The 57,671-nt window shown below is 43.1% G+C and carries 53 protein-coding genes and 1 pseudogene (1 of these 54 running past the window's edge); 33 read left to right on the top strand and 21 right to left on the bottom strand.

The features are described from left to right. The 4 genes and pseudogenes from BLQ81_RS17025 to BLQ81_RS17005 all read left to right on the top strand — a co-directional run. Positions 1–680 carry the 3' portion of a hydroxymethylglutaryl-CoA lyase gene (locus BLQ81_RS17025; protein ID WP_092732568.1) on the top strand. It extends 172 nt beyond the left edge of the window, so the window shows 680 of its 852 coding nt (coding positions 173–852); the start codon falls outside the window, past its left edge; its stop codon occupies positions 678–680. A 3-nt stretch (positions 681–683) separates the two neighbouring features. Continuing rightward, positions 684–1,253, top strand: coding sequence for a PepSY-associated TM helix domain-containing protein (locus BLQ81_RS17020; RefSeq protein ID WP_092732565.1), 570 nt, complete (start codon positions 684–686; stop codon positions 1,251–1,253). A gap of 335 nt (positions 1,254–1,588) precedes the next feature. Further along, positions 1,589–2,641, top strand: a complete 1,053-nt coding sequence (locus BLQ81_RS17010) for a BF3164 family lipoprotein (protein ID WP_175454261.1) — start codon at positions 1,589–1,591, stop codon at positions 2,639–2,641. A 35-nt stretch (positions 2,642–2,676) separates the two neighbouring features. After that, a pseudogene (locus BLQ81_RS17005) lies at positions 2,677–3,278 on the top strand (Uma2 family endonuclease). 10 nt (positions 3,279–3,288) lie between these two features. Here the strand turns inward: BLQ81_RS17005 and dprA are convergent. The 11 genes from dprA to BLQ81_RS16950 form a co-directional block, all read right to left on the bottom strand. Next, positions 3,289–4,416, bottom strand: a complete 1,128-nt coding sequence (gene dprA / locus BLQ81_RS17000) for a DNA-processing protein DprA (protein WP_092732556.1) — start codon at positions 4,414–4,416, stop codon at positions 3,289–3,291. Continuing rightward, complete coding sequence (locus BLQ81_RS16995; RefSeq protein ID WP_092732553.1) at positions 4,388–4,741, bottom strand: MerR family transcriptional regulator; 354 nt, start codon at positions 4,739–4,741, stop codon at positions 4,388–4,390. The genes dprA and BLQ81_RS16995 overlap by 29 nt, the downstream gene beginning before the upstream one ends. A gap of 128 nt (positions 4,742–4,869) precedes the next feature. Beyond that, entirely contained in the window at positions 4,870–5,574 is a 705-nt protein-coding gene (locus BLQ81_RS16990; protein WP_092732550.1) for a 16S rRNA (uracil(1498)-N(3))-methyltransferase, read from the bottom strand. 81 nt (positions 5,575–5,655) lie between these two features. Beyond that, entirely contained in the window at positions 5,656–7,491 is a 1,836-nt protein-coding gene (locus tag BLQ81_RS16985; protein WP_092732547.1) for a DEAD/DEAH box helicase, read from the bottom strand. Between the two features lie 377 nt (positions 7,492–7,868). Further along, a complete protein-coding gene (locus BLQ81_RS16980; RefSeq protein WP_092732544.1) occupies positions 7,869–8,171 on the bottom strand; it encodes a type II toxin-antitoxin system PemK/MazF family toxin in 303 nt (100 codons plus the stop codon). Next, the gene (locus BLQ81_RS16975) at positions 8,156–8,371 is read right to left on the bottom strand and encodes a hypothetical protein (protein ID WP_092732541.1); all 216 of its coding nucleotides are present in this window, start codon (positions 8,369–8,371) and stop codon (positions 8,156–8,158) included. The genes BLQ81_RS16980 and BLQ81_RS16975 overlap by 16 nt, the downstream gene beginning before the upstream one ends. Before the next feature lie 95 nt (positions 8,372–8,466). Further along, on the bottom strand, positions 8,467–9,258 hold the full coding sequence (locus BLQ81_RS16970) for a queuosine precursor transporter (RefSeq protein WP_092732538.1): 792 nt from the start codon (positions 9,256–9,258) through the stop codon (positions 8,467–8,469). A gap of 3 nt (positions 9,259–9,261) precedes the next feature. Continuing rightward, entirely contained in the window at positions 9,262–10,185 is a 924-nt protein-coding gene (locus BLQ81_RS16965) for a ribonuclease Z (protein ID WP_092732536.1), read from the bottom strand. Beyond that, a complete protein-coding gene (locus BLQ81_RS16960) occupies positions 10,182–10,559 on the bottom strand; it encodes an STAS domain-containing protein (RefSeq protein WP_092732533.1) in 378 nt (125 codons plus the stop codon). The genes BLQ81_RS16965 and BLQ81_RS16960 overlap by 4 nt, the downstream gene beginning before the upstream one ends. 125 nt (positions 10,560–10,684) lie before the next feature. After that, positions 10,685–11,626, bottom strand: a complete 942-nt coding sequence (locus BLQ81_RS16955; RefSeq protein ID WP_092732530.1) for a phosphoribosylaminoimidazolesuccinocarboxamide synthase — start codon at positions 11,624–11,626, stop codon at positions 10,685–10,687. A 58-nt stretch (positions 11,627–11,684) separates the two neighbouring features. Further along, a complete protein-coding gene (locus tag BLQ81_RS16950) occupies positions 11,685–12,794 on the bottom strand; it encodes a toxin-antitoxin system YwqK family antitoxin (RefSeq protein ID WP_092732527.1) in 1,110 nt (369 codons plus the stop codon). A gap of 156 nt (positions 12,795–12,950) precedes the next feature. On the opposite strand from BLQ81_RS16950, the gene BLQ81_RS16945 reads away from it, so the two are divergent. Next, complete coding sequence (locus BLQ81_RS16945; RefSeq protein WP_175454260.1) at positions 12,951–13,949, top strand: FAD:protein FMN transferase; 999 nt, start codon at positions 12,951–12,953, stop codon at positions 13,947–13,949. Between the two features lie 130 nt (positions 13,950–14,079). Here BLQ81_RS16945 and BLQ81_RS16940 read toward each other — a convergent pair whose 3' ends face one another. From BLQ81_RS16940 to BLQ81_RS16925, 4 genes are all read right to left on the bottom strand, one after another. Next, entirely contained in the window at positions 14,080–15,261 is a 1,182-nt protein-coding gene (locus tag BLQ81_RS16940) for an acetyl-CoA C-acyltransferase (protein WP_092732523.1), read from the bottom strand. Between the two features lie 283 nt (positions 15,262–15,544). Then, complete coding sequence (locus BLQ81_RS16935) at positions 15,545–16,153, bottom strand: hypothetical protein (protein WP_092732520.1); 609 nt, start codon at positions 16,151–16,153, stop codon at positions 15,545–15,547. Then, entirely contained in the window at positions 16,143–16,787 is a 645-nt protein-coding gene (locus BLQ81_RS16930) for a tetratricopeptide repeat protein (protein ID WP_092732517.1), read from the bottom strand. Before BLQ81_RS16930 ends, BLQ81_RS16935 begins: the two co-directional genes overlap by 11 nt. Further along, a complete protein-coding gene (locus tag BLQ81_RS16925) occupies positions 16,787–17,752 on the bottom strand; it encodes a vWA domain-containing protein (RefSeq protein WP_092732514.1) in 966 nt (321 codons plus the stop codon). The genes BLQ81_RS16930 and BLQ81_RS16925 overlap by 1 nt, the downstream gene beginning before the upstream one ends. 142 nt (positions 17,753–17,894) lie before the next feature. On the opposite strand from BLQ81_RS16925, the gene BLQ81_RS16920 reads away from it, so the two are divergent. From BLQ81_RS16920 to BLQ81_RS16870, 11 genes are all read left to right on the top strand, one after another. Further along, positions 17,895–20,285 carry a TonB-dependent receptor gene (locus tag BLQ81_RS16920; protein ID WP_245693293.1) on the top strand — a complete coding sequence of 797 codons (2,391 nt, stop codon included), beginning with the start codon at positions 17,895–17,897 and terminating at the stop codon, positions 20,283–20,285. Between the two features lie 103 nt (positions 20,286–20,388). Continuing rightward, a complete protein-coding gene (locus BLQ81_RS16915; RefSeq protein WP_092732508.1) occupies positions 20,389–21,225 on the top strand; it encodes a DUF4249 family protein in 837 nt (278 codons plus the stop codon). A 303-nt stretch (positions 21,226–21,528) separates the two neighbouring features. After that, positions 21,529–21,867, top strand: a complete 339-nt coding sequence (locus BLQ81_RS16910; RefSeq protein WP_092732505.1) for an ArsR/SmtB family transcription factor — start codon at positions 21,529–21,531, stop codon at positions 21,865–21,867. Between the two features lie 46 nt (positions 21,868–21,913). Next, positions 21,914–22,384 (top strand): DUF6428 family protein, encoded by a 471-nt coding sequence (locus BLQ81_RS16905; protein WP_092732502.1) that lies wholly within the window; start codon positions 21,914–21,916, stop codon positions 22,382–22,384. 18 nt (positions 22,385–22,402) lie between these two features. Beyond that, positions 22,403–23,026 (top strand): low molecular weight phosphatase family protein, encoded by a 624-nt coding sequence (locus BLQ81_RS16900; protein ID WP_092732499.1) that lies wholly within the window; start codon positions 22,403–22,405, stop codon positions 23,024–23,026. Then, positions 23,023–24,072 (top strand): ACR3 family arsenite efflux transporter, encoded by a 1,050-nt coding sequence (gene arsB / locus BLQ81_RS16895; RefSeq protein WP_092732497.1) that lies wholly within the window; start codon positions 23,023–23,025, stop codon positions 24,070–24,072. Before BLQ81_RS16900 ends, arsB begins: the two co-directional genes overlap by 4 nt. A 238-nt stretch (positions 24,073–24,310) precedes the next feature. Beyond that, on the top strand, positions 24,311–24,682 hold the full coding sequence (locus tag BLQ81_RS16890) for a BlaI/MecI/CopY family transcriptional regulator (RefSeq protein WP_092732494.1): 372 nt from the start codon (positions 24,311–24,313) through the stop codon (positions 24,680–24,682). Beyond that, positions 24,682–26,136 carry a M56 family metallopeptidase gene (locus BLQ81_RS16885; protein ID WP_092732491.1) on the top strand — a complete coding sequence of 485 codons (1,455 nt, stop codon included), beginning with the start codon at positions 24,682–24,684 and terminating at the stop codon, positions 26,134–26,136. The genes BLQ81_RS16890 and BLQ81_RS16885 overlap by 1 nt, the downstream gene beginning before the upstream one ends. Positions 26,137–26,276: 140 nt before the next feature. Continuing rightward, complete coding sequence (locus tag BLQ81_RS16880; protein WP_092732488.1) at positions 26,277–27,044, top strand: energy transducer TonB; 768 nt, start codon at positions 26,277–26,279, stop codon at positions 27,042–27,044. A 110-nt stretch (positions 27,045–27,154) separates the two neighbouring features. Continuing rightward, the gene (locus BLQ81_RS16875) at positions 27,155–27,658 is read left to right on the top strand and encodes an energy transducer TonB (protein WP_092732485.1); all 504 of its coding nucleotides are present in this window, start codon (positions 27,155–27,157) and stop codon (positions 27,656–27,658) included. 58 nt (positions 27,659–27,716) lie between these two features. Beyond that, entirely contained in the window at positions 27,717–28,124 is a 408-nt protein-coding gene (locus BLQ81_RS16870) for an energy transducer TonB (RefSeq protein ID WP_092732482.1), read from the top strand. A gap of 232 nt (positions 28,125–28,356) precedes the next feature. On the opposite strand, the gene BLQ81_RS16865 is transcribed toward BLQ81_RS16870, so the two are convergent. Continuing rightward, a complete protein-coding gene (locus BLQ81_RS16865; protein ID WP_092732586.1) occupies positions 28,357–30,900 on the bottom strand; it encodes a M14 family zinc carboxypeptidase in 2,544 nt (847 codons plus the stop codon). A gap of 132 nt (positions 30,901–31,032) precedes the next feature. Here BLQ81_RS16865 and BLQ81_RS16860 point away from each other — a divergent pair, with 132 nt between their 5' ends. Then, complete coding sequence (locus BLQ81_RS16860) at positions 31,033–31,800, top strand: 3-keto-disaccharide hydrolase (protein ID WP_175454259.1); 768 nt, start codon at positions 31,033–31,035, stop codon at positions 31,798–31,800. 92 nt (positions 31,801–31,892) lie between these two features. Then, on the top strand, positions 31,893–33,236 hold the full coding sequence (locus BLQ81_RS16855; protein ID WP_092732476.1) for a Gfo/Idh/MocA family protein: 1,344 nt from the start codon (positions 31,893–31,895) through the stop codon (positions 33,234–33,236). Between the two features lie 270 nt (positions 33,237–33,506). Here the strand turns inward: BLQ81_RS16855 and BLQ81_RS16850 are convergent, their stop codons facing one another. Together BLQ81_RS16850 and BLQ81_RS16845 are read right to left on the bottom strand one after the other, a co-directional pair. Then, the gene (locus tag BLQ81_RS16850) at positions 33,507–33,911 is read right to left on the bottom strand and encodes a hypothetical protein (RefSeq protein WP_092732473.1); all 405 of its coding nucleotides are present in this window, start codon (positions 33,909–33,911) and stop codon (positions 33,507–33,509) included. Between the two features lie 431 nt (positions 33,912–34,342). Then, positions 34,343–35,680 (bottom strand): metal-dependent hydrolase family protein, encoded by a 1,338-nt coding sequence (locus BLQ81_RS16845; protein ID WP_092732470.1) that lies wholly within the window; start codon positions 35,678–35,680, stop codon positions 34,343–34,345. 203 nt (positions 35,681–35,883) lie between these two features. Between BLQ81_RS16845 and BLQ81_RS16840 the strand changes: the two genes are divergently transcribed. The 11 genes from BLQ81_RS16840 (at position 35,884) to BLQ81_RS16785 (ending at position 48,665) form a co-directional block, all read left to right on the top strand. Next, positions 35,884–36,069, top strand: a complete 186-nt coding sequence (locus BLQ81_RS16840) for a hypothetical protein (RefSeq protein WP_092732467.1) — start codon at positions 35,884–35,886, stop codon at positions 36,067–36,069. Positions 36,070–36,173: 104 nt separating this feature from the next. Further along, positions 36,174–36,575 carry a hypothetical protein gene (locus BLQ81_RS16835; protein WP_092732465.1) on the top strand — a complete coding sequence of 134 codons (402 nt, stop codon included), beginning with the start codon at positions 36,174–36,176 and terminating at the stop codon, positions 36,573–36,575. Beyond that, positions 36,572–37,210 carry a hypothetical protein gene (locus BLQ81_RS16830; protein ID WP_092732462.1) on the top strand — a complete coding sequence of 213 codons (639 nt, stop codon included), beginning with the start codon at positions 36,572–36,574 and terminating at the stop codon, positions 37,208–37,210. The genes BLQ81_RS16835 and BLQ81_RS16830 overlap by 4 nt, the downstream gene beginning before the upstream one ends. A gap of 909 nt (positions 37,211–38,119) precedes the next feature. Continuing rightward, a complete protein-coding gene (locus BLQ81_RS16820; protein ID WP_092732456.1) occupies positions 38,120–39,763 on the top strand; it encodes a TldD/PmbA family protein in 1,644 nt (547 codons plus the stop codon). A gap of 17 nt (positions 39,764–39,780) precedes the next feature. Further along, positions 39,781–41,097, top strand: a complete 1,317-nt coding sequence (locus BLQ81_RS16815) for a TldD/PmbA family protein (RefSeq protein ID WP_092732453.1) — start codon at positions 39,781–39,783, stop codon at positions 41,095–41,097. 136 nt (positions 41,098–41,233) lie between these two features. Then, positions 41,234–41,854, top strand: a complete 621-nt coding sequence (locus BLQ81_RS16810) for a DUF4159 domain-containing protein (protein WP_092732450.1) — start codon at positions 41,234–41,236, stop codon at positions 41,852–41,854. A gap of 6 nt (positions 41,855–41,860) precedes the next feature. Next, positions 41,861–42,853, top strand: a complete 993-nt coding sequence (locus BLQ81_RS16805) for an AAA family ATPase (protein WP_092732447.1) — start codon at positions 41,861–41,863, stop codon at positions 42,851–42,853. Further along, on the top strand, positions 42,843–43,709 hold the full coding sequence (locus BLQ81_RS16800; RefSeq protein ID WP_092732444.1) for a DUF58 domain-containing protein: 867 nt from the start codon (positions 42,843–42,845) through the stop codon (positions 43,707–43,709). The genes BLQ81_RS16805 and BLQ81_RS16800 overlap by 11 nt, the downstream gene beginning before the upstream one ends. After that, positions 43,709–44,875 carry a BatA domain-containing protein gene (locus BLQ81_RS16795; protein ID WP_092732441.1) on the top strand — a complete coding sequence of 389 codons (1,167 nt, stop codon included), beginning with the start codon at positions 43,709–43,711 and terminating at the stop codon, positions 44,873–44,875. The genes BLQ81_RS16800 and BLQ81_RS16795 overlap by 1 nt, the downstream gene beginning before the upstream one ends. Beyond that, positions 44,872–47,046, top strand: a complete 2,175-nt coding sequence (locus BLQ81_RS16790) for a hypothetical protein (RefSeq protein WP_092732438.1) — start codon at positions 44,872–44,874, stop codon at positions 47,044–47,046. Before BLQ81_RS16795 ends, BLQ81_RS16790 begins: the two co-directional genes overlap by 4 nt. Continuing rightward, positions 47,043–48,665, top strand: a complete 1,623-nt coding sequence (locus BLQ81_RS16785; protein WP_092732435.1) for a hypothetical protein — start codon at positions 47,043–47,045, stop codon at positions 48,663–48,665. Before BLQ81_RS16790 ends, BLQ81_RS16785 begins: the two co-directional genes overlap by 4 nt. Before the next feature lie 370 nt (positions 48,666–49,035). Here BLQ81_RS16785 and BLQ81_RS16780 read toward each other — a convergent pair whose 3' ends face one another. Next, the gene (locus BLQ81_RS16780) at positions 49,036–50,424 is read right to left on the bottom strand and encodes a glycoside hydrolase family 30 protein (protein ID WP_092732583.1); all 1,389 of its coding nucleotides are present in this window, start codon (positions 50,422–50,424) and stop codon (positions 49,036–49,038) included. Positions 50,425–50,702: 278 nt separating this feature from the next. Here BLQ81_RS16780 and BLQ81_RS16775 point away from each other — a divergent pair, with 278 nt between their 5' ends. From BLQ81_RS16775 to BLQ81_RS16765, 3 genes are all read left to right on the top strand, one after another. After that, positions 50,703–51,161 (top strand): hypothetical protein, encoded by a 459-nt coding sequence (locus BLQ81_RS16775; RefSeq protein ID WP_092732432.1) that lies wholly within the window; start codon positions 50,703–50,705, stop codon positions 51,159–51,161. 67 nt (positions 51,162–51,228) lie between these two features. Then, positions 51,229–51,567, top strand: a complete 339-nt coding sequence (locus tag BLQ81_RS16770; RefSeq protein ID WP_092732429.1) for a hypothetical protein — start codon at positions 51,229–51,231, stop codon at positions 51,565–51,567. 91 nt (positions 51,568–51,658) lie between these two features. Continuing rightward, positions 51,659–52,660, top strand: a complete 1,002-nt coding sequence (locus BLQ81_RS16765) for a TerC/Alx family metal homeostasis membrane protein (RefSeq protein WP_092732426.1) — start codon at positions 51,659–51,661, stop codon at positions 52,658–52,660. Positions 52,661–53,133: 473 nt separating this feature from the next. Here BLQ81_RS16765 and BLQ81_RS16760 read toward each other — a convergent pair whose 3' ends face one another. Both BLQ81_RS16760 and BLQ81_RS16755 read right to left on the bottom strand, forming a co-directional pair. Further along, entirely contained in the window at positions 53,134–53,514 is a 381-nt protein-coding gene (locus BLQ81_RS16760; RefSeq protein ID WP_092732423.1) for a hypothetical protein, read from the bottom strand. Positions 53,515–53,964: 450 nt separating this feature from the next. Then, entirely contained in the window at positions 53,965–54,465 is a 501-nt protein-coding gene (locus BLQ81_RS16755) for a hypothetical protein (protein ID WP_092732420.1), read from the bottom strand. A 1,599-nt stretch (positions 54,466–56,064) separates the two neighbouring features. On the opposite strand from BLQ81_RS16755, the gene BLQ81_RS16750 reads away from it, so the two are divergent. Beyond that, positions 56,065–57,671: beta strand repeat-containing protein (locus BLQ81_RS16750; RefSeq protein ID WP_217636680.1), on the top strand; the 1,607-nt coding region annotated here is incomplete at its 3' end.

Below are 57,671 nucleotides of genomic sequence, written 5' to 3'. Positions count from 1 at the left end.
AGGTATTGGAATTGCTGGATTTACACGATGCGAAATCTAAACTTTTGGCTATTGTAGCAAACGTAAGAGGGGCAGAAGATGCTCTTCAATTCCAGGAAATTGACTTTTTGGGATTCCCACTTTCGGTATCTGAGACCTTTCAGCAGCGAAATACCAACGCCTCGATTGAGGAGGCTTTGAAGACGGTGGAGGCGATCCAGAATCTTTGCGAAGCAAAAGGGAAAAAGCAGGTGGTCTACCTAAGCATGGGTTTTGGTAATCCATATGGAGATCCTTACTCACCTGAACTGGTTGCCGAGTTTGTGGAAAAGCTTTCACAGCTTCAGGTTGAGCTCATTTCCTTATCGGATACCATTGGGGTTGCTACTCCTGATTTGATTACCAAACTTTTTGAGGTTCAAATTCAGGCTTTTCCACAAATTGAATTTGGCGCACATCTTCACAGCAGGATTGAGTCTATCCCGGAGAAAGTGTTGGCAGGGCTGAAAGGAGGATGTAAAAGATTTGATGGAGCCTTGAAGGGTTTTGGAGGATGTCCGATGGCCAAAGACGAATTGGTTGGAAATATGGCAACAGAAGTGATGATTGAAACCCTTGAAAAAGAGGGGTATTCCTTAGGATTGAATAAATCAGAACTTGCTGAATCAATGAAGCTTACGAAGTTTGTGTTTAATTCCTGATTAATGTCTGATCCAATCATTCAATCTAAAGTAAAAGCACTTCGCTGGCTCCGCAGAGTCCATCGCTGGATGGGTATTCCGTTGATTGTTTTCTTTTTGGTCATAGGAATTACTTCGATTCTTTTGGCATGGAAAAAAAAAGGAGAGCTCCTGCCGCCTACTTTAAAAACTAAAGTCGATCAGGGGCAATGGATCTCTCCGGATGAAATGGTGAGGATTTCGGAGCTGGAAATGGAAAAAATCGGGGAGTCCATCGAAGTGGATCGAATCGATATCCGACCTGATAAAGGAGTCGCAAAGGTGACTTTTAAAACCCATTTTACCGAAGTCCAGCTGGACGGTTTGTCTGGAGAAGTGCTTTCAATAGAGACCCGTCACTCAGATTGGATAGAAAAAGTCCACGATGGCAGCATCATTGATTTTTACTTTTGGGAGAATGAAAATGCGAAGTTGACTTACTCCACGCTGACTGCCTTGGGTTTGATTTTGATGAGTCTAAGTGGGTTTTATTTGTGGTATTATCCTAAGGTGGTCAGAAATTTGAAAATCAAAATCAAAAATAACCGTTTGTAAATAAAAATAACCGTTCATTTTTTTTTTTCATTTTAATTAAGATTGGTTAAATATGAAGATGTTTAATCTTATTTTACCTTTTATGAAAAAACCAGTTTTAAAGGGATTATTTTCTTCTCCCTTGTTGTAGGATTATCAGTTGGACTTCCGTTGATTTCATCGGCGGCCGATTGTTTGCAAGCAAATTCGATTGGATGTTTTGATCGATTTGGTACATTTTATCCCAAAGACATAAAAGGGTTGCCTCCTTGCTGTGGGAATCAATAGTCTTTAGTTGGACTTGGCCCGGAGTAAAATATCCAAGCCATTTTATCACATATTAAATCTCAAAAATGATGAATAGATCACTACTTATTTTTGTTTTTACCGCTTTTTTTGGCGCCTGTACTGAAAAAAAAGAAAAGCTAGTTGAGCTTGATCTCAAAGGTAAAAAGATGGTGTATAAAGAGCTACTTAACCCCGACAAAGTTCGGGTAAACGGTAATAATCTTTATGTGCTAGAAAGCCCTTCTATGGATGCCATGGCTTCTCCAATTCATGTAATTGAAACACGCAACAATACTTATTTAAAATCTTTTGGCACCATTGGTTTTGGGCCGGGTGAAATTTCAGATGCCAGTTCAATTGAGTTTGGAAGTAATGACTCTTCTTTTTATATCTATAGTTCAATTGACAAGAAGATCAGCGAATTTTCATTCTCAAATACTGACTTAGCAAAACATCAAGTTAAGCAAAAGGGTGATTTTTTTAAAGCTTATTCAGTACTTAGATCTGGGGACTCAACATTTTTAGGGTTGACAGTTGATTCCCCATCAAGACTGGTAGAGTTCTCGGCATCAGGGGATTCATTAGCTGGCTATGGAGATTTGGAAAATTTTTCTGAACGCACCGATTTAGACTACTTCAATCTTTCGCAAATGAATATGGGTTGGTTTGCCAGCAATACATCAAGGACACATTTTGTAATTGCCAATCTATTTTCCAATAAAATCGAAATTTTTGATCGGGATAAATTGACTTTTGATCGATTCTACCTCTCTCCAAAAGAGTATATGAAATTTGACCTTATCGCAGAATCTTCAGGTTACTCTGTGCATTGGGATTTAAGCTCTCCCTATCACTTCAGAGATGTCGTTGTGACAGAGGATAGAATATTTGCCCTTTATGGTGGAATAAGTGAAGCCAAAATTCAAACTGAATCAGACATTGCTAAAACTGTGTATGTTTTTTCTTTTGCTGGTGAAATCATTGCCAAATACAGCTTGGATAGATCTGTTAAAAGTATTGCAGTAAATAAAGATTTAAGCAAGATTTATGGGATTTCGACTGATTCTGATCCAGGTATAGTTGAATTTGAGCTTCCAAAATCAAGTAAATTAAACAGTTAATTTAAAATCCTATTTATTTGTGATATTTTAAACATATGGAAGATGAAAAGTTACCTACTGTAAAAGAGCCAGATATCGAATACGGCAGCTATACTTACGCCGATTACCTAACTTGGAAAATGGACGTGATGGTTGAATTGATCAAGGGAAAGGTGTTCAAACGAGACACTGCTGCACCAAGGATGTCTCACCAGAAGATTTCTGTTAGTTTGACAACAATTTTCATGGATTTTTAAAAGGAAAACCTTGTCAGGTTTTTCATGCCCCTTTTGATGTCAGGCTGCCCGTAAAATCAAAACGAAATCAGGATATTGATACTGTTGTTCAGCCCGATTTGTGTGTTGTTTGTGATCCTGAAAAGTTGGATGATGCAGGTTGTCTCGGTGCACCTGATCTTGTCGTTGAAATTCTTTCCCCCGGTGATAACAAACGAGAGCTTAAAAATAAATACGAGGTCTATGAAGAATCAGGGATAAAGGAATATTGGGTCATTCACCCCAGTGAGCAAACCTTATTGATCTATACGCTAGTTGGGGGGCGGTACCAATCTTCAAGGCTATTCGTTTCCGGGGATGTGGTGGAATCCTCTTGTATTGCCGGATTTAAATTGAATTTGGAAGATATCTTTGAGGGATAAGTTCTGAAAATCATACTATCAACTTAAATTTTTTTCCTGGAAGTGATTTTACAATGCCTTCAAATTCAAGACTTAGCAATCTGGAAGAAAGCATTCCCAAAGGAATCTCTGTCAGGTAGCTGATTTGGTCGATTTCCGATTCCCCTTTTTCCAAAAGTAGCTTCAAAATAGCAGAATCCTCCTCATCTCTACCTTCCAAATCTAATACAGGTTTTTTGACTTGTTCTTCACCTGGTTTTCCCCAGAATAAAGCTTCAGCAATATCATTTGATCCTGTGTAAATGGAAGCTTTCATTTTCCGGATCAACTGATTGCATCCCTCGGAGAATGGAGATTGTAGGTTTCCAGGTACGGCAAAGACTTCTTTGTTATAACTATACGCGATTTCAGCCGTGATTAATGCCCCACCTCTTTCAGCAGCTTCTACTACAATCAATGCATCTGAAAGACCTGCGATGATTCGGTTTCTTGCCGGGAAATTTCCCGGAACCATTGTGCTTCCCGGGGCATATTCGCTCATCAATATTCCTGTGTCCTGAAGTTGTTCTGCCGTTTTTTTATGCGCAGCGGGGTAGATTTGAGAAATCGGAGAGCCCATTACAGCAACAGTGGGTAATCCAACTTGTAAGGCTGCCCGGTGAGCTTCAATATCGATCCCATACGCTAAACCTGAAATGATAACGGGTTGGTAAGGTAGAAGATCCTCTACGATTTTGCGGGTGATAGACTTTCCGTAAACGGTAGCACTGCGAGTGCCTACGATTCCCACACTCCGCTCAAAATTCAAGTTAGCTTTCCCCTGAGTAAAAAGAATCACAGGCCCGTCCTCTTGTGCTTTGAGTCGAATGGGAAAATTCGGCTCGGTGGAGATGCGGATTTGAATCCCTTTTTTCTCGCAGTGTGAAATTAGATCATCTGCATTTCGAATTAAAGTATTAGCCTGCTTTTGAATTTCAAGAAGCTTCTCTCCAACTCGTGGGATTTTGGAAGCCTTACCTTTTGAAAGGTTGAAAAACGCCTTAGCTGATCCGCTATAGGCTAAAATAGCTTTAAATACTCCTGGGCCGACTTTTGGAGCTTGTGCTAATGCTAGATGATATCGGAGATTTTCAAGATCCGTTTCGGGTTTTGAGTTCATTCTTCAGATTGATTAAAAAATCTTTGATTTCCTGAAGCTTTTGAACTGCTTCAACTTTGTCAAAACCTTGATCTTTGCCTGATGCAATCACTTCTTGGGCACCTTGAAGGGTATATCCTTTTTCTTTCACCAAGTGGTAAACGTATTTGATTTTTTGGATATCTTCCTTCGTATAGCGGCGATTTCCTTTTTTGTCTTTTTTCGGACGAATAATATCAAACTCACCTTCCCAATAGCGCATCAATGATGGGGCTACTTTGAACATTTCAGCAACTTCCCCAATGGAATGGTATTTTTTCTCAATTTCTCGCTCTTTGTACGGCACAGCAGTTTGTAATTAATGGTAACCTCTTAAGGTTTTGAACCCTGTTTGAGTGGAATTCAAATTCAATTTAAAAATTTGCTCGGGTACTTCAAGGAATACTTCAAGCGAATACTTCGAAAACGCAAAAATTAGCGATTTAGTACCTGAAACATTTGGACAGATGCCAAACCGGCAGTTTCAGTTCGAAGTCGGCTTTTCCCCAATGAAACAGGCAGAAAGCCTGATTCAATCGCTTCTTTGATTTCTTTTGGGTCAAAATCTCCCTCAGGGCCAATCAAAATCAGGTATTTTCCTTCAGGTACAGCCACATCAAAGAGATGACTTTCATGGTCCTGATCCACATAAGCTATGAATTTCTGAAATCCCTCAAACTCCTTGTTCTTGAATAGCGCTGTCAATTTTTTGGTTTGATTCAATACAGGGATCCGGTATTTTAGACTTTGTTTGCAAGCTGAAATTATTTTTTTGTTCAGCCGATCTGTTTTTAAAAAGCCGCGCTCAGAATTCATGGTTTCTAAAAGTGTCAGTTCATGAAATCCGATTTCGGTAATTTTTTCCACCATCCATTCCATTCTGTCAGGACTTTTAGTTGGGGCAATAGCCAAGTGAATGTGAAATTTATCTTCAGGAATTTCAGAAGAATTCAAGACTTTGAGATTGGTTTTTTTCGGATTTGCTTCCAAAATCACGCAATCAAAAACCATCCCTTTCCCATTGGTCAGTCGGATTTGGTCGCCTTGTTTTTTTCGAAGCACTTTGACTAAATGCCTTGATTCCTCCTCGTCGAGATGGGTGAGGGGTGATTCTATTTTTTCCTGGAAAAAAAGCTGCATGCTGTAACTGAGGGGAGAGACACAAAAAAAGCACATTTCCCGAAAGAAATGTGCCTTTAAACCAAATTAACCAATAATAATTTATCCTTTTGAGATTTCCATGCTTACGGTCTTGCCTTTGATCGTGTTGTTCTTCATCACTTTAATCACGTGCTCCGCATCTTTCTGAGGAACATCCACAAAGGAGAAGTTGTCAAAGATGTCGATGCCACCGATGCTTTTGCCCGGTACGCCGGTTTCACCTGCGATAGCACCTACGATATCATTTGGACGTATTCTGTCCTTGTTACCTAAGTTCAGAAACAGACGAGTCATATTCGCATCACGTGTTCTTTCTTCTCTTGGAGCAAATCTTCTTTCTCCGTCTCTCGGTGCGCTTTCTCTTGCTCCACCTTCTCTACGGTCACCGAATCTTTCTCTGCGCTCTCCACCTCTTTCGAAGCGACCACCGCTTTCTCTTTCGCCTCTTCCAAAACGATCAGAACCGCTTCTTTCTCCACGTCCGAAACGATCACCACCACGTCCGCCATCACGACCTCCGTCTCTTGATCCTTCTCTTCTGCGATCTCCACCACCGTAGGTATCGATTCCGAAATCCTGCTCTTTCAATTCTTTCACGGTTTCACCCATGTTCATCTTGATCAAGCCCAATGCAATCTGCTCGATAGTCAAGCCTTCAGTCAGCATCTGTCCGATAGTCGCTTCGAAAAGCTGATTATCTTCTTCCACTGCCAAGACTCTATATACATCCTTCACCAATTGTGCTTTTTTCAGCTCAACTAGCTCCGTTACAGAAGGAGGAGTCATTTTATTGATGGTAGCCTTTGTGAAACGCTCCAGATCTCTGAGTTTCATTGTTTCTCTTCGACCTGTGATAAACGTAATCGCAGTACCCGACTTACCGGCACGTCCTGTACGGCCGATTCTGTGTACGTAATATTCTTCGTCCAATGGAAGGTCGTAATTGAATACTGCTTCTACATTGTCCACGTCAATACCACGGGCAGCCACGTCAGTTGCTACCAATACCGAGCAAAGTCCCTTACGGAATTTACCCATTACTTTATCGCGTTGTGCCTGTGAAAGGTCACCGTGAAGTGCTTCCGCCAAGATACCTCTAGCACCCAAGCTTTCAGTCACTTCATCCGTCATTCGCTTGGTATTACAGAACACTACGCTTAGTGCATAATTGTTGATGTTCATCAAGCGAGTCATCAATTCCATTTTCAAAGAAGGCTTTACTTCATAGTAAACCTGCTCGATTTTAGAAACAGTCAGCTCGTTTTTAGCGACTTTGATGATTTCAGGATTAGTTTGGTATTTTCTTGTCAAATCCAAGATTGGCTTAGCCATCGTTGCCGAGAAGAAGACGGTTTGTCTTTCCGCAGGCATTTCCGATAGGATCGCCTCGATGTCATCTCTGAAGCCCATGTCCAGCATTTCGTCAGCCTCATCCAATACGATGATTCCGATGCTGTCAAGCTTTAGAGTTCCTCTGTTGATGTGGTCTTGCACACGTCCAGGAGTACCTACTACGATCTGAACTCCTTTTCTGAGGACCCTGATTTGTCTGTCAATAGATTCTCCACCGTATATCGCAACAGAATTGATGCCTCTATGATACTTGGATAATTTTTGGATTTCTCCTTCTACCTGAACCGCGAGTTCGCGGGTAGGGCAAAGGATGATTGCCTGTGGCTTGTTCAATTCGGAATCGACAAGGTCGATGATTGGAATTGCAAAAGCAGCAGTTTTACCGGTTCCGGTTTGAGCCTGACCGATAAGATCACGTCCTTCCAATACGAAAGGAATAGCCTGTAATTGAATTGGGGAAGGGGTTGTATAACCCATTTCTTCCACTGCCCGCAAGATTTCTACCGAAATCCCCAGGTCTGAGAATTGTGTTGTGATTTCCATGAATGTTTTCCTTACTTTTTCTTGCCATGTTATCCTAAATCCCAGACAAGCGACAGTAAGGAATCACGGCACGAAAAATAGACTTTGTCAAAATTGACGATGCAAAAGTAGGATCATTAATCCGGAATTCCAACCCTGTTCCAAAAGTTTTTAGAATATTCTTAATAATTGAAGTCCGAAAAACGAAATAAATTTGGTTTCAATCGATTTCGGAAGTCAGTATGGTGGTTTTGTTCTGCCTAAAATAAAATTATCTCTAAGAAATTAAAGCAATAACTGCATCAACAACCTTTTTTCACGTGTTTATAATTTTATTCTTAAAGGCCACATGGAATCTTCGCATGTTTGATAATTATCCCTCTGTATGTCGCTTCGGGTCATGCTCGATTTCTCATCGATAAAGTAATCTGTCCAACTTTATAAAGAATAATTGATTGGTCTGCTGTAAAAAGTCTATTTGGCCGAATATTACTTGATTTGAATAATTCACCTTCAATTATTTCTGATTCCGGCAATTCTAAAGCCCAACTGTCCTTCGTGGTTTTTGATGTAATTTGACTTAGTAAATAATCTCCATTTTCTACGTAAGCAAGGACTAATGCAGGTCTTCGTTTGGAAGAGCTTAGGTCAGAAAACGGAAAATTAACGGCAACTATATCGCCTTTTACAAATCTTTCCATGCTTGTTCCTCCTCCTGGGACAACCAATCTTTTAATAGCGATTCCTCTGAAAGCAAATAAGTTTCTGTAGGTTCATTTACCTCATGCTTTGAAAGTTCAGATTCTAAAAAAGAATGAATTTTTTTTTTGTCTTTTCTGGAGAGCTTTTTTAGAGATTCAAGCAAATCCTCATATGAAATATTTAATGCGAGAGTCTTCATAAGGCTAATTTAAACTTATCCTCTTAAAAATCTGATTTTTATGATTTCAATGAAAGATGAACGCTTGCAATTTTCCAATCTTCCAATCATCCAATTTATAAAAACGACCGGTCCATACTTGCCTCCTTAGCCATATTTTCCGCCAATTCCTTTCCCAAATACCTATCTATCAATCCGTGTCCAACATACAGGAGTGGGGTCAAAAGAATGGCAACCGTAAACTTGTAAAAATAATTAATCAATCCCACGGCTATGATCTGACTGATGCTCCAATTGCCGAAAACATAAAATGCAATCCCCAGTACCACGAAGGAATCAAAAAACTGTGACACCAAAGTCGAACCTGTCGCCCGAAGCCAAATCATCTTAGGTCCCGTCACTGCCCGAAGCTTTTGAAAAACAAATACATCGATCAATTGCCCAAACAGGAAGGCGGTTAAGGAGCCTATGATGATTCCCAAGCCCTGACGGAAAATGGTGTTAAACGCATAATTGATGTCAAATCCCTCTCCTGTTGGAGTTTGAGAATTGACATCTAACCAAAAGTCTGCCGGTACCAAAACAGTGACAATGCTGATCACCACGAAAACATAAGCAATTAATCCTGCTGTGATAAAACTGATTTTCCGAACTCCTTTTTTTCCAAAATATTCATTGATGATATCCGTAGTGATAAACACAATCGGCCAGATGACAGCACCTGCTGTAAGATTAAAATCCAGCACATACTCCCCGAAAAAGGTCCAGTTTACTGGCTCAAATCCCATGGTTTTTTCACCTGAAAAAATCTTAACTCCGATGATTTCTGCCAAAATCGCATTGGTGAGAAAAATCGATCCGAGGATGATAAATAGGTTAGTCTTTCGACTTTGCTGCAATAAATTCATAACTCAAGGCAAAATAGGGTATGTTATTCCTTCCTCACTCAACTCTGATTGGATAAATACGGTTTTTGCTTCATTTAGCATTTCTTCTAAGTCAATATAGCGAGAGGAAAAATGACCTAAAAGCAATGTTTTTGCTTTTAGTAGATTTGCGATCTCCGCTGCCTGTTTTGCAGTACTGTGAAAGGTGACCTTGGCACGTTCTGCATCAAGCTCCATGAAAGTGGATTCATGGTAAAGCAAAGTTGGGCTGTCGATGTAGTTGGCGAGTTTTGGCTCAAAACAAGTGTCGGAACAGAAAGCATAACTTCGCAGGGGGGGAAGGGGATGGGTGTAATCTTTGAGAGAATAAAGATTCCCTTTTTCATCCAAAAAATCTTTTCCGGTTCTGAGATTTTGTATTGCTGCAAGAGGGATTTTTTTCTCCTGAAGCTTTTCTTTAAGGAGGTTCCGAAGCCCTTCTTTTTCCCGAATCAAAAAACCTGTTGTTGGTAGACGATGTGTCAACGGGAAACTGTGAACTGTGAATCTGGGATGGTCTAGTAGAAGATTTAACCCATCAGAATTGGTTTCAACAAAGTGGAGCGGATAGGAAAGTCTAGTATTACTCCAACGAAATTGGATGGTGATAATTTCGTCCAAGCCTTTGGGTCCGAAGATGGTAAGTGCCTTGGTTCTCTTGGATAGGTTATAACTGGACAAAATACCCATCAAACCCAAGTAATGATCTCCGTGTAAATGGGAGATGAAAATGTGTGAAATTTTGGAAGATTTTACTTTGAACTTCCGCATTTGAATCTGTGTGCCTTCGCCACAATCCAGCAATAAACACTCCTGCCCAAATCGTATGACTTGGGCAGTGTGATTTCTTCCATGTACTGGGATGGAAGAAGTGTTACCTAAAATGGTGACTTCAAATTCTGGGATCAAGCCTCTTCTTCGTCTTCTCCTCCTTCAATTTCATGCATGAAAATGGCCTCTCCGGCTTCCTCTAATGTATTGACCAAGTTAAGTTTCTTGTCCAGCATGGAGATTTTAAGAAGCTTCATTACGTGATCCTGAACGCCTGAAATAACGAAAATGCCACCATTTCTACCGAACTCTCGGTCTCCTACGAGCAATGCACTCAAACCGCTGGAATCCACATATTTCACCTGACTCATATCCAATACAATATTGGTATGACCTTCAGCATGAATAGTCAGCAATTCTGATTTTAATTTTGGAGCCAGTAGCGAATCAATTTTTTCTTCCAATGGAGAAAGTACAACGTACTGCTCTTTTTTATCGATAGTATATTTCATGTGTTTATAATTTGATTTTTATTGGTCACTTGGAATCTCATATCCTTACTAAGATTCTTTTTAAAGCTTGCCACATGCCTGCCTATGGCAGATAGGCTTGTTTTTATAGGTTTTACAGTTTGTATTTATTGCCCCAAATGAGCCATAATTGCTTTTTCTATTCTGGATTCGATGTTTTTAACGTTTGCTTTTACGAATTTTTCGCCGGTGATCTGTTCGAAAAGCTCAATATAACGATCCGAGATGCTTTCTACAATTTCGTCCGACATTTCCGGAACGCTTTGTCCGTCTTTTCCCTGAAATCCATTTGCGATCAGCCACTGTCGGACAAATTCCTTAGACAATTGCTTTTGTGGAATTCCGTTTTTCTGATTTTCGGCATAGCCTTCCGCATAGAAATATCGTGAGGAATCGGGGGTGTGAATTTCGTCAATTAAAAGGATATCTTCTCCAAATTTCCCAAACTCATATTTAGTATCCACTAAGATCAGTCCTTTGGCTCGGGCCATCTCCTGACCGCGTTGGAATAGTGCATGGGTGTATTTTTCCAAAATTAGGTAATCAGCCTCCCTAACGATGCCTTTGGCCAAAATATCTTCTCTTGAAATATCCTCATCATGTCCTTCCGAGGCTTTTGTGGTTGGGGTGATGATGGGTTCCGGAAATGGATCATTTTCGCGCAATCCCTCTGCCATCGCAACGCCACAAAGTATTCGCTTTCCTGCTTTATATTCTCTGGCGGCATGTCCTGCTAGATATCCTCTGATGACCATTTCTACTTTGAAAGGCTCGCAACGCTTGCCAATCGTGACACTCGGATCAGGAGTGGCAGTCACCCAATTTGGCACGATGTCGGAAGTAGCTTTAAGGAATCCTGCCGCAATCTGATTCAGAACCTGACCCTTAAAAGGAATTGCTTTTGGAAGTACTACATCGAATGCAGAGATCCGGTCAGATGCCACTACAACCAATTCCTTATCGAAGATGTAGACATCCCGAACTTTTCCTTTGTAAAAACCTATTTGACCGGGGAAATTGAAATGGGTTTCCTTGATGGCGTTGCTCATTTGAAAATCGTTTCGGCAAAAATAGAAAAATGGCTTTCCACCGCCTTAATCTTGGGTTTTATTTATTGATTTTATTTCCCTTTTCCCAAAGTTCAGTTTCGACCAACTGACCTGATTCGTCAAAAAGTGTCCGAATTCCATTGAGTCTTCCTTTCGTGTAGTTTCTGATTTCCAATAGACTGCCATTTTCTCTATAAATCTTTACTTCGCCTTCTTCAAGATCATTCAAGAATCGAACAGTAGAAAAAACGTTATCATTTGGATAGAAATTTTCTTCCAAAATTTTATAACCCTGATTGTTGTAAGTAGTCCTTTGTCTTACCACTCCATTGGGATGAAAATATAAGATGGGCTGAACAGGGATTCCTTTCTGGTAAACAGCCTTCATTCTGATCGTACCGTCCTGATAAAATTCCGTCATGGCACCTTCCGGTGAACCGTTTTTATAGGTACCCCTTCGCTCGGGCTTGCCATCAGCATAGTTTAATTCATAGGCACCGGTCAATTCGCCAAAGCGGAACTCACGGCTAGCTTTCACCTGTCCGTTGGGAAAGTATTGGATTTCCTTTCCATTGATCACCCCGCGTGCATAATGGGTGCTGAATATCAATTGCCCGTTTTCATCAAATTCCTCATAGGGTCCATCAAATTGACCAGCTTGAAAATTGATTTTGGTTTTAGTTTTTCCATTGGGAAAAAATGATTCCGACAGTCCATTCGGCTTATTGTTTCTAAAGGTTGTTTGATCTCTGATTTTGCCGTCTTCATAATAGGAGGTGACCATCCCCTCGAGTTGATTATTGACGAAGGTGGATTCCTGGCTTAGAATGCCCCCGGGAAAGTAGCTTAGTGCTCTTCCTTCCCTGAGGTTATTTTTAAAATTAACAATCCGAAGTGTATCTCCTGTATCAGAATCAAGGTCATAAAAAGGACCGTCTCGCTGATCATTTTTGAGATTACCGATGAGAATTAGCTTTCCGTTTGGGTCAAAAAGCCGGACTTGACCTTCTGCTTTTCCATTGATTTTGGTCAGAATCTCTTTGATGTGAAGCGACTCTTCATCATAATAAGTCCGTATTGTGTCCTGAGCAAAGCTGAATGAAAAGGGCCCTAAGATTAAAAGAATTATTGCAGGAAGAAATTGGGCTTTGCTTGCTATTCGTTTCATATTATAAGGATTCGAAAGGTTAAAGATCGGAATCCAATCTCAGGATTTATTACTTCTGGGGAAATTAACGGTGAAGGAATTCAATTTGACTATTTTTGAGCAAAATATCTTTTCCAACAGAGAGAGGGAATGCTCTTTCAACCCAACCCTTTGATTATGCGATTTTCACCTACCTATTTACTGATTGCGTTTGCATTTATTACCTCATGCGGAGAAAAGGAAAAATCCTTCAAAACCTATGAAGGAGAAATATTTGGAACCTATTACCGAATTCAGCTGGCAGACCTAGGCAAGGACCTTCAGCCTGAGTTCGATTCAGTTTTTGCTTTGATTAATAAAGCCTCAAATTCCTACGTTCAGGACTCGGAGATTTCAGATTTTAACCGAAGCGGTGAATTGCGCAATCCCTCATTTACTTTCAGAGATATGTTGGATTCTACGGCAAAGTACCATCGGATGTCGGAAGGATATTTTGAGCCGACACTTTATCCTTTGTTGAAATCATGGGGCTTTTCTTTCGAACAACGGGAGGCAATGGATTCGCTCAAAGTCAGCGCATTGAATGATGTGATTGGTTTCGAAAAGATGATTTTGGCGACTGATTCAGGTTATTTTTCAGTCAAACCTGGCGTGATGCTGGACATCACAGGTCTGGGAGAAGGCTATGCCATCGATAAGTTAGTTGAAGTGGTAGAGAAAAATCAGATTTCGGATTACATGGTCGAAATCGGCGGCGAAATGAAAGCCAAAGGCCAAAATTCAAGAGGTACGGCCTGGACCATCGGAATCGAAGATCCTGCCCAGGCCGAAATTGGCGTGACCAGTTCGATGCTGACGAAGGTAGAACTGGACAATCGATCGATCAGCAGTTCGGGGAATTACCGCAAGTTTTACATTGACGAAGCAGGAAACAGAAGACCGCATATTCTCGATCCGAAAACCGGATTTCCGGTCAGTCATTCGATGGTTTCGGTGTCAGTACTAGCCCCTTCAGCCACACAGGCAGATGCGCTAGCTACGGCATTTATGGCAATGGGCCCTGAAAAAGCAAAGATTTTGGCAGAAAGCCTTCCCGGTGTGGAAGCCATGTTTGTGATCGGTGGAAAGGAAAAGTTGGAGATGGAATTTACGAGTGGATTTCCTATTAGGAAGTGATGGGTAGGTAGTCTGTAGAGCCAGTCGCAGTTGTCTGTGTCTAAACAGAAAACTTTGAAACTCTCCTTAAACTCAAAAGCCTTCATTTCTTTGAAAATGAAGGCTTTTGTGAATCAGGGATATTGAAATATTACATCTTCTCAATTACAATCGCCGAAGCTCCGCCGCCACCGTTGCAAATGCCGGCTACGCCGATTGTTCCGCCTTTTTGGTGTAGGACTGAGTTGAGTGTGGTGATGATTCTAGCACCGGAAGCTCCAAGCGGATGTCCAAGGGAGACCGCCCCTCCAAAGACATTGATCTTATCGTTATCCAAGTTTAATTCCCGCTGATTGGCAATCGCAACAGCCGCAAAAGCTTCATTGATTTCATAGTAGGAAACCTCCCCAGCTGAAACGCCTGCATGTTTCAATGCTTTTGGAATTGCCAAGGCTGGTGCTGTCGTAAACCAAAGCGGATCAGTGGCTGCATCTGCAAACCCTCGGATTTTTGCCAAAGGTTTCAACCCCAATTCTTCGGCTTTTTCCTTGCTTACCAAAACCAGAGCGGATGCACCGTCATTCATTGTGGATGCGTTTGCGGCAGTCACTGTTCCGTTTTTGTCAAAAACCGGTTTTAAAGAAGGGATTTTGTCAAACATCACATTGCGGAATTCTTCATCTTCGTCGATCAGGATTGTTTCTCCTTTTCTCCCGAGCATTTCCACAGGAACGATTTCATCTTTGAACATGCCCTTTTCCCAAGCCTCAGCCGAACGCTTGTAGGATTGGATGGCGTAGGCATCCTGTTGCTCCCGTGTAATGTTCATTTCCTTGGCGGTGTTTTCAGCACAGTTTCCCATCGGGAACTTATAATAAACTTCAAACAGACCGTCTTTCACCAGCCCGTCGACCATTTCTGCATTTCCGTATTTGTAACCAAAACGGGCCTTTGGAATGTAGTAGGGGACATTGGACATGCTTTCCATGCCGCCGGCCACGACGACATCATTGATGCCAAGCATAATGGATTGGGCAGCAAGCATTACAGCTTTCATGCCTGAGGCGCACACTTTATTGATGGTGGTGCAAGGGACATTGTAGCCAATACCTGCACCAATAGCGGCTTGTCGTGCTGGAGCTTGACCTAGGTTTGCAGAAATCACATTTCCCATGAATACTTCATTCACTGCTTCTGATGAAACCCCGGATTTTGCGATTGCGCCTTTGATTGCAATACTTCCTAGCTCGATGGCAGTTATGGAGGACAACTTCCCGCCAAAGCTCCCAAGGGGAGTTCGGACAGCTGCGACGATGTATACTTCTTTGCTCATGTTTAGTTGGGTTTAGATTGTATGGGATTGCCGATGTTTTTTTGATCGTTGCCGGGTGTCCGATGACCGAAAATGCTAAACTTTTAAGCAGACTACTTCATTATTCAGCATTCGATGTTCTAAATTCGATATTTTTTTGACCGATTGTCTATTTTTGGCTCACCTCTACCTATTTACTTTTAACCAATATTACTGTTATAGGCTTCGACTCTCCTCCCCGGCGGACAAGCTGCTCAGCCAGACACAACACACCGGTCACCGGTCATCCAGCATCGGACACAAATCACCAATCCGGCAGTCCTCTTTTAGGTCTTTGAGTCGGTTTTTTCTTATTATCCTGAATATACCGAAGTTCGGCAGCATTGAGTGATTCGAGGATCTGGGCGGCTTGTTCTGGAGAGAGGTTCATGCTTTTGAGCTTTTCACGCATTTCTTCCATTCGTTTTTGTCTGTCAGCAAGATTGGCATCCATTTGATCATTTGCGTTTTCACCGGGCTCATCACTTTTCTGAGAAGGGTCTTTGCCTTTTTGACCTTCTTTGGCTTTATCCTCTTCAGACTGCTCTCCGTCTTTTTCTTCAGATTGATTATCTCCTTTTTCGCCCTCGCTTTTCTGACTTTGGTTTTGATCGTTTTGTTGCTTTTGATCTTGCGGGTTTTCCTGTTTTTCGTTCTCCTGCTCTTTCTCAAGCTTTTCTTTCAGTGCTTTCAGTTTGGTGTCGTCTGGAAATTTTCCCAAACCATCATTCACTTCTTTTAAAGCTGCTTCCTTTTCCGTTTTGACATAGGAACGCGCTGCCCGATTAAAGAAATCCCCGGCAGTTTGTGCCAAGATTTCCCCAGTGGAAAAATGGATAAATACTATTACGAATACGATTAATTTACTTCTCATCGATTTCTACTACCTCCTGTAGTGTGGTTATAAAATCCTGATAGGCAGCCACAGTTGGATCCTGCACCAATGCTTCCTGCATGACCTTTAAAGCGTCATTGAATCGGAATTGTTCCACCAATCGATCTGCTTCTGCTTTCTTTCGCTTTGCAAATTCTGATGGTTCAGGCTTATTTTTATCTTGATTTTTACGCTCTTCGTCTCGCTTGAGCCATCTGGCAAGCATTTCGTAGTTATATCGGGCTTGCTCGTTAGTCGGATCTTTGATTAAGGCGGACTGGAATTTGCTGAGGGCAGCTTGGTATTCCTTTTTATTACCTGCGATTACGCCACTTTGATTGAAAGCAAATGAAGCCAACATCTTTTTGGGGCTCTGAGTAGCCTGATCATACCAAGTTTGGGCTTCATCGACTTTTTCAGCATACTGATGACTCAATCCCAAATCAAAACTTAATTCAGGGGATTTGTACTCGAAGTCATTGATCAAGACCAAGTGATTAGCCACTGACTCTTCATACTTGGCTTCGGCATAGCTTCTTTCCGCTACCTTGATTGCGGTGTTGAGCCGAGTTACATAAGTCCAAGAACTTGGGATGATCAAGAAGACTGTTAAAATCCATTTGCTCCAGCTCATCAGAGTTTGATCGTTTTGATGGGTAGTATCATGTCCAATAGCGCAAGTGCCAAAGCACCCAGAAGAAAGTAAAAATACTTGTTTGAGCTGGCCTCGACCATTCGGGTATTTGCTACTCCGCCTTCCAGGCGGTCAATTGTCGAAATCAGATCTCCGAGTTGTTGATACTCATCCGAAATTTCAAAATATTCCCCGGAAGTCTCTGAAGCTGCCAAGCGCAAAGACTGGGATTCAAGTTTGGTAATAGCGGGAGTCCCTGTTTTTGGATCAATTACAAACCCATTTCCTCTTGGGATCTGACTTCCTTTTTGAGTTCCAATTCCAAGTGAGAATACTTTTATATTATTATCTGAAAGATCCGAAATTACTCCATCGAGGTCATCACCGAAATTTTCCCCATCTGAAATCAAAATAATTGATTTGGCTTTTACTTCCTGGCTTTCATCTTTTAGAAATCTGTCAAGGGCCATTCTTAAAGGTGCGCTCAAGTCAGTGCCGGCGTTGGGTACCAAGCCGGTATTCAATCCGTCAATGTAAAGCTGAATGACGGCCTGATCGAATGTCAAAGGACACTGCATATAGGCCTCCGAACTGAAAATAATCAAGCCGATCCGGTCTGAAGGAAAACTATTGATCAGATTTTTCAACTCAAATTTGATTCGCTGAAGACGGCTTGGGCCAATGTCAGTGGCATTCATCGACTGTGAAAGATCCACGGCGATGAAAATATCTTTTCCCTCTTCTTTCACTTCTTTGAACGAATTACCGATCGAAGGACCTGCAAATGCGATCAAAAACAGAATGAAATATGCAGTACGAATGGTCAGTTTGGTAAATAGACGCTGTTTTTCCACCTTCAGCCTTCGGTTGATGGACCAAAATCGGGAAAGGTATATAAAGTAAAGAAGTACAAAGACTCCTGCCAGTACTAGGGTGAGTCTGATGTCAGGATATGCCCATATCATGGCCTGAAATTAGGAAATAAACCTTACTTTAAAAGTCCGGTTTTTGGTTAACGCTGCCAGTCAATGAAACTTTTGGCAGAATTAACAAACATTAATTTTCAGTGACCGTTCGCCATTCATGTTCTGTTTCAATCACTCCTGTATGTCCCTTTTCAGAGTTCTGACACTGTTTTTACTGACCGGTATCTGTTATCGGGCTTATTCTCAGGACCAAAGAATGATTTCGGGTCAAGTTTTGGATGTTAGTACTTCTGGGCCACTCATCGGTGCAAGCGTGTATTGGGAAGGGAAGAGTAATGAAGGAGTCATCACGGATTTGGAGGGGAAGTTTGAATTAACACTGGTTTCCCTTCCTAGTAAATTGGTGATTTCTTATGTCGGTTTCGCACCTTCGGTCCGGGTAATCAATCCCAAAGACGTGGAAAAGCTCATTCGTTTTTTTCTAAAACCCGAAGAAATGTCTCTGGATGAGATCATCATTCAGGAGCGAAGACCGGACGAGCAACTGAAAAACATGGAGATGGGTAAGGCCACTGTCCCGATAGAAACGATAAAAAACATACCCGCACTATTCGGTGAGGTGGATTTGCTGCGAAGCCTTCAGCTCCTCCCCGGAGTCCAGACTGCAGGTGAGGGGACCACAGGGCTATTTGTCAGAGGGGGATCGGCTGATCAAAACCTGGTTCAATTGGATGGTGCTCCGGTCTTTAATCCCTCCCATTTTTTTGGAATATTTTCGGTTTTTAACCCTGACGGACTGAAAAGTGTCGATCTATATAAAGGAAATATGCCCGCTTCCTTTGGTGGACGAGCTGCTTCTTTGATCGATGTCTCTTTGCGGGAAGGAAATAATCAGCAAATCCGGGGCGAGGGGGGAATAGGGAGTATTTCTTCCAGATTGACGGTAGATGGACCGCTTTTTGGTAAAAATTCTAGCTTTATCCTCAGCGGAAGACGTACTTACGCAGACCTTTTTCTTCGGCTGGCATCCGATGAAAATATCAGAAACAACAAACTTAGTTTCCATGATTTGAGTGGGAAGTTGTCCTTTATTTTGGGAGAAAAAGACAAAATTTCCATTTCCAGTTACCAAGGCAGTGATTTTTTGGGTTTGGATGAAGCTTTTGGTTTAGGGTGGACCAATTGGGTGAGCGCATTGAATTGGAATAGGGTAAGTTCAGAAAAGTTCTTTTTTGATCTTCAAGCCTATCATTCCCGATATAGCTATAGTGTGGAATTTGATGATCCGGAAAACGGATTTGAATGGACCAACCAATTATCTGAATCCGGAATAAAAGCCATTTGGACTGCCTTGCCTAATTCAAGACTCCAGGTGAATTGGGGGCTTCATTCTCAGTATTATCATTTTTCACCGGTCGATCTTGATCCCGCACCGGAAAGTGCGATAGAGCCAATTGCCACCAACCCAAAAAACGGACTTTTGAATAACCTGTTTATCAGTGCCAATTATGAGCTTTCTCCCAAACTGAGTGTGGAGGGGGGATTGAGGTGGGGCCTTTTCAATCAAGTGGGCAAGGGGGTAGATTACCTGTATGAAGCCGGGAAACCCGCGCCGGAGGCCAAAATAATTGATTCCCTGAATTTTGGCAGATTTGAAAATATGCAATTCTATCAGGGACTGGAGCCCCGCCTTGCTTTTCGCTACCGAATCACGGACTATTTCACAGTCAAAACAGCCTACAACCGAAATTTCCAATACATTCAAATTGCCTCAAACAGCTCTGCTGGATTGCCGATTGACCGATGGATATTGTCTGGGAGGTATATTGAACCCGTAAAAAGTGATCAGATCTCCCTTGGCCTGTTTCATAATATTAACCAAAATCGTTGGGAGCTATCCGTCGAAGGATATTATAAAAAGCTGGAAAATGTCATCGATTTGCGGAATGGTGCGCAGGTTCTATTTACCGACAAAGTGGAAATGGAATTGTTGTCAGGCGAAGGATGGGCCTATGGAACGGAGTTTTTGCTTCGAAAAAACATCGGCAAAACTACCGGATGGCTGGCTTATACCTGGTCCCGAACTTGGAGAAAGATAGAAGGAGTAAGTCAAAACCTGGCATACAATCCGCGGTTTGACCGGCCAAATGATGTGACTTTGGTGTTGAATCATGAGTTTTCGCCAAGTTGGTCTGCTGGGTTGGTTTTTGTGTACACGACCGGTCAGGCGGTATCCTATCCTATCGGATCCTATAGAGTAGATAATCAGTCAGTCCCGCTGTATTCTGAATTGCGAAACTTGGATCGGTTTCCGGATTACCATCGGGTGGATGCCTCAGTTACTTGGAAAAATGCCGATAAAGGGCGGAAGTGGCGGGGCAGTTGGAACTTCAGTATTTATAATCTTTATGGTCGAAAAAATCCTTTTGCGTATGAATTCAGGCAGATTTATAATAATGACATCAATTTCAATCCAAATACAGACGGTGAAATCATTTCATCCCGACCTGGAGTGGTGATGACTTACCTATTTACCTTTCTGCCATCCATTACCTATAATTTCCAATTCTGATGAACTCGAATAAGCTGCAGGCACCGTATAGCAAAATGAATAGTTGCAAATCGAGATTTATCCCCTTGGCATTAGGAATAACTTTCAAAAAAAATATACATCCATGAAAAGGCTAACGGGAATAGTTATCGCTGTTTTGTTTTGGTCATGTCAGGAGGAAGTGATTTTGGACCTAGGAGCCAAATCAGAGTTGGTTCCTACAATTGAAGCCTATTGGACAGATCAGGGGATCTTTAATGAGGTGAAAATGACCCTTTCCAAGGATTATTATGACTCTACTAAAGTGGAGGTGATTTCGGATGCTGAAGTTTTTGTAACTATCCCCGGAACTGAAAAAGTGATACCCTTTGTATTCCTTGGCGGTTCCAAATCTTACAGACCACGGAATCCTTTGGAAAGGGCCGTTGTGGGTGAAACTTATCAGCTGCATATAAGATGGAGAGAAAACATTTACCGGGCCGAAGGAGTGATGCTCGAACCTCCAAAAGTTGACAGTGTTACCTGGAGGTTTGAAGAAAAGCGACCTTTCCGGGATGAGGGATTTTACGTCAAAGTATTCGGGAAAATTCCATTTAAGGAAAACAATAATTATAGGATCCGGGTCATAGAGAACGATACGCTTAAAAATCAGCGGGGGGATTATTTGCTTTTTGATGATACGTTTGGATTGGGTTTTTTTGAAAAAGGGCTGGAATTGGGCTATACTTTCCAAGAAAATGACCGGGTCAGATTGGAGCTTTTTAGGCTTAACAGGGATGCCTTTGACTACCTGAATCAACTGGTCAATCTCTTATTCAATGATGGTGGACTTTTTAGCCCTCCTCCTCAAAACCCCAAAACCAATATCCGAGTGGTGGCAGGAAGGCCTGAAGTTTTGGGTTATTTCGTAGTTTCCCCAGTTTTGACCAGAACAATTCTGATTCAGGCGAAATACGATTAAGAATGGAAGACAGAAGACCGGAGACCGGAGATAATAATTGCCTAATATGTGCGCACTGATGCACGTGAATTAGATTTGGGGTATTTCCTATGCAACACGTCCACAGACGACTGTCAACAGTCCACAGCACATTCAATTAGAACTGAATCCTGCCATTATTTGGGTATGTGCATCTTACTGAATACACATATTGTCTGAAGTTCAAACCTCAGGTTGGAAATAATTCCTGGAAAAAAAAAATAAAAAATACTTCCTTCAAATTCGTTTAGTAAATTCTTTTCATCGCAATATTGCAATGTAATTATGGGAATCACTAAAACAAATCTGTTCACAGCTGAACAAAATGAGTTGGCTCTTATAGCCAAAGCCTTTGCTCACCCGGCTAGAATCGCCATTCTGCAGTATTTGGCCAAAACCAAAAGCTGCATCAACGGTACTTTGGTACAGGAACTTGGGCTCGCTCAGGCGACAATTTCCCAGCATCTGCGGGAACTGAAGGAAATAGGTTTGATCAAAGGTTCAATTGAAGGAGTTTCGATCAGCTATTGCATCAATTCTGAAAAGTGGGAGCTGGTACAGGGCCTTTTCAACGGACTGTTTGATCAGTTGAATAATTCCTGTGAATCCAATAATTGCTGCTAAAAAAATTTGAATTCATCCATCGTAATATTGCAATAAACTAAGTATCATGAAACTCTCAGAAATCAAATCCCGGCTTCCTCAATTGAGTCATTTGACATTCCTTCTTCCGAATGGCACCCCTGTTCCAGCTCATTTTCACATTACAGAAGTAGGACAGGTCAATAAGCGGTTTATTGACTGCGGAGGAACTCTGCGGGACGAAAAAACTGTCAATTTCCAGCTTTGGGAAGACGGAGACTACGATCATCGGTTGGGCGCAAAAAAGTTACTCGACATTATTCAGCTTTCTGAGCGTGTGCTAGGTTTGGAAGATTTGGAAGTAGAGGTGGAATACCAAGGGGACACTATTGGTAAATACGGTCTGGAATTTAACGGAGGAGTTTTTACCCTAACCAATAAAATGACAGACTGCCTTGCCAAAGACAAGTGTGGTATTCCTGCCCAAAAACCGAAAGTTAGATTATCGATTCTTTCTGCTTCAGAATCTTCTTGTGCACCCGGTTCAGGTTGCTGTTAAAAATCCCATAGGTTATTTATGAAAAACTCTTTTTATCCGGCCCTGGTGGAAACTATTTCCTTCTTGCCGATTTCTCAAATCCCTGTGGAGCGAATGCCTGTAATCGAGTCCATGGTGGATTATATTTTAGGTAAAATCAATGCAAAGGAAGCGGTCCGATTAAATTTTATCTGTACCCACAACAGTCGCAGGAGCCAGTTTTCTCAGATTTGGGCTCAAACAGCCGCGGATTATCATGGAATAGAAGCATTCTGCTACTCCGGTGGGGTAGAGGTGACCGCATTCAATGAGCGTGCAGTGGAAGCAATCCGGCGCGACGGATTCAAGTTAGTTCAAAAGGGAGAGGCTAATCCCGTTTATTTTGTTTTTCATGGAGAGGAATCCGAACCCATCGTCACTTTTTCAAAAGTCTATGATGATCCGATCAATCCGACCACGGGTTTTGCAGCAGTGATGACCTGTGATCATGCGGATGAGAATTGTCCATTTATTCCGGGAACAGAGAAACGTATTCCATTGCGTTTTGAAGACCCCAAGGCATTTGACGGGACAGATCTGGAGGAGAAAATGTACACAGAACGTTCCCATCAGATAGGAGCGGAGCTGTTTTTGATCTTCCAAAAAGTGAAGGAAAGGCTATGACAGTTGCTAAAAAGAAACTGGGATTTCTGGACCAATACCTGACGCTTTGGATTTTTTTGGCCATGGCTATTGGAGTTGGGTTGGGATATTTTTTTCCACAGTCCAGCAATGTAATCGATTCGATGAGTTCGGGAACGACCAATATTCCCATCGCGATTGGTTTGATTCTGATGATGTATCCGCCTTTGGCAAAAGTGGATTATAGACTGCTTCCGAAGGTCTTCAAAAATGTCAAAATTTTGAGCATTTCTCTGATCCTAAACTGGATTGTCGGGCCGATTCTAATGTTCGTTCTGGCGATTACGTTCCTGAGTGATTATCCGGAATATATGGTTGGGTTGATCCTGATCGGCTTGGCCAGATGCATTGCGATGGTTTTGGTATGGAATGATCTGGCTGAGGGAAGTTCGGAATACGGTGCTGGACTGGTAGCACTCAACAGCATCTTCCAGGTTTTTGGCTACAGCTTTTATGCTTGGCTGTTCATTACGGTACTGCCTCCTTATTTCGGATTTGAAGGGGCTATTGTGGATATTTCGATTGGGGTTATTGCCGAAAGTGTGGCGATTTACCTTGGGATTCCATTTCTCGCGGGATTGCTGAGTCGACTGATTTTACCAAAGTTGAAAAGTGAAGAGTGGTATACAAGTGTCTTTTTGCCTAAAATCGGCCCAATTACGCTGATTGCTTTGCTATTCACGATTCTGGTTATGTTTTCCCTAAAAGGAGAGTTGATCGTGACGATTCCCATGGATGTAGTCAGGATAGCTATTCCACTAGTGATTTATTTTCTGATCATGTTTGTCCTGGGATTCTTTTTTAGCAAAGCCATGGGAGCCCCTTATGATCAAAATGCGGCGGTTTCCTTTACTGCTGCCGGAAACAACTTCGAGTTGGCGATAGCTGTGGCGATTGCGGTATTTGGATTGAGTTCGGGACAGGCTTTTGCGGGAGTGATCGGTCCTTTGGTAGAGGTTCCGGCTTTGATCTTGTTGGTCAGAGTGGCATACAGCTGGAAAAAAAAGTACTATCCCAAAGGCGCATAGGAATTTGTTTTAAGATCAGATCAAGCTCTTTTGCTGAGAATGGGGCTTGGTCTGATTTGTCATTTTAGGCTGTAATGCCATCCAAGGCTTTTTAGATCTGTGAAGGAAGTCTGATTTTTTTAAAAAAAATTCAGGTAAAATCCTGCTCAAAACGCTTCAAATTGAAATTGTAAAACCTGAGTCGTAGAAATACGAAAAAAGCGTAGGAAAATATATTTCTCTTTTTTACCTTTCAATTATGGAAGAACTTAACCAAAACGAAGAACAGATCATGTCAATCTTCTGGAATCAGGGAGAATTGTTGATCAGAGATGTGTTGGATCAATTGCCTGATCCAAAGCCACCCTACACCACCTTAGCGTCTACGATTAAAAACATCGAACGAAAAGGTTATCTCACCCATCGGATGTACGGTACGGTAAATATTTACAAGCCAGCTGTCAATCAGGAAGATTACAGCAAAAAGAGCTTTAACAGATTGGTGACGCACTTTTTTGGTGGGTCAGTTGGTAATTTCCTGTCATTCATGGTCAAGGAAAAAAGCATTTCCGAAAAGGAAGTGAAAGAACTGAAGAAAATGATTGACAACATGGATAACACCAAGAAGTAATGAACGCGCTATTGATTTATCTGGTAGAAGTTTCCATTTGTCTGGGAATTTCCTTGGTAATCTATAGGGTGTTGCTGAGTGGATTGACCTTTTTCTCCTGGAATAGGTCAATCCTTCTTGGCCTTCTGATCCTGTCAGGGTTTATCCCTTTGCTTAGACTTGAGTTTTTTGATCTGGGGCCAGAAATTACAGAAATGACTTTGCCGGTCTTTCAGGTGGGAGATCAGGTCGCTGAAGTCGGGAGCCGCTGGTTTTCCTGGAGTCAACTATTGATTGGTGTTTATTTGGTAGGAGTAGTTTTTACGGCTGCCAGATTGATTTTTGGCTTTATGGTGTCCCAAAGACAAATCGGAAATGCCAAAAAAATCTACTACAACAAGCATTACATCGCAATCCATCCTGAGTTTGTACCCGCCTCATTTTTCGATTACATTCTGATGCCGGATTTTGATCCGGAGAACACTGAGCAAAAACAGATCATCCTCCATGAATCCATGCATGTCAGACTACGTCACAGCTGGGATTTGTTGTTGGTGAACTTCGCCAAAGTGTTCTTTTGGTTCAACCCGCTGATTTACCTTTTCGAGAATTCGCTTCGTGAGGTGCATGAATATCAGGCGGATCAGGGTGTTACATTTTCTTATGGTCCAAAAGAGTACGCGACTTTACTCCTGAAATTAATCACAGCCAAGCCGGGCTGGCAGTTTATGAATAATTTCAATCAGTTTCAGACCAAGAAGCGGATCATAATGTTGGGAAAATCTCAATCTGCGCATTGGCAAAAACTTCGCTTTCTGACGCTTATACCTGTTATAGGCTTGCTGGTGTTGGTATTTTCCTGCGAAAGGCAAGACTTGGAACCTCAGCTCTCTACATTGATTGATTTCGATCAAGTGATAGAAGTTCCGGATGATGTTCAAAATCTGGAGGAATTGTCATTAGAAAATCCAGTTTATAAACCTTTAGTTGCTGATCAAATATTTGACGTAGTGGAGCAGCAGCCCAATCCTCCGGGGGGTATGAGCGGATGGAATCAGTATTTGGCTAAAAATCTTCAATATCCCTTTCAGGCTAGAAGAATGGGGATTGAGGGGACAGTAATCGTCGTATTTGTGATCAAAACTGATGGGTCTATCCATGATGTGGAAATTCTTCGGGGTATTGGAGGAGGGGCAGACGAAGAGGCAATGCGTGTTGTCCAAAATGCTCCTAGATGGGAGCCTGGAAGGCAAAGAGGGAAGCTAGTAAATACCCGAATGAGATTACCGATTCGGTTTAAATTGGCCTCCTCGACTAATTCGGCAAGTGAGACAGCAAAATTAACAGAGAAGAACATTCCGACTCAAGTAGTCCAATTGCAGGAAATTCAAGTGACCGCTTATCTTGATCAATTTCTTCCCTATAAACAGCTGATGGAATCTGAATTCATTGGCAAACTCCCAACCGATTTTTGAAAATGTGCAAGAAAGACCTAAAATAAATAATGAAAATAAAAAAATAAATAAATAGTTGTTCTCTGATTAAACCTATTGATTGCTTAAAAAAACTTTTCAGCAATCACTGAAAACTAACTTTAAACTAAACCAAAATTCCAATGAAAGCTTTACTGTCAATTAGATTATCATATTTCTGTTTGTTGCTTTTTGGCTCTATGGCGATTTTTTCGGATTCTTTTGCCCAAAAAATCAGTGAAGGAATCAAAATTAAGGGAAGCGTAGTAGATCAGGATGACAAAATCGTAAGAGGCGCTTCAATTTTAATTAAAGGCACTACTTCGGGTACTGTCACCAACATGGATGGAAATTTTTGGCTAACGGTTCCTTCATCCGACGCTGTACTTGTGGTGACTTTCATCGATTTGGAAACCAAAGAGATTTTGGTTTCTGATAAGACTGAATTTAAAATCACTTTAAAACCCGAAGTAAAATTCCAACTTTCAGAGGCGGGCTTTATGGTTCATGACAAGGTAGACCAATTGCCAACACCCTCCGAAGGAATTGAAGAATGGAATCGCTACCTATCAAAAAATATCAAATATCCACAAACTGCCAGAGAAGCTAATACCCAAGGTACTGTTATTGTCGGTTTTAAGATAAAAGAGGATGGGACAGTAGCAAATGTAGAAATCATAAGAGGAATTGGCGGGGGCTGTGATCAGGAGGCTGTCAGAATCATAGCTGAAGGACCAGATTGGGAGCCAGCAATAAAAGGTGGTCAAGCCGTTACCACTCAATTAAGTCTACCGATTCGGTTTGTCATAGCGGTAGATCCTGGAGTCTCCTCACCAAAGCAGCAAAACGAGAAAGCAATTGCGGATAGGTTTGGGAAGCATGTAACAGTGGTTGGTTATCAAGCCAAATAACTCCAAGCCCAGTCTAAAAATCAATTTAATTTATAAACTCTTAGTTCTTTTGGAATATATCCAAAAGCCTGGAATGTCTTTTCAAATTTTAACCAATAAATAACACAATTATGAAAATCAATGAATTGAAAATCAACAGAATGGTATGGATTCCGGCAATATGCCTGATCATCCTGTCGGTATCTTGCGACATTGCTACAGAGCCGGAAATCGAAGGACCCACCCAAGTTGAAGCCAAACAAAGTATCGGACCATCCAATATTCTGGCAAGGGTGAATAACGTCGCAAAAGACGGAAACGAAATCTTTGACGTAACGGAAGTTCAGCCCATTCCTCCCGGAGGCATGGCCGGTTGGAATGATTATCTAAAAGCGAACGTCACTTATCCTGCCGAGGCTAAAAGCATGGGCATTGAAGGAACGGTGATCGTTGTGTTTGTCGTCAATTCCGATGGATCTGTTTCCAATCCCGAAATCCTCAGAGGAATTGGAGGTGGTGCGGATGAAGAAGCACTTCGTGTCGTCCAAAACTCTCCCAAGTGGGAGCCTGCAATGCAAAAAGATCGGATAGTCAATTGCCGAATGCGACTGCCTATCCGATTCAAACTGAGCTAAATCACTTGCTGTTTATTTGAATTCTAAACCAAATTACTCACCAATACATCAAATCGTTATGAAGATTAAAATTCTGTTTTCGCTTATTACCTTGCTGTTTTTTGGATTTATTTCCAAGCTTGAAGCGCAAGTCACGATGTCCAAAATTGAAGGGGTTTATCAGGTAGTTCCGGATATGCCAGTTCCCCCCGGCGGAAGTATGGAGTCTTTTATCAAATACTTCCAGGAAAATATGAAGTATCCTGCCTTGGCTAAAGAGAAAGGCATTGAAGGCATGGTAGCAGTTTCGTTTATTGTACGGGAGGACGGCAGTGTGGATGAAGTTGCCATTCTCAGAGGAATCGGGGGAGGATGTGATGAAGAAGCCCACCGAATGGTCAGGGAAAGTGGGAAATGGACTCCGGGAAAGTTGGATGGTAAACCTGTTGCTGTGCAGATGAGATTGCCTGTTCAATTCAAACTTTAGGCAAGCCTTTAAGATCAATGAAGCCTCAAAGCGATTCGTTTTGAGGTTTTTTTATTCTCTTTATAATTCTATCTGTTAGTTGAATCCAATTAAAGTGCAAGATTGAGTGTATAAATAAAATTTAAGGTGAGGAATTCTATTGTTTTAAAGAAAAAAAAGCCGCTGAACTTCCGCTCAACGGCTTATTTAAATTTTATATCCCGAAATCCGAAATCCCAATTCCGAAATCGTTTCAATCCATATTATCCCCATGGAAAATTGCATTTAGGAACAGTTTATTCGTTCCAAACCAAGTTCCCCGGAAATTTGGACTGTCAAAGAAATGAACCACTCTGCCTTGGCCCACTGAAGAGATAATGACCCCTGCACTTAGCTTCAGCTTTTCCAGATTGGTTTTGGAGATGTATCCGCCCAAATGCGGGTTGGCAGTATATTTTACCGGAGTCAGGTACTTGTCAGCAGATGGCTTGATAAAGATATCCGTATTGCGATAGACTGGAAGATTTTTGCGATGATAGCCATAGGCAATCGGGTGAGTCAAATCCAGTTCGGCCAAATAAATACTTCCACCGACTTCTTTGGCACCTTCGAAATCATTTCGGGTATTGAATGGAAGCGAATCCGGATCCTTGGGTTCATCCTTCAATTCCACAGCTACTTCTTTCGTGATGCCTTTTTGGTTTAGCCAAAGTGAGGCGTTTTTCAAGGAAATGACCGTCCCTCCCCGGTTAATCCAGTCTTTCAGGTGATTGACCTGTGACTCGGAAAGTGAATTGTAATTGCCAGAAGGCAGGATCAGGGTATTGTATTCGTGGAGATTTACCCGTCCAAATTGCTCCATATTTACTTTGGTAATCGGCATACCCAAGTGCTGATCCATTAGATTCCAGATTTCACCTGCCTCAAGAGAATTGATTCCTGTACCCACAGGCATCAGAACTTTTGGTGCCTGAATGGCAGAAACAGAATTCGATCCCAAATCGATTCCAGTCACGTTCAAACCCGTCTGAACGGCATAGATTTTTTGTCCGTTTTTAGCAGCCAGTTCTTTCAATTTTGTAGCAAGCTCCTCTGCTTTCAGTTTTTGGAAACCCATGGGAATCATCAGGGTACCTGAAGAGAAACTTACTACTCCGTCCTGAGTTTGGGAGGAAAAAGGGCGATGCACCGACTCCACATGAATTCCCGCTTTCTGCATTTCAAAAAGCATTTTTGGGGCATAGAAGTCAGACCAGTCGATCAGGTAAGCGTAAGCTTTTCCCTCAGGAAAAGTGAAATTCGGGATTGAAACTGCTTTGATCTCTGAACCTGATTTTGCACCTGTGGCTGCCGAAAATGGCATCCCATAAGCTGCTGCCATGGTCCAAGCCGAAGCATCATAAAATACCGAGTCGGCAAACTTTTTTTCATATTCAAACATGGTTCGTACCATGCGGTACTGAGGCTGATTAGTCGGTACAACCCAGGATTTACCTTTTTTGAACGCTTGACCGGAAACAGTCACATCTGCTGAGTTTTCATAGACTTTGATCTTGTGATCCAGCAAAAACTTGGTGAAAAGCCGGTTTCTGCTTTCATCAAATTCATCTCCGAAAACATAGCTTTTAGCAGCATCTTTTCCTCCTTCGGCGACTGCAGTTTCAAAGAATTCACGCAAGTAGTCGTGCATATACACCCGATTATCCAAAGCCGCTTCCATGGTTGCCAAGGAGTTAACCACGTGATTTCTGATGGTAAAGGCAAAGGTAATGTCACCCCGTTGACTGTTTTGGACATGACCTCTCGAACTTGCCGTCTCAAATACCAATCCCAATCCTCCATGAATGTCGGGATAGGTTGATCCGTAGCCAGGATAGCTGTTGTCAAAGACCTCTTTGGTCCAGTATAAGGCTCCGATCTGATCCATGTATTTGGCAAAATACTTGGCAAAGCGCGGATTGAGGTCGTCGTAATTCTTTCTGGGTACTACAGGGTTTTCAGAACCAAAAGGCTTGGTTGGCTCAAAGAAAAAAGTGCTGTTGGTGCCCATTTCATGGAAGTCCGTAGTGACATTGGGATACCACTGATGATACCAATCTACTTTTACGCGTGATTCAGGATGCGCAAGTGGCAACCAATCCCGGTTGAGGTCAAACCAGTAGTGGTTGGTTCTGCCGCCCGGCCAAGCTTCATTGTGTTCTCTGTCCAAAGGACTTGCCACAGGAGGGAAGCCTTTGTTGGAATTGGCCCAAAGACTGTGGCGGTCTCGACCGTCAGGATTTAAAGTGGGATCGATGTGCAGGACCATATTTTCCCGAAGATTTTTGGCCAGATCAGATTGGGAAGCCAAAAACCAATAGGCTGTCAGCATCGCAGCCTCTGCCGAAGAAGGTTCATTTCCATGGACACCATAGCCTAAATGAACGATGGAGGGCATGGCATTCACATCAGGTTTGGGCTGGCTAGGATCTGCGAGTTGGATTTGCTTCAACCTGATTTGTTCCAGATTTCCCATGTTTACAGCCGAAGCAATGGTCAGAATGACTTTGGGGCGATGCTCATGAGTATAGCCTATAGTCTGAAGTAGGGCGAGAGGGCTGAGTTGATCCAGCTTTTCGAAATACTTCACTATCAGGTCATAGCGGGTATGCCAGTCGCCCACAGGGTAGCCCAGAAACTGGGAAGGTGAGGGGATGGCAGGATCAAATTTTTCCCCGGGAAAATAATACTCCTCCTGAGCGAAGGCGAGTTGACCGAGAAAAAGGGTGAAAATCAGTGAGAGAACGGTTTTTTGCATGGTGGCTAATTTTCTGAAAAGTAAAAAATGAATCGGGCTTTTCCAGCAAAAATCCATCAACGGCTTTCCGATTCACGGCTTTTTTCCTGTAATTTATCGGGATAACATTCATTACCTAAAATAATCTATTGTATGACTAAGCAACTACATGCTTTCGCTTTACTCGCTATGGGGCTTTCTGTAAGTTCTTTATCCCTGGCACAGGAGCATACCCCGCCAAAGTTACCACCTCAGGCCACAGAATTTTACACGCCTGTTCCTCCGAAAATCACTCCCGGTGCCAACAACACCGCACCACCATCTGATGCGATTGTCCTGTTTGACGGTTCAAATCTGAATGGTTTTGTAAGTGCAAAAGACGGTTCAAGTCCTGCACAGTGGACCGTCGAAAAGGGAGAACTGGTCGTGGCCAAAGGAAAAGGAGACATTCAGTCCAAGCTTGCTTTCGGTGATGCCCAATATCACATTGAATGGTCCGCACCTACTGAGATTGTAGGTGAAGGTCAGGGCCGTGGAAATTCCGGGTTTTTCCTGATGGGAATGTATGAAGTTCAGATATTGGACTCCTACGAAAGTAAAACCTACACCAACGGACAGGCTGGAAGTATCTACAAGCAACATCCTCCTTTGGTGAATCCGCTGCGGGCACCGGGCGAGTGGAACTACTATGACATAATCTTCAAAGCTCCTCGCTTTGACAAAAATGGAATGGTGACTTCCCCTGCTACTGTCACTGTGTTGATCAACGGAGTATTGGTTCAAAACAATGTGATCCTCCGAGGCCCAACCGAGTATATTGGAATTCCGAATTATATGGCTCATGCAGATGCATTGCCAATCAAATTGCAGGATCACGGCAATCCGGTACGATTCAGAAATATTTGGGTCAGACCACTTTGATTTTGTGCAGTCCATAGTTGATAGACCATGGTCCATGGACTACCAGACTATGGACTAATAAATAACTCTCAACCCAATAACTAAATAACCAAATGACTTCAAGAAGACGATTTATACAAAACACAATGCTGCTGGGAGCTGGATTGAGCATGCCCTCAATCCTGACCGCTGCAGATTTCGGAAAATTTACCCGAACCATTGGGCCCAATGACCAAATCAATTATGGCCTCATTGGCTGTAAAGGAATGGGCTGGTCCAACATGAATGCGAATCTTAAAATCCCTCAAGTCAACTGTGTGGCTCTTTGTGATGTGGATCAAAGTGTACTCGATCAGCGCTCAGAGGATGTTTTCAAATTGCGGGGTACCCGTCCCAAGCAATACAAGGACTACCGAAAAATGCTGGAAGACAAGGATATCGACGTGGTGATTGTAGGAACTCCAGACCACTGGCATTGCCTGAATATGGTGGATGCGGTGTCTGCAGGAAAGCATGTTTATGTCGAGAAGCCGATAGCAAATACTATTGAAGAGTGCCAAATCATGGTGAAAGCCCAGGAACGCTACGGCAAAATCGTCCAAGTAGGACAGTGGCAGCGTTCAGGTTCCCAGTATGACGAAGCTATCCAATATGTAAAATCGGGAAAACTCGGTCAGATTCGTCTGGTAAAATGCTGGGCATATCAGGGTTGGATGAAGCCCGTGCCGGTAGTTCCTAACGGCCCTGCACCAGCTGGAGTCGATTATGACATGTGGCTCGGGCCAGCACCCAAAAGGGAATTCAATGCTAACCGCTTTCATTTCAACTTCCGCTGGTTTTGGGACTATGCAGGTGGACTGATGACAGATTGGGGCGTTCATGAAATTGACATTGCACTGTATGCAATGGGAGTCAGTGCACCTAAGTCAGTGATGGCCTCCGGCGGGAAATTTGCCTATCCGGATGACGCGTCCGAAACTCCTGATACGCTACAGACGGTGTATGAATACGAAGGATTCAATATGTTGTGGGAACATGCCACCGGTATCGATGGTGGCAACTACGGCACCACGGAAGGAATAGCCTTTATCGGCAACAATGCAACTTTGGTCGTAAACCGGGGAGGCTGGAAAGTGATTCCCGAAACTGAAAATGTGGATGGTCAACGTAAAAACAAGATTGAGGAGGTGCCACATACTCGACCTCAGGGTCCATCCGCGCTTGATCTTCACACTGTGAACTTTGTGGAAGCGATGACTGCCAATGATCCCAAACTGCTAAAGTGCGCGATTCAAACCGGTTCGGTTGCTGCGATCAATGCCCAAATGGGTAATATTGCTTACAAGACTGGCAAGAAGATCCATTGGGATGCTGGAAAAAACATGTTTACCGATTCAGAAGCCAATCAGCTGATGAAGGCTAATTATCACAATGGCTGGAAAGTGCCGAAAGTATAGCGTCATTGCGATCCCGATTTTTCATCTGGAGAAGCAATCTTTTTGCAGATACGAAATTTGAAGTACGAAATACGAGCCCTCTGAAGATGTTTGGAGGGCTTTTTCGTGATTGAGAGGAAGAAACGTCATTGCGAGCGACGAAGGAGCGAAGCAATCTTTCTGGATAAGTACGAAATACGAAATACGGGGCTTTGGCAACGTTGAGCGATAGTTGTAATATTTGAAGCCCTCTGAAGAAATTACGATTTTTCCTGCACAAAAAAATCACAATCAAAATTGGTCATTCAGACTTTTTTCAGGCATGATGCCCAAGGTGATTTCAAAGGAACCGGGCTCAAGAGAAATCGCATCAATTCTAAAATCCTTCGTTGCCAGTCTCTCTTTCTCCGGAAGGAAGGAAAAGGGATGAATATCAAAATACTTTTCCCTTTTGTCCCAAATTATTCCTTCAAGCTCAAAATTCACAAACATATTTACGATTAGATTTTTGAAAAAACCCAACTTGTATTGAATCCGGATAGATCGGGAAGTAAAGGCTATGATTTCACAGGGGATTTTTGCTTTCGGATGATGGATTGTAAACTCATTGGTATCGGTGAAATCAAGCTGAATATTTTCGTCTCCGTATGATTTCGACAAAAATTGAAGTTCGGATTCTGTGAATTTAATGTCCATAGTTATGATAATTAAAAATGTCGGAAAGTCCTTTATTTGATTACTGAATCCGGCATACAATTACCTAACGGGAACAATAGTATCCGGTTATTAATGATTTTTAAATAGAAGGTTTCAGGTTAGTCAAAGGCAGTGTAAATTGATGTTTGTTTTAAGCCACGAAGAACACCAAGGCACGCAAAGGTTCAGTGCCACATGCAAGGAGCTAAGGTTATTTAAGCGCATCGATAATTTCATAACCGAACCTTATAATGGTCTAATTTCTCAATAAACTAGTGTGTTGTTGGTGAGCGAAGTCGAACCAAAACCCGTGGTAAAAACGATAACCAATAGCTCCACCGACGCCTTTGTATTTCGAGCCATCGCTCTTGTCATTATCCTCATAGATCACTCACCCTTACAACTCCTCATCGATTCCAACAATACACCTTTTACTTCAGCATATTTTTATAAATCACTCCATCCTTCATGACCATCATGATGTTTTTTTCCGGTTCGGTGATCAATTCCAGATTTTGGATCAAATTTCCATCCACCAAAATCAAATCTGCCAAAGCTCCTTCTGCTATCACTCCCAATTTGCCGGAATAAGGACTTCTTTTGCCCGAAAGTTCAAGCAGTTGGGCATTGTTTACAGTGGCCATTTGGAGGATTTGAAAGTTGCTAAACCAACGCTTCATTTTCACAAGTTGAAGCCCAGGCTGTGCAGCCTTTTGGGCATCAAACAGCACATCGGTGCCATAGGCTATTTTCATGTTGTACTTTTTGGCCAACTCAAAGGCTGTATCCGTTCCCTGATACATTTCCAGTTGCTTTGCACGACTTTCAGGACTTAAGACTCCTTTATCCCCTTCATCTACAAAAGGCTGCAAACTCCAGATCACGTCTTTTTCTACCATCATTTTCACCGTCTCCTCATCGATCAGCTGTCCGTGATCGATGCATTTGACTCCGGCACGGATCGCCTGCTGAATCGCTCTGGGCGTATAGGCATGGACGGTGACGTAGGTGCCCCAATTTTCCGCAGCTTCCACCGCGGCCCTGATCTCGGCTTCGGTGTACTGGGTTACATCTAGGGGGTCATAAATAGAGGAAACACCACCCCCCGCCATCAGCTTGATTTGGCTGGCCCCGAGCATCAATTGCTCCCGGGCACGAAGTCTGACCGCATCCGGGCTATCGGCAATTGCGGCGGCATTGATTCGCTCGGCATAGGTCAAACCGTTGGAGGGATCTGATGGAATTTCATTGGGAAGGCGGAAATCTCCGTGACCACCCGTTTGGGAAATAAAGGCACCTGAAGGCCAGATTCTCGGCCCGGGGATTACTTTGTTGTCGATCGCCTGTTTCAAACCGAAGACCGGCCCACCCAAATCCCGGATGCTGGTAAATCCCTTCATCAACAAGTTTTCGGCATTTTTCCCGGCCACTAAGTTGACAAAACCAATATTTGAGGTCAACAAGGCGATTTGGGAAAGGCTTGAAAACATGGCGTGATAGTGTGCATCAATCAAACCCGGCATTAGAAATTTTCCCTTGCCATCAATGATTTGTACGTTGGCGCTCTTGTTGGTCGGGATTGGAGCGGTGGAAATCTTGGAGATGGTGTTTCCTTCGATCAGAATGTTCCCTAGGATTGTTTTTTCATCTGTTCCATTGAAAATCTCCACATTGTTGATCAAGAGGGTTTTGGTTTGAGCGAACAGGTTTTGAGAAAGAGCGACCAAAACCAGCGTAAGAATCCAGAGGGATGGTTTAAAAGTTTTCATAAAAATGGGTTTTTGCTGAGGTTGAATTTTGTTTTATGTGATTATCCGCAATTCTACCAGTTTGCTAAAATTGAAATTGCAAAAAGCGGATAATCGTCGACAGACGACCGTCCACAGTCCACAGCTCGTCTCATCGGACTTCTAGCCTTATTTCCTATGGCTACTGGTAAGAAAGAGGATATAAAGATTCAAAATAATCAAAAATGCCAAAGCGAACTTCACTTAACCAGATTGAAACGTTCACGGATCTTAACGATTTGGAACGAATCGTAGTGGACAAGCGAAATGAAAAACGGGCGGATGCAAAAAAGGGGAGAAGAAATCGGCATTATACCAAATTACTCATCAAGCAACAGTTTAACTTGGAAACTTGGAGAGTAGAGGAGTAAAAGTTGGGAAAATACAGTTTATTGGCTTGTTTCGGTAAATCAAAACTTGTAGCATAGCGGCCAAAAATTTCGTTTTTGACCTAGACTTTTAAAAGTAAAACCACATGAATGAGGCTACCAATAACCGAATCAAAAATCTGCTGATTTTCATTTCTTTCTTGTTTGTAGCTCAAGGCTGCCAGGAATATATTCACGATAGTTTTGATACGTTTCAGGGAAGAATCGTCAACGAGTCAGGCGATACTATAACCAATTTAAGGCTCAATTTCTATTCGGGATCCTCACTGGTTTATTCGGTTACTACCGGGAATCAAGGTGAATTCAAGGTTGTGTTACCCTCCAAAAACCTGAATTATAGTTACAGATTGACCGCTCCTTCACCATTTTTATTTGAGATCAATCAAAATGATTTTACCTACACGGATAGGGATCTTAGACTAGATCCTTCTTCGAGGGATGCAAATGGGGTAATTGATTTGGGAACAGTGATTTTGGTACAGCCATGAAGAAATTAATCTTTCTAATTCCAGTCTTAACTTTCCTGAATCTGAGTATTTGCCATTCCCAAGAAGAGAAGATGTGGAAAAAATTCGACAAGAACATCTTCTTTTCAGATTTCAGTGTGGAGCTTCTTGGGCGGAATTTTAAGCAGGGCAACTTTCTCGGAGATTCATATCAGGTGAATTTGGGGTATCGGATTAATTTTGACTTTGGAGTTTCAGGATATCCGGGTTTGGGGTTTTATGCAAGTGGAAATGGTGCTGAAGTCCTTGAAAATCAATTTTTGGGAGGCTTTTTTAATGAGGCACGATTTCGGGAAGCTGGATTGTTTGTGTTTTATGATCTTCCTGTTGGAAATCGATGGGTGATCCGGCCGGAACTGGGTTTTGGGAATTTCAGAGTGATTCATGGATTTTCTCCCTCTCGCTTTATTCTGAATTATTCTCATTTTTTTGGGAAAGCGAATGTCCAGTATCGCTTAGCCAAAATTTCCGAGGATTTCATCTTAAGTGCCACGATTGGAGCGGAATATGGATTATACAATGGCAGAAGTATAGTAATTAACGATCAAGATCGAAATTACATCCGTAGGTCGGCAGGGTATCAAATCTCAACTGGCCTGCTTTTGAGGATTTTTTGAGTTTTTGCCCCATCTAAATACCCTAAAGGGAGTAGAATAGACGTTTGACTGGGTGGAGTTTGAAACTCCGCCCTAATATCTTTTGGAATTTGTAATTCCATTTCCTTCTAAGTTCAACCCCCTCACGGGGTTGTTGCCACCATTTCGGTTTACACTTTTCCCTAGGTTTTACCTAGGGTTATTGAGAGGTTCGACCACTCCGTGGTCATTGGATTGGACAAAAAGACTTGGCAAATACCAGCAGGTTGTCTTAAAAGGAACGGTGGTGTCAGCCTGAGCGGAGTCGAAGGCAGTTTGCAGGGAATACAAGCGCATTTCGACTTCGCTCAATGTGTAAACAGCACTTATGAGAAAACCTCCAAATCTTTGAATAACCGCGGGTGCAACCCGTGGACTTGAGGATCGATAGGCGACACCCCGCGACCCCGAAAGGTGTCGAACTATTTCCAAGCTCCTTTCCGAGCTATCGAGGCTAGCCGCAATTCATTTCTTTCTAAACCTTCCAACTTCCATGCTTCCGTACCTCCCAACTTCCAAACCTTCCACCCCATTTTCCCGAATTCCTCAAAAAATTGTCACAATTCTTGACTTTCGAAAACCCTCAAGGGTCGAAAAGTGCTTCCCAAACCGAATATTCCCCACCAATTAAACCCTTTTACCGCCATTGTAACATTCCCGTTGAATGGAATGGGGAATAGGTTTACATTTAGCTCAAGTGAATTTGAATTTCCAAAATCCTATCGGCAAATCAAGAATGCGCTTGATGCAACCTAAAAACTTTCAAATCCAAAACACATCGGTCATCGGTCATCTGACATCGGACGATTCAATGGGATGTGTCAGGTTAATTAACATTGAAATAAACTAATAATTGAGAAACTATAAACTAACCATTAAACAAGCGATAAATTGAAGCGAAGAGATTTTATCCACCTTTCAGGGCTTGGATTGGGGGCAATGATGACTCCCGGTCTGGTGGCCTTCAGCCAGCCTGTTTCTGCTGAGCATATGCTCGAGCCGGGAATGGATGCTGCCGCAAAAAAGCTGCTGGCAGATGTGGCATTGAACACGACCAAGTCACTGGGTGCCACCTATACCGATGTCCGAATCGGGCGATACCTGCAGCAGTATCTTTTTACCCGTGAGAAAAACGTGCAGGGAATCACCAATGCCGAGTCTTTCGGCATCGGTATCCGAGTCATTGCCAACGGAACATGGGGCTTCTCAGCCACTTCCGATGTCACGCCTGACGGAATCAAAAAATGCGCAGAAACTGCCGTAGCAATTGCAAAAGCCAACTCCAAACTCCAAAGTGAGCCCGTGGTTTTGGCTCCGGTTCAAGCCTATGGCGAAGTGAGTTGGAAAACTCCGATCAAGAAAAATGCGATGGAAGTGCCTGTCAAAGACAAGATTGACCTGTTGCTTTCTGTAAACAATGCAGCTTTGGACAATGGCGCTGCCTTTGTCAATTCGGCGCTTTTCATGATCAATGAGCAGAAATATTTTGCCTCTACAGACGGCTCCTACATCGATCAGGACATTCACCGCATTTGGCCAAACTTCACCGTCACGGCGGTCAACAAAGCCGAAGGGAACTTCCGCTCCCGTCAGGCACTCAGTGCTCCGATGGGAATGGGATTCGAGTATCTGGACGGCCTCGCTGCTGACAAATACATGAACCCGGCTGGTTTCAACAGCTACAAAAACAGCTACGACATGGTAGAAGATGCCGTGACAGCTGCCAAACATGCCAAAGAAAAACTGACTGCAAAATCTGTCCTTCCGGGCAAGTATGACCTGATGCTGGATCCAGATCACCTGGGTCTGACTATTCACGAATCGGTCGGTCACCCATTGGAACTCGACCGTGTATTGGGCTATGAAGCCAACTATGCCGGTACCAGCTTTGCGACTTTGGACAAGTGGAAGTCTGGCGATTTCCAGTATGGTTCGGACAAAGTCAATATCGTAGCGGACAAAATCCAGCCCAATTCCCTCGGAAACGTGGGTTGGGATGATGAAGGTGTAAAAGCCAAGGAATGGGATCTGATCAAAAACGGAGTCTTGGTCAACTATCAGGCGATCCGTGATCAGGCCAAAATCATCGATGAAAAAGAATCACATGGTTGCTGCTTTGCGGACAACTGGTCTTCGGTTCAGTTTCAGCGGATGCCGAATGTTTCCTTGAAACCGGGAACAGAAAAAATGAGTCCACAGGACATGATCAAGGACATCGAAAAAGGAATCTACATCATTGGACGTGGTTCGTATTCGATCGATCAGCAGCGCTACAACTTCCAGTTTGGAGGTCAGGTTTTCTACGAAATCAAAAACGGCCAAATCGCCGGAATGCTCGAAGATGTGGCTTACCAGTCCAATACCCAGGAATTCTGGAATTCATGCTCACAGATTTGTGACAAGGACGACTACCGTCTCTTTGGTTCTTTCTTTGACGGCAAAGGCCAGCCTTCTCAGGTTTCCGCCGTATCCCACGGCAGCCCAACTACCCGTTTCGACGGTGTCAATGTCATCAATACAGGTAGAAGCATCTAATCCTCAACATCATTACTATGGCTATACTAACTCAACAAGAGGCTAAAGCGATAATAGATAAAGTTTTGTCTTATGCTAAAGCCGATGAAACCGAGGTCAGCATTCGTGGTGGACGAACCGGCAACATCCGCTATGCAAGAAATACAGTAAACACCAGTGGTGAATCTGATGAAATCAGCCTCAGCATCACTTCGGTTTATGGAAAAAAATCAGGCTCTACCAGCATCAACGAGCTGGATGACGAGTCATTGAAAAAGGCCGTTTCCCGGGCAGAAGAGATTGCAGTTTTGGCGCCGGAAAACCCGGAATACATGCCAATGCTCGGCCCTCAGAATTATGGCACTTCCCGCACTTTTGCGAAAGCAACGGACTCCATCAATCCCGATTACCGGGCACAGTTGGCAGTGGACAGCATCAAGCCTTGCGTGGACAATAACCTGACGGCCGCGGGGTACCTGGAGGATTTCTCCGGATTTGTGGCTACGGGAAATAGCAAAGGGCTTTTTGGATACAACCAAAGCACCAGCGTGGACTTCACAGTGACCGTTCGCTCTGCGGATGGGACGGGTTCCGGCTACGCGGGTCGCGACTTCAATGATGCGGCTTTGCTTAAAGCCGGTGAAGTGACCAATGTAGCTGCGCAAAAAGCAATGGCTTCTGTCAATGCTCAGGCAATCGAACCCGGAAAATATACCGTGATTTTGGAGCCAATGGCTGCAAATGATTTGCTGAGACTTCTTGCTTCAGGAATGGATGCTCGAAGTGCTGACGAGGGGAGAAGCTTCCTAAGCAAAAAAGGAGGAGGAACGAAGTTGGGCGAAAAGCTATTCGATGAACGGGTAAACATTTATTCCGATCCAGCTCATCCTGAGATTCCTTCAGCGCCTTGGTCTGGAGATGGATTTCCTTTGGAAAAAACCACTTGGGTGGAAAATGGAGCTGTCAAAAACATGTTCTATTCCAGATATTGGGCAGAAAAGCAGGGTGTTCAGCCAGTGGCGAGACCTCAGGGATTTATTTTTGCCGGAGGCAATGAATCACTTCCTGAAATGATCCGAAATACGGAAAGAGGAATCTTGGTAACCCGATTCTGGTACATCCGAGCAGTAGATCCACAGACCTTGCTCTACACAGGACTGACCCGTGATGGTACTTTCTACATCGAAAATGGTCAGATCAAGTTCCCGGTGAAAAACTTCCGTTTCAACGAAAGCCCCATTATCATGCTGAACAACATAGAGTCAATGGGTAAGCCGGAGCGAACCAGTGGAAACATGGTACCACCGATGAAAATCAGGGACTTTACGTTTACCAGTTTGTCGGACGCTGTTTAAGTTTTGTCAACAGTCCACAGACCACGGACGACGGGTTTTCACTATCGGAGTGAATTCCTAAAATCTTGGTCTGTGGATTTGTTATTTAAAATGAAAGAAAATCAGCTGTGGTCTGTCGACCGTGGACTGTTGACCAATGAAAGCAACCAACTTTTTCTTCACTCGCCTCAAATACAACTCCGGCAATTGGGATACGGATCAGCGCATGCCTTCCAATCTCATCAATAGCCTGGTGGAGTACACCACGATCCCGGTGGATGAAAAGGAGAAAATCGTGGAGCTCAGCAGCGAAGAGATTTTCAAAAGTCCCTTTTGCTACCTAAGTGGACACAAGCTGGTGGAGTTTTCTCAGCAGGAGCGGAAAAACTTCAAAACTTATGTCGAACAGGGGGGATTTGTATTTGTCGATGATTGTAATCATGACATTGACGGGCTTTTTGCCAAATCTTTTGAAGAAGAGATGAGCCGGACTTTCGGTCCCGATGCACTTCAAAAAATCCCCAATGACCATTGGATCTACCGCTGCTTTTTCAACTTTGAAGACGGGCCACCCACCACTTCTTTCGAGTTGAATGGCTGGGGAGATGACCTGGTGCATGATTACCTCAAAGCCATCCAATTCAACGGTCGAATCGGAGTGCTCTACAGCAACAAAGACTATGGCTGCGAGTGGGATTACGACTTTCGCAACAAGCGCTTCCTCAAAATCGACAACACCCGTTTTGGAGTTAACATCGTGGTGTACGCTTTAACCTAATACCTCTTGGAAACTGAACTGAAACAATACCAAACCTTGGTGGACAAGCTTCCACTGCTCAAAAAAGAAATCGCCAAAGTCATCGTCGGTCAAGAGGAAGTCTTGGACGAGGTGATCATAACCCTGCTTGCCGGTGGACATTGCCTGCTGGAAGGAGTTCCGGGTTTGGCCAAAACGCTTATGGTGAAAACCATGTCCGAGGTGATGGAACTTCAGTTTCGCCGAATTCAGTTCACACCGGACCTGATGCCGGGCGACATCCTCGGAACAGAAATTCTGGAGGAAGACCACAGCACCGGCAGGAAGTTTTTCCAGTTTACCCAAGGGCCCATCTTCGCCAATATGGTCTTGGCTGATGAGATCAACAGGACCCCTCCCAAAACTCAGGCTGCCTTGCTGGAAGCCATGCAGGAGAAAGTGGTGACCTATGGCGGTAAAAACTACAGCTTGCCCAATCCTTTTTTGATCATTGCCACGCAAAATCCCATCGAGCAAAGCGGAACCTATCCGCTTCCCGAAGCTCAGTTGGATCGTTTTTTACTCTACATCAAGCTTGGCTATCCGAGCGAGCAGGAAGAGCTGGAAGTTCTTGAAAAGACTACGGGTACCTACAAAGCTCAAATCAACAAAATGATCTCAGCTGAGGAGATCATAAAACTTCAGCAACTGACACGTGAGGTTCATTTGGACTCTGCGCTTTTGGGTTACATTACCCGATTGATCCGGGCGACTCGATTGGAAAGTACCCAGGTGCCGGAGGTTAAATCTTATGTGGAATGGGGTGCAGGAACCCGGGCAGGACAGGCCCTGATCCTTTGTGCCAAAGCGAGAGCACTGGTAAAAGGACGCTTTTCGGTGATTCCTGAGGACATCCAATACTTGGTTTATCCGGTTCTAAGGCACCGAATTTCGCTTCATTTCAAAGCCGAGGCCGAGCAATTGGACACGGATTTCATCATTTCAAAAATCGTCGAACAGGTTCCGATTCATGCCAAGTAATCTGGAGATCATCAAACTCAAGGATCTGCGTCTTTCCGCACGCCTGATCAGCGAACAGCTGCGGCAGGGGATCCACTCGGGCATCCGGGTGGGAGTGGGGAGCGAGTTTGAGCAATACCGGCACTATCAGCCGGGCGATGATCCCAAACGGATTGACTGGAAGTATTTTTCCCGATCCGGCAAATACATGGTGAAGGAATCCACCACAGATAGCAATCTTCACATCAGTCTGATTTTGGATTTGTCAGGTTCGATGAATTACTCGGATGGCGGTTTTTCCCGTCTCGAATATGCAAAAAACCTCTTGGCCTCTCTGGCCTATTTAGGCTATTTGCAAGGGGATTCCCTGAGTTATTACACGCTGAAAGAAGGAGAATTTACCCAAAAAGTAGCTCCGACTCCGAAGAGCTTTCATCGGATTTTGTATTACCTGGAGCAGGAAAAAGCCAGTGGTTCCTGGCCTTTGGATGTGGCCCAACCAACTCTGCCGATCGATCGAAATCGGGAGTTGATCGTCTGGGTGTCGGACTTTCTTCAGAAAAATGAGGAATGGGAAAATTTGGTGGAGAGTTTCCGTCATCCCCGCAAAGAACTCATGCTGGTTCAGCTTCTCGGCGAGCAGGAGCTGGACTTTAACCTGCAAGGAAATCTGGTGTTTCGGGATCTGGAAAGCGGCCGGGAATTGGTGCGGGATGGGCAGGTGCTGAAAGCTGAATTCCGCAGGAACTTCCAAACCTACCTGAATCATCTGGATGTAAGATTCCAACAGCCTCAGGTGCATTTACTGCGTGAATCCATGCAGACTCCTTTGGCTACGGTAGCCCGAAAAATCCTCAACCTTAAGAAAATCTCCTGATGGAAGCTCTGCAGCCTATATTTCTTTGGGGTTTGTTAGGGCTGAGTATTCCGGTACTGATCCATTTGTGGAATGGGCGGCGGGGAAAAGTTTTGGACTGGGCTGCAATGAATTGGTTAAGTACAGAGGAGTCTCAATCCAGCCGATCCATCAAGTTGGAACAATTGCTTTTGCTGCTGGTTCGGACGCTGCTTTTCCTGGTTTTGGTTTTACTTGCGGTTGGGTTTTGGTTTGATTATTTGGGGAAAAATGAAGGAAAACCGGTAGTACACTTGGTTATTCCAAATCCGAGTGTCGAGGCCGAGTTTCGGTTTGAATTGGAACAAGCGCTGACTAAAGGGGAGCAGGTTTATTGGCTTACAGAAAACTTGCCGGTCTATGAAGCGGGAGTTTTACCCGATGGAAAAGCTGAACCAACTTTGATTCAGCATGCTTTGGATCAATTGCCCAAAAGATTGGACTCGCTTCACATTTATGCATCCGGGCTTTCCGGTGAATTTGGGAATGAATTGCATTATGTCCCCGAAATTCCGGTTTTGCATAGTCAGACTTTGGATAATCGAAGAAATTCAAGTGCTCGGATTGCCTTGGATTCCGGGCGATTTCTTGGGGTAAATGAAAGTGGATTACTTCAGTTGATTTCAGATCCGGCAGAAATTCCGGTTAAAAATCCGGTTTATTCAGGCTCGGTTAAGTTTCGGATTTTGTCTGAAAATCAGGAAACACAAGCTCAGTTTTTGGCGGCATTGGAAGCGATTGAGGAAGTGTATGGTTTGTCTTTTTCTAAAGTGGAGGATGGTGAATTAGTGGTTTTGATGGATCAAATCCCAGAATCTTTTGCAAAGGATAAACTCTATCTGATCTCCAAATCAGTGCGGGAAATATTTCCCGGGAATGTCAACGTTCTGGCGCATAGGGCTGGAATGAATTGGGATGAGGTGATCGAAAAAGGACTTTTGCCTAGCCTGATACTCGAACCTTTGGTGGACTTCTTGGGTATTCATCCCAAGGAAGCAAGACTTTCGAATAGTCAGTTGGCGCAGCGGTTTATCAAAATCTCCGAATCCAAAACGGCCATTTTGCCCAATTCGAATTCCATCCTGTTGATTTTGTTTCTGGTCTTATTTGGCCTGGAGCGCTACCTAGCCTATCGAAACAACCTGTGAAAAAGCTTCAACAATCCATACGCTTTTTGGAGTTGCAGTTGCAGCTCAATGCCTTGGCCAAAGCCTTGGTTTTGGGGCTTGGAATTGGTTTTTTGGCTTGGGTTTTCACTTCGGACTTGGTGTGGTCAGGTGGATTCGCTTCAGTGGCAACCCTTGGTTTTGCCTGGCTTTTGGGAGCTTTCAATAGTCGAAGAAACTTGGCGCTTCAGCTATTGCATGAGGAAGTCAAAGGATTGGAGTTTAGCTTGGAACTCTTGCAAAAGCAAAGCTTCAGCATCGCGGATCAACTTCAGATTGAGCGGATTTCCAGACAGATCCCTCCTCAACTTTGGGTGGTGCAGCGTGGTTTGATGCCGTATCTACTTGGTTTTGCTATAATTGTATCCGCCTATGTAGGATTTAATCTATTTGATTTTTCAAGTGCTGCAATTCAAGAAAATACTCTTGAAAAAACTGAATTTATCACAGTGGCCACAAATGAAAAAGGCATCTTTTTAAATCAAACCCGGCTAAGAATCCAGCCACCGGCGTATACCAAACTTCCGGTTTCAACTCAACAAGCACTCGGGGCCAAAGCTGTAAAAAGATCTTTGCTCACCTGGAACATAGGTTTTGAGGAAGCGTCTGATTTGGAAGTTTTTCTGGTCAATTCCGTAGGAGAAAAGCTTCCGTTTGCTCCAAAAAATAAAAGTTTCGAGTTGACTGAGCAGTTGGTCAGTTCCGGTATTTATTCGATTCAAGCCTTTCGGGATAGCACGAAGGTGTTTGAAAGTGACTTTTACACCTTGGAGGCTACTGAAGATCAGAGTCCTCAAATCATTCCTGCGGAAAAGGAGATCTACCGCTACCATTTTCCAAAAAACCCAACATCACTTAATCTAAAGGCTAAAATCAGCGATGATTTCCAGGTGAATGAGGTGTTTCTTGTCGCCACTTTGGCACGGGGAAAAGGAGAAAATGTCAAGTTCCGAGAAAGTCGCTTTCCGGTTTTGACCCAAGCTTTCAAAGAAAAAGAGGCTAGCTATCTGTTGGATCTGAAAGCCTTGGATTTTCGGCCCGGAGATGAACTCTATTACTATTGGGTAGCCGTGGACAACAAGCAGCCCGAGGCGAATATTTCCCGAACAGACACCTATTTCATCAAATTTGTTGATGAAAACGACCAAAGTGATGCGGCTTTGGAAGGGATGGTGGTCCAATTTTTACCGGAATACTTCCGCAGTCAGCGGCAGATTATCATCGACACCGAAAAGTTGATTGCTGAAAAGTCAAAGAAGACAGCCAAGGAATTTGGCTTTACTTCCAACGAAATCGGTTATGACCAAAAGTTGCTTCGTCTGCGCTACGGGCAGTACATGGGGGAAGAATTTGAATCAAGTGCAGGTGGTGGAAGTATGGAAGTCGAAGGAGGAGACCTGCTGAGTGGTTACATGCACCTTCATGATCAGGAAGGTGAAAACGGAATCGAGGCAGGCGAATCCCATGCAGGGCATTCCCATGCGGAAGAAGAAGTGGCCGAAACTACCACCGGCGCAGGGATCGAAAGCTTGCTGAGCGAGTACATGCATTCCCATGATTCGGAGGAGGTCAACACCTATTTTGAGCAATCGACAAAAGGCGCCCTGAAAGCGGCTTTGGAGCAAATGTGGCAAGCGGAACTCTATTTGCGGCTTTTCGAGCCGGAGAAGTCACTTCCATTTCAGCTTAAAGCCTTGGAATACCTGAAGACTGTGCAGCAAAAATCCAGAGTCTATGTAAAGCGGACTAGCTATGACCCGCCACCGATTAAGGAGAAGGAAAAGCGCCTGACCGGAGAATTGAAAGACTTGGATGCCCGGATGAAAAGGGAATTGATTGAATTGGAAAAACAAATCGAGCCATATGCCGCAAAGGTTCTTGGCATACTTGCAAAGTCCGAGCTTACGGCTGCTGATCGCCAAACTGTCCGTGAACTTGGGGAGATTTGGAGTCGGCGGATGGAATATACCGGATTGAAAGACTTAAAGTTTCTGTTGCATTTACGGGAGTTGGAGTCGGGCCAGTTGGACACGCAAGGGAGAGCGGTTTTGTCAGAAAAGCTTTATCCTTTTGCCGGCAGCTATAAAAATACCGGGGCATCCTATTTGGCTCCGAACTCATTGAAAGACGCATTTCGGAGAAAATTAAAATGATACAGTTTGCTCCTTTGGTACCTTGGCCTTTCCTGTTCCTGATTTTGGGAATGACATTTTTGAGTGGAGGAATTCCGATTTTTCTGAATTGGAAAAGTGGAGTTTCTGCACAGAAAATCCTGATCAAAACTGGGCTTTTGCTTCTTTTTGGACTGTTTTTGAGTCTTTTTCTCCTTCAACCCAGTCGAAAGATTTCTTCCGATAAATCTGTGGTTTTGGTTTATTCGGAGGAAGTGGAAGAAGCCGAAATCCAATATTGGAAGGATAGTTTGGGGATAACAAAAACCAAAGCAATCGCTGATTTCAAACCGGATGGAAGCCGGGTGCTGCTATTGGGAAAAGCTTTTTCGAAAGAAAATTTGTATCCAATCCACGATCTTAATCCAAGATGGATTTTGCCGGAAAAGAATCGTGAAATCTCTGAGTTGAATTGGAAAGGATATGTCCGAAAAGGAGAAAAGCAGCGGGTGAACTATCGTGTTTTTTCCGAAGGAGGCAGTGTGAAACTTCAGGTCAAGCAGGGAGAAACAACCTTGGCAAGTACAGATTTGAGGAAGGGTTGGAATGAAGGAGAACTCGGGTTTGAGACTGCCGGATTGGGAAGGACTGAGGTACCACTTTTGTTCGACGGGGATTCTCTGGCTGTTTTGAGATACTTTATCGGTCCGGCTACTCCCAAGAAATACCATTTTCAGTTTGCCTTTCCGGGTCAGGAAGTAAGGGTGCTGAGTCAGTGGCTCGAAAGCAAAGGCGAGAAGGTGAGTCAGGAAATTCGGCTTTCCCGTGGGACGATTTTGGAAGGTGGAGAAACTTCAGTTGATTCCCTCCAAATTCGACTGATTGATCCGAGTCAGTTGGAAGTTAAAGCAATTCAGGACTGGGCAAAAAACTCTGTTGGTGCTTTGGTGGTGATGAATTTGACTGAACCTTTAGAGACGATCAGTCGGGTTAACCGGTTATTCGGAACAGATTTTCAGTTGCAGCGCAGCGGGCAGGGCGAAAGCAGAGTTTTGGACAATCAGCTGGAAGCTGCCCCATTTTCGTGGCTGGTAAAATCCGGGCAGAAAGTATTTGGAAAGGATGCAATTGCAGTTCAGCGGGTAGGAGAGATGCAAATCGCAATCAATTTGTATCAGGCAACTTTTCCGCTTTTTCTTCAGGGGAAAGAGAAAGAATATGAGTCCATTTGGGGTGAGGTTTTCGGGGAATTGGAGCCGTCAGAACAGCAATCCTGGAAGGTGTCTGCACCGGTTTTATCCGGAATTTCATCCGGTTTTCAGCTCAACAAAAGAGACAGTTTACCGGAATGGATTTACTTCGGCAAAGACTCGGTCAACTTGATCAGACAGCTGACCAATCCCTTTTTGGCCAAAGGAAGCGTTCAGATTGATTCTGTAGGTTGGATGGCTTTCGGGGAAGATTTGTCGGTTTTTGTTTATTCTAAGGAAGAATTTCCCAGTCTCCATGCACAGGCTTTGATCAGGCCATTGACTTACAATTCGGATATCGAAAGTGTTGAAAATCAGCAGATTTATGTCAAGGTATCTAATTGGATTTGGTTGATTGGGTTGCTGCTGAGTTTGGGTTTGATGTGGATTGAGCCTAAAATAAACTACTGAATAGCTAAAGGGGATTTTTTGCCACGAAGTCAACAAGGCGCAAAGATTTAAAAAGAAAGATTGCTGATCCTGATTAATGATCTTAATTTTCTTTTTTTGCCGCCAAGTTCGCTGAGTTTTAAAGAGAGGGCACAAAGAGAATTTGCTACGAGGTCACCAGCTCGCTAAAGTTTTTTAAATAATCTCAATTTGGGCAAGTCTGAAGAATGGAATGTATATGGTATTCCAACAAAAAGCTTCAGCTTTTCTCTGTGCCCTCAAAAAGGATTGAATAGGACAAATGGTTTTGAGGAGCCATTTGGGAAGAATTTCCGGACTCCTTTCTCTCTTTTTCTCTGTGGTAAAAACATTGAATTTCGTGGTTATAATACTACCAAATCCAAGTTCCCGTTGCACCTGGGTTGAGTTCGGCAAAGAAGGTTTTTTCCTTGTCCTTAACTTGAAAGCTGATTGGTTTTTTTGCGTCATTCAGGGCAATCAACACCTTCTTTCCATCAGGCCTGAGGAAAGCCACATTGTGAAGTCCTTCAAAAAGATTGCTGTCAATTCGCACTGATCCCGGTTCAACAAACTTGCTGGCATGCGCAATAACATAATATGCAGGGTTACGCGTGACCGAATCCCCATCAACTGTTACAGCACCTAAGCATCGATCGCAGCCCCCACGATCTGTAAATGGAGTAAGCGCTGGGTTTGAAGTCAGGTTCCATTCCAGGACAGTTTTTGCCCAATTGCGTGTGGCACCGATGATCAGATTTTTGACATGCCAAGGCATATCTCCTTCCAGATTTCCCGGAGCTCCGATCCACTGTTCGGTGAAATAGATGTTTTTGTCGGGATAGGCCTGATGGACCCTGCTTAATGCGGCAATTTCTCCGGCATAGAGGTGAAAAGCCGAGCCGTCGATAAATGGGTTTGCCAGTGAATCATTCAGGACTGCAATGGGGTAATCCGGACGATCTGCATTATGATCATAGATCAGGATTTTGGTTTTGATTCCATTTTCGGCGAATGCCGGGCCTAAATGAACACCGATGAATCTTGCCTGCTGATCGGCAAACATCAAAAGTGAGGGATTATTTCCGGGATGAAGCGGCTCGTTTTGGATGGTAAGTGCATCGATCTCAAAGCCTTTTTCCTTCATGGCCTTAATGTACTGAACCAAGTAGCAAGCATAAATCCCCTCGAATTCCACTAAAAGTGAACCTCCCCGGGTATCCTTATTGTCTTTCATCCACTTCGGCGGCGACCATGGAGAGGCCATCAGCTTGATATTGGGATTGATATCCAGGATTTGTTTCAAAACTGGCAATACGTCTAAAGTATCCGGTCCCAGAGAGAATTGGGTCAATGTAGGATCTGTCGCAAGTGAATCCTCGAGATCATTATAGGAAAAAGGGAAGTCATTCAAGTCAGAAGCGGCCACAGAAAGTCGCAAATAGGAGATTCGGATATCTTTCTCTCCATTGCCAAATAGTTCTTTAAGTAATGCAGCACGCGCTGCTTCGCCCATCCCCAACAAGTGCTTGGCGCTGCCTTGGTTCAGTGTAAAGCCAAAACCATCCATAGACTGAAAGCTTGTCTCAGCATCTACAGCAATGACCAATTCACTATCATTGGTTTTGTCAACATCTTCCTGCTTTTCAAAAAGCACATTCGCCACTGGGTCAGTCAACCAATGTTCAATTGCCTGTGGGCGATTTTTTTTTCCGCAGGAAATGCAGGCCAGAAGGACAAGTACGAAGAGGATTTTATTCATTAGGGAAAAGAAAAAGCTTTGAAGAACTTTTAAGGCATCAAATTGAATCAAAATACCGTCCGAATGCAAATGCTGTCAACCCTAATTTTATTTTTATAATATTTGAATAGTAGAAGAAAATTGGATAATCAATATCAAGAATATGTATATCCGCATTCCTATCAGTAGCCAAATAAATTAAGTTTTGAAGTTCCAAAAAACGAGCCGTGGCAAGTTGACTGTCGTCTGAGGACGATTATCCGCAACTTCTAAAGCATATTTCTAAATTACTGGCAGGATTGCGGATAATCAAAATCAAGAATCTTCATTTTTATCAATTGGCTCAAGAAATCAAAAATATCCCAAAATTAAATGGAATTCGGGTTTTCGAAACCAGCTGGATCCGCTCAGGAAGTGGGATCTGTCTGCCGGGGATCGGGATTTTTATCCATTCCAAAATTCCTGAAAATTCAAAAAAGCGAATCATTCAACATGAATACGGACATTTTTTGGATTATAAGTGGGGATTATACGGAGACCGAAAAAAGCTTTTTGGATCAGCCTTTTTGGGTTTTTATTTTCTGATTGGCCTTCCAAGTTTGTTCAATTTAATGCCTTTCATCAATCAAATTCCAGCATTTGCCGGCAGGCATCAATGCTATTGGACAGAACTACGTGCCAACCGACTGGCAAAGGAACATTTTGGAGACTTGATTGCGGAGGATTTCGATCGCTATTTCCCAACCCAACTTGCATAAAAGATTTTCGAGCCTATTTTAAATAAGCCTTTCAATTGTTTTACCTTTGATCCGTCTTAATTAATCCATGAAAAAGCAGGCACTCTTTACGCTTTTATTATTAAGCTGGGTTGTAGGACTTTCATTGATTTGCCGTTTCCCTCCAATTCCGGATTATCATGTTTCCGATCAAAATTCCGGCTCTATAAGTCAGGATTCTTTTCCCGAACTGCATCAGCGAAATAACTCTTTGACGGGTATTTCCCAGATTTATTTGGGGATGGAGTTACAGGGATTGGCAGCTGATTTTCAGTTTAATTTCAAGGTGAAGGAAAGCTCCCTTTTTGAAAACAAGCTAAACCCTTATCCAACAGCTTCTTTTTTCAATACAATTCTGCTCTTGGAGGCATTTTTTGAGACATGGTAGATTAGGGATTCGCGTGCAAAGCAATCCTTTAAAATTCGGCCAAGCGGCCTGAAATATTCATTTACCAACCAAAATTATTCATCCAAATCTTATGGATTCATTAATCAACCATCCCGGTATTCTTATCGGGTTTGCCCTATTGGTAGCGTTTATGCTCCTCCTTGATCTGGGCATTTTCAACAAAAAGAGCCATATCATTTCCAATAAGGAAGCCGCTATCTGGTCGGTATTCTGGATTGGCCTTTCCATGATTTTCAGTATTTTCATCTACATCGTCACAGTGGATCAGGTTGGACTGGAGAAGTTTTCCCAGTTTCAGTCGGCTTATTGGATCGAGAAAGCACTTTCTGTAGATAATCTCTTCGTATTTATTCTGGTGTTTGGTTTTTTCAATGTGCCGAGAGAATATCACCACAAGGTGCTCTTTTGGGGAATACTTGGCGCATTGGTGATGCGTGCGATTTTCATTTTTGCTGGCGTGGGGATCATCGGAATGACCTACCTGCCTGAGATGACGATCATGGAACGGAGTGTTAAAATCAATGTAGTATTGACAGTGTTTGGGATATTTCTAGTCTATGCGGGGTACAAATCCTGGTTTGCAGGAAAAGAACAGGAAGGAGAAAAAGACTACACCAAAAGTCCCGGAGCCCGGTTGATTTACAAGTATTTCAAAGTGACACCGGATTATCACGGAGATAAGTTTTTCGTGATCAAAGACGGAGTGAAGATGGCGACACCACTCTTGGTGGTGTTGGCAGTGATAGAATTCACAGATTTGATTTTTGCGGTGGATTCCATTCCGGCGATTTTTGCCATAGCCCCTGATGATCCGTTCATCCTTTATACTTCCAACATATTCGCTATTCTGGGCTTGAGATCCCTTTATTTCCTGCTTGCCAATTTCATCCACATGTTCAGCAAATTGAAATATGGACTTGCCATAATCTTGGTATTTATCGGCTTGAAGATGGTTTCTGCGCCACTTTATCATTTCAGTTCTACCAATTCATTGGCTGTAGTCGGAGGGATTTTGCTTGTATCGATAGCGGCTTCCGTCATTTGGCCGGAGGAGAAGGAGGTTGGGAAGTAGGGGGTAGAGAGGTTTGGAAGTTGTGAGTGGTGAAGAGTAAGTTGTCAAGTCAGTAGGCAGCCGCAGTAGGCAGTTGCAGTAGGCAGTGAACAGTTTGCAGTGGGACTAACTCCCCCTTGGACTTGAATTAGTATTGAGGAAGAAAATGCCAATCAAAGGGGGTAGGGGGGATTTGAACCTGCTGGTTTCGGATGCCTCGACAAGCTCAGCACAGGTTTCGAATTGATTTCCCGCTGATCTTCGCTGATAATTTGCGCTGATCTTCGCTGATTTGAATTTAGAGATTTGGAAGTAAGGCGACTCCCTCTTGGACTTGAATTAGTAATGATGAAGAAAAGGATGTTTCGACAAGCTCAGCACAGGTTTCGGATTGATTTCCCGCAGATCTTCGCTGATAATTTGCGCTGATTGACGCTGATTTGATTTCGGATTCCGGACGTCGGATTTCGGATTATCAAAAAATCTAACTCCTCTCAATCTCTGACGAGTTCAAACACCAAATTGGCGTCGGTCAAATTCGCGGAACTTAAGCCAATCTTGTAGGTATAATATCCGTTTTTCAGGGGCATTTCCCCGGTATAATCATTTGGTGCCAATGAAAGGCCCTGCCCCTCAGCCTGAAGCCAAACCGCTGCATATTTAAATGCATATTCAAATTCTTTGTATTCAGATTTAGATCGGGCTAGAATGGAGCCAAAGGCTTTTTCCACATTACCTGATTGGACAATGACACCTGTGAAATTGACATCCGAATTGTTCTGAACCCGGATAAATACCCCATTTGGTCTTCCGTCCTGAATGCCACAGGAGCTGAGGATAAGAAAAAGCAGATTGAGGGCGATTCTGATTTTCATTGTAGAATGTAGCTATAAATTGAAATCCAAAAAAAATCCCCCCGAAAAATTTTTTCAGGGAGATTTGGATTTAAAGTGTATTTCTTATTAACCGCTGAACGCGAAGAGACGCAAAGTTTTTTTGAGTTTGGCTCAGTTGAAGTTGGTTTGGATCTCCATACCCTTATGGTAATGATGAGCCTTTTTCAAGGGCGAAGAGTTTAAATGTAGCAGCTCCAGGGTTCCTTGTCCAATGGCACCTCCTCACGGATTTTCGGAGTTATTTTTCCAAAACTTCAATGTTAAATTAATAAAGATACACGGTTGATCTTCCGTATTCTATTTCAATTAAATTATACATTTAAGAGACCGTTCACAGGAGGCATCATCAGCTTTAAAGGAAAAAATGATGCTGGAATAGCTTGACCAACAAGGGTTAATTTTTATCCAATTCAGTACTTTTTGGTTAAATCAATAGTTGGTTTCAGTATTTTCCTTGGGATCGGGCAGTGGAAACTCCTCTTCGATAGGAGGGATATTTTCCTGATTTGAATGCCCCGGTAGATACGGATCATCCAATTCCCGTGTGGGTTCTTTAATTATATCGCCTTCATCATTGGTAATAAAGTGTTCTCCTTCTTTTGGGATGATTTTTTCCGGGGTTTGCACTTCATCTTCCTTTTCCTGTTCGGGAAATTCCTTGTCCGGAAAATCTCTTTTCGGATCCACGATCTCCACATCCTGTTTTTTTGGATCTAATATTTCTTGATCTGTTTCTGAGTTGAAGGGATTTTCCTGATCATCCAAATGGCTGTTCCGATTGAGAATACGATGATTTTTCCCCAAATCTTCAGGGAGAAGCGAACTATGGACATCAGGCCTCCGATAGTGCTGTTTAGTGGAATCCTGATCAATGGTGCCGGGCAGCTCAAATGGAGTACTCAGCTTTGAGTTAGAAGGGATATTGTACATGGCTAATTACTTTATGGTTTGGGTATATAGAAACCAATTTCAGTCCGAAATAAGGAGAGTTCCCTGAATTGAAAGATTCTTTCGAAAAAATATTCTTTGCGGTATTTTAGTTTGAAAAAATAAGGAATTTATCCGTTTTGCAATAAAATCAATCTGGCTTGAACTAATTAAAAATTACACAGTTTGGGAAATTTTTGATTCATGTAGTCCCAAATCAGATCGGGATTTTTCCTTTTTAGGGTGATGCATTTTTTATTGGAAAGAGTACTTTATAGGTCATTCATGGCACCTTACTTACCTTGGATGAAATTACTTGGAGTACTATTTTGAACCTTAATTTGATCCAATGCCGACAGGATGATTTTGTTTTTCAAAGTGTTGGAATTTCAGATGGCTTGGGATTATGAGATTGATAAATTCTTAAGAGGAGCAGCGAAAAATAATGTTGGAAATGAGATGAATCGGGGTTGATTGTTGGTTCTTAAATGAGTCAATTAATTAAAAGCGTTGCTTAGGACCAACAAGCGAAGGGATTTTTTGGATAATCGAAGACTAAAAGCGACGATAGACTAAGGAGTTGCCTTTAAAAAAACATTAAAAGCACAATCTGGTATATGAAAAACAAAAAAAACAATATAAAAATGATTTTTTTGTTTTGAAAATTGAATTTCTATTGTAACATTTGAATTCTTTTGAGGACTGGACTAGTCATGCTTGTTTTTTATAGTTGATCAAATCCATTCTGGGATTGCAAGGCACAAAAACGTTAAGACTATGGGAAATAAAATTTTACTCGATTTTGCCAGGAGATTTTTCCTGGTGTTGACCTTAAGTTTCGGCCTCTTCGGAGCCGGACAGGTGCTGGGGCAGGCGACGGTAGAGACGGATAAAAGGGATTATTTCCCTGGGGAGTATGTAGTAATTACAGGTAGCGGCTGGCAGCCAGGTGAAACTGTAGTCATCAGCTTTGAAGAAACTCCCAAGCCTACAACATGTATGCTTTCCCATGATCGTACGGCTGTAGCCGATGCAAATGGGGATATCTATGAGGATCAGTTTTTGATCAAGGAAAATCATCGGGGGGTACTTTTCATTATGACCGCAACGGGTCAGTCCTCTGGTTTGATAGCTGAAAACTGGTTCACCGATGCTACCATTACATCAAATCAAAATGGGGATTGGGGATCTGCGTCTACATGGAGTGCGATTGCAAGAACAGGAACAATTTCCTACACTAATGGGTCGCCAATTGTTACTGGTAATGGCACTTCTTTTTTAACTGAACTTGCACCAGGAAGTATAATTATTACGGGGAACCCTGGAGGGATAACTAGAACAGTAGCTTCAATTCAAAGCAATACTTCTCTTACATTAACTTCTAATGCTAATTCTAATCAATCAGGTAAAAGTTTCACTGCTCAAGTTGTTCCTTTTCCCGGCGATGCTGTTGTTATTACTAACGGTCATGATGTCATTGTTAATGGCACATTCACATCTGCTTCCCTTATAGTGGGAGTTGGAAGTGGAATTGCAACTTTAACTTTTTCTGGAACTTCGCCTCAATTAACAGTCAATGGGGACATTATATTAGGAAATAGTGTGAATTCAAACAGAAGAGGATTTCTAACTTTTACTGATGGGTCTAAATTAATTGCAAATGGTAGTGTTACTGTAGGTAATAACGGTGCCAATGGTTCTATTAATATGACTGCTGGCGGTGATCTTAAGATTAATTCCTTTGCTACTTCAACTGGTACTTGGATGCCAGGTACAGGTACTGTAGAACTAGCTTCGACGAATACCTTGCCTACAACAATTTTTACGACTTTTAATAATTTGACAATTTCGGGAGGCACAACCACCTTCGGGCCTGCCAGAACAATAAATGGAAATCTTACCGTAAATTCAGGAGCAATAGCCAACCTTGGTAGCATTACTACTCATACAGCTGGAAGCTTGACTCTCGGAGGTCTCGGTACGGATGATGGCACCTGGGGATCAACATCTTCAACTGCAACTTTCCAAAACAATACATTTTTTGCAGCAACTGTTGGTAGAATAACGGTAAATACGGATACGAGGTCAACTCCAACAGTTACACCTACCATTGGCTCTTATATTTATAATGGTAATCAAAATGGCCCCACTGCTGCTACTAACACTGGAACTGGGACAAGTTATACGTTTAGTTATGCTGGCGTAAGCCCTACTACCTATGGCCCAAGTTCTACTCGTCCTATTAATGCGGGCAGTTATACCGTAACTGCAACGGTGGCAGCTAGTACTGATGGTTTTTATAAAGGAGCAAGTTCAGTTGCTACTCCGTTCAGTATTGCCAAAGCGGGGTCAACGATATCCGTTAATGCAGCCGGACCATTTACTTTTAATGCCACACCACAGGGTCCAGACCAGGTAACCAAATCAGGTTCTGCCGGAGCGGTGACGTTCAGTTATGTAGGTGTATCAGGAACAACTTATGCGGCAAGTTCTACCAAGCCAACAAATGCGGGAAGCTATGAAGTGACTGCGACACTGGCTGGAGATGATAATTATAACGGAGCGGTTTCAGCGCCATTGGCGTTCAGTATTGCCAAAGCAGGATCCACGATCTCCGTTGATGCAGCAGGACCATTTACCTACAATACCAATCCTCAGGGCCCGGACCAGGTAACCAAATCGGGTTCTACCGGAGCGGTGACGTTCAGTTACGTAGGTGTATCAGGAACAACCTATGCGTCAAGTTCTACCAAGCCAACAAATGCGGGAAGCTATGAAGTGACTGCGACACTGGCTGGTGATGCGAACTATAACGGAGCTGTTTCAGTGCCATTGGCGTTCAGTATTGCCAAAGCAGGATCCACGATCTCCGTTGATGCGGTAGGATCATTTACTTATAATACCAATCCTCAGGGCCCGGACCAGGTAACCAAATCGGGTTCTGCCGGAGCGGTGACGTTCAGTTACGTAGGTGTATCAGGAACAACCTATGCGGCAAGTTCTACCAAGCCAACTAATGCGGGAAGCTATGAAGTGACTGCGACACTGGCTGGTGATGCCAACTATAACGGAGCTGTTTCTGCGCCATTGGCGTTCAGTATTGCCAAAGCCACCTTGACGGTAACAGCGGATGCAGGGCAGGGCAAGGTTTACGGAGCAACAGAGCCAAGCTTGACCTATACCATTACAGGATTTGTAAATGGAGATGA

Origin of the sequence: Algoriphagus alkaliphilus (assembly GCF_900103735.1) — a bacterium.
In the GTDB taxonomy this organism is placed as follows: domain Bacteria; phylum Bacteroidota; class Bacteroidia; order Cytophagales; family Cyclobacteriaceae; genus Algoriphagus; species Algoriphagus alkaliphilus.
This window is presented reverse-complemented; position numbering and strand designations above follow the sequence as displayed.

Excerpts from the sequence above, each read along its gene's own strand:
- BLQ81_RS17020 (WP_092732565.1), top strand. The coding sequence starts at position 684 with ATGTCTGATCCAATCATTCAATCTAAAGTAAAAGCACTTCGCTGGCTC.
- BLQ81_RS17010 (WP_175454261.1), top strand. The coding sequence starts at position 1,589 with ATGAATAGATCACTACTTATTTTTGTTTTTACCGCTTTTTTTGGCGCC.
- dprA (WP_092732556.1), bottom strand. The coding sequence starts at position 4,416 with ATGAACTCAAAACCCGAAACGGATCTTGAAAATCTCCGATATCATCTA.
- BLQ81_RS16990 (WP_092732550.1), bottom strand. The coding sequence starts at position 5,574 with ATGCAGCTTTTTTTCCAGGAAAAAATAGAATCACCCCTCACCCATCTC.
- BLQ81_RS16985 (WP_092732547.1), bottom strand. The coding sequence starts at position 7,491 with ATGGAAATCACAACACAATTCTCAGACCTGGGGATTTCGGTAGAAATC.
- BLQ81_RS16980 (WP_092732544.1), bottom strand. The coding sequence starts at position 8,171 with ATGGAAAGATTTGTAAAAGGCGATATAGTTGCCGTTAATTTTCCGTTT.
- BLQ81_RS16975 (WP_092732541.1), bottom strand. The coding sequence starts at position 8,371 with ATGAAGACTCTCGCATTAAATATTTCATATGAGGATTTGCTTGAATCT.
- BLQ81_RS16970 (WP_092732538.1), bottom strand. The coding sequence starts at position 9,258 with ATGAATTTATTGCAGCAAAGTCGAAAGACTAACCTATTTATCATCCTC.
- BLQ81_RS16960 (WP_092732533.1), bottom strand. The coding sequence starts at position 10,559 with ATGAAATATACTATCGATAAAAAAGAGCAGTACGTTGTACTTTCTCCA.
- BLQ81_RS16955 (WP_092732530.1), bottom strand. The coding sequence starts at position 11,626 with ATGAGCAACGCCATCAAGGAAACCCATTTCAATTTCCCCGGTCAAATA.
- BLQ81_RS16950 (WP_092732527.1), bottom strand. The coding sequence starts at position 12,794 with ATGAAACGAATAGCAAGCAAAGCCCAATTTCTTCCTGCAATAATTCTT.
- BLQ81_RS16945 (WP_175454260.1), top strand. The coding sequence starts at position 12,951 with ATGCGATTTTCACCTACCTATTTACTGATTGCGTTTGCATTTATTACC.
- BLQ81_RS16940 (WP_092732523.1), bottom strand. The coding sequence starts at position 15,261 with ATGAGCAAAGAAGTATACATCGTCGCAGCTGTCCGAACTCCCCTTGGG.
- BLQ81_RS16935 (WP_092732520.1), bottom strand. The coding sequence starts at position 16,153 with ATGAGAAGTAAATTAATCGTATTCGTAATAGTATTTATCCATTTTTCC.
- BLQ81_RS16930 (WP_092732517.1), bottom strand. The coding sequence starts at position 16,787 with ATGAGCTGGAGCAAATGGATTTTAACAGTCTTCTTGATCATCCCAAGT.
- BLQ81_RS16925 (WP_092732514.1), bottom strand. The coding sequence starts at position 17,752 with ATGATATGGGCATATCCTGACATCAGACTCACCCTAGTACTGGCAGGA.
- BLQ81_RS16920 (WP_245693293.1), top strand. The coding sequence starts at position 17,895 with ATGTCCCTTTTCAGAGTTCTGACACTGTTTTTACTGACCGGTATCTGT.
- BLQ81_RS16915 (WP_092732508.1), top strand. The coding sequence starts at position 20,389 with ATGAAAAGGCTAACGGGAATAGTTATCGCTGTTTTGTTTTGGTCATGT.
- BLQ81_RS16910 (WP_092732505.1), top strand. The coding sequence starts at position 21,529 with ATGGGAATCACTAAAACAAATCTGTTCACAGCTGAACAAAATGAGTTG.
- BLQ81_RS16905 (WP_092732502.1), top strand. The coding sequence starts at position 21,914 with ATGAAACTCTCAGAAATCAAATCCCGGCTTCCTCAATTGAGTCATTTG.
- BLQ81_RS16900 (WP_092732499.1), top strand. The coding sequence starts at position 22,403 with ATGAAAAACTCTTTTTATCCGGCCCTGGTGGAAACTATTTCCTTCTTG.
- arsB (WP_092732497.1), top strand. The coding sequence starts at position 23,023 with ATGACAGTTGCTAAAAAGAAACTGGGATTTCTGGACCAATACCTGACG.
- BLQ81_RS16890 (WP_092732494.1), top strand. The coding sequence starts at position 24,311 with ATGGAAGAACTTAACCAAAACGAAGAACAGATCATGTCAATCTTCTGG.
- BLQ81_RS16885 (WP_092732491.1), top strand. The coding sequence starts at position 24,682 with ATGAACGCGCTATTGATTTATCTGGTAGAAGTTTCCATTTGTCTGGGA.
- BLQ81_RS16880 (WP_092732488.1), top strand. The coding sequence starts at position 26,277 with ATGAAAGCTTTACTGTCAATTAGATTATCATATTTCTGTTTGTTGCTT.
- BLQ81_RS16875 (WP_092732485.1), top strand. The coding sequence starts at position 27,155 with ATGAAAATCAATGAATTGAAAATCAACAGAATGGTATGGATTCCGGCA.
- BLQ81_RS16870 (WP_092732482.1), top strand. The coding sequence starts at position 27,717 with ATGAAGATTAAAATTCTGTTTTCGCTTATTACCTTGCTGTTTTTTGGA.
- BLQ81_RS16865 (WP_092732586.1), bottom strand. The coding sequence starts at position 30,900 with ATGCAAAAAACCGTTCTCTCACTGATTTTCACCCTTTTTCTCGGTCAA.
- BLQ81_RS16860 (WP_175454259.1), top strand. The coding sequence starts at position 31,033 with ATGACTAAGCAACTACATGCTTTCGCTTTACTCGCTATGGGGCTTTCT.
- BLQ81_RS16855 (WP_092732476.1), top strand. The coding sequence starts at position 31,893 with ATGACTTCAAGAAGACGATTTATACAAAACACAATGCTGCTGGGAGCT.
- BLQ81_RS16850 (WP_092732473.1), bottom strand. The coding sequence starts at position 33,911 with ATGGACATTAAATTCACAGAATCCGAACTTCAATTTTTGTCGAAATCA.
- BLQ81_RS16845 (WP_092732470.1), bottom strand. The coding sequence starts at position 35,680 with ATGAAAACTTTTAAACCATCCCTCTGGATTCTTACGCTGGTTTTGGTC.
- BLQ81_RS16840 (WP_092732467.1), top strand. The coding sequence starts at position 35,884 with ATGCCAAAGCGAACTTCACTTAACCAGATTGAAACGTTCACGGATCTT.
- BLQ81_RS16835 (WP_092732465.1), top strand. The coding sequence starts at position 36,174 with ATGAATGAGGCTACCAATAACCGAATCAAAAATCTGCTGATTTTCATT.
- BLQ81_RS16830 (WP_092732462.1), top strand. The coding sequence starts at position 36,572 with ATGAAGAAATTAATCTTTCTAATTCCAGTCTTAACTTTCCTGAATCTG.
- BLQ81_RS16815 (WP_092732453.1), top strand. The coding sequence starts at position 39,781 with ATGGCTATACTAACTCAACAAGAGGCTAAAGCGATAATAGATAAAGTT.
- BLQ81_RS16810 (WP_092732450.1), top strand. The coding sequence starts at position 41,234 with ATGAAAGCAACCAACTTTTTCTTCACTCGCCTCAAATACAACTCCGGC.
- BLQ81_RS16800 (WP_092732444.1), top strand. The coding sequence starts at position 42,843 with ATGCCAAGTAATCTGGAGATCATCAAACTCAAGGATCTGCGTCTTTCC.
- BLQ81_RS16795 (WP_092732441.1), top strand. The coding sequence starts at position 43,709 with ATGGAAGCTCTGCAGCCTATATTTCTTTGGGGTTTGTTAGGGCTGAGT.
- BLQ81_RS16785 (WP_092732435.1), top strand. The coding sequence starts at position 47,043 with ATGATACAGTTTGCTCCTTTGGTACCTTGGCCTTTCCTGTTCCTGATT.
- BLQ81_RS16780 (WP_092732583.1), bottom strand. The coding sequence starts at position 50,424 with ATGAATAAAATCCTCTTCGTACTTGTCCTTCTGGCCTGCATTTCCTGC.
- BLQ81_RS16770 (WP_092732429.1), top strand. The coding sequence starts at position 51,229 with ATGAAAAAGCAGGCACTCTTTACGCTTTTATTATTAAGCTGGGTTGTA.
- BLQ81_RS16765 (WP_092732426.1), top strand. The coding sequence starts at position 51,659 with ATGGATTCATTAATCAACCATCCCGGTATTCTTATCGGGTTTGCCCTA.
- BLQ81_RS16760 (WP_092732423.1), bottom strand. The coding sequence starts at position 53,514 with ATGAAAATCAGAATCGCCCTCAATCTGCTTTTTCTTATCCTCAGCTCC.
- BLQ81_RS16755 (WP_092732420.1), bottom strand. The coding sequence starts at position 54,465 with ATGTACAATATCCCTTCTAACTCAAAGCTGAGTACTCCATTTGAGCTG.